This is a genomic window from Vibrio sp. 10N.222.49.A3 (genome assembly GCF_041475145.1).
GTDB lineage: Bacteria > Pseudomonadota > Gammaproteobacteria > Enterobacterales > Vibrionaceae > Vibrio > Vibrio tasmaniensis_A.
This window is the reverse complement of record NZ_JBFRVM010000070.1, coordinates 1-57,337: the sequence shown is the minus strand read 5'-3', so window position 1 is coordinate 57,337 and position 57,337 is coordinate 1. Positions and strand designations below refer to the sequence as shown.

Here is a 57,337-nt window from a genome sequence, read left to right as displayed (position 1 = left end):
ACAGCACCAGCTTCAAAGTTCAGACGATTAATGATCCTTTGAAAGAAACACAAGAAGAGTTGGCCGTTACAATTTCAAATTTGGATACTGGCTCCGTCTTCGAACAAGCTAAGCCTGGTCTAAATGGTTCAAACAGGGCAGTTAGTTCAATCCAAGACAACGACGTAACAATCAAAGTCCATGATGCTGCGCCTGTCGATGAAGGAGATAAAGCATCCTTTAAAGTGACATTAAATGAAGCCTCTTCTGAAAAACAGTATGTTAAATTCGAAGCGACAACGAATGGTTACGATACTGAATCTGATGACATCGATCCAAACAGCCTAACTTACGAATACAAAGATGCTAACGGCGATTTCCAAGTTGCCAATGTCGTTAACGGTTATGTTGAAATTCCAGCGGGTACTACCGAACTTCGTGTAACGGTGCAAACCGTGCAGGATGAGAAATTCGAATGGACTGAACGTTTTGGACTACATATTGTCGACACCAAATCTATAAGTGGTGGAACGTCGAGTATTGATGAAGCGAATTCTGAACTACAGGGTAAGGGTACAATAAACTTAGATCACACAGATAACCCTACGCTTGAATTAAAGGATGCTGATGTTGTTAATGAAGGAAGCACTGCTGTATTTGAAGGGCATCTGACGAAGGTTTCTGAAGCGTCGATTGAGATGAAAGTCGAGTTTGAATTTTCTAATGGCGTTGGCAAAGCAAACCTTGCGGATTTAGCGGCAGACACAAGTAAGCCCTATGCGGGGGTTACCGTTACATATATTGAAAATGGTAAGACTAAAACTATCTTAGTTGACGAAGCTAACGGTGAATTTACCCTTCCAGCTAAAGTTACGGATTTCAAAGTTAATGTAGATACAGTAAATGATAACCGTTTCGAAACATCAGAAGACTTTGGAATTAAGTTGAGTGAGATACCTTTCCAATCTTCAACTGATGCTAGTAAAGATGTAATCATTAATCACGGTCAGCACGGTGTATCAGCTACGGGCTCTATAAATGAAGACGCTTCTGATAAACCATCTGTAAATGTTGCTAATGCTCGTGCGGTAATTGAGGGGGGGGCTTTAGAGTATAGCGTTTTACTGACAGGTTCTTCTGATGTAGACGTGACATACTCATTTAACTTCCCGAATAGTAGTGATGTTAGAAAAGCAGACATTTCGTTTACGGATGGCGTTAAACTGAGTGCAGATAAGCAATCTATTATTGTGCCTAAAGGCGTATCTTACTTTAAAGTTATTGTTCCGACATTAGATGACGTTCTTGTAGAAAATACTGAAAATTACACGATTACTATTGGTGGCGACACAGGTACTGGCTCGATACTCGACAATGAAGTTGCACCTGTCATCAGGAATCAGTCAGTCAGTGTGTCTGAAGAAGCTCTTAGTGGGGGTATTACGGATACGATAGGTTTGCCGAGTGATTCTACTGATGGACACTCTGTTCAGGGGGATTTGTCTATTACCGATGCCAATGGTAACTGGTCTGACACTGTATTTAGTGAATCAAGTTCAATTACAGTAACAACATCAACTGGCCAACCTCTGACATCTGAAGGGCATACAATTACTTGGAGTGTATCAAATAATGGTCACACACTTCTTGGCGAAGCTAACGGTAAACCTGTTATTGAAGCGACTTTAAATAGTAGTGGACATTATGAGGTACAACTTAAAGCTCCTGTTGATCACCCTAATACCAGTGGAGAAGATAACTTATCGATTCATATTCCCGTGATTGCTAAGGATACTTCCGGGTTGTCTAGCTCTGGAGGTCAGATTACGGTTTCAATTGAAGACGACCAGCCAGATGCTAAATATGAAGAAATTGATACGACTATTCATACTGTAGGCACTAATGTTCAGCTTATTTTGGATGTTTCTGGATCAATGAAAGGAGATCGTTTCGATGTTCTTAAAGCATCCGTACTGCAAATGCTTAATCAATATGCGGGAGCATCAGATAATGTTCGTGTTCAGCTTATAACATTCAACTATAACGTTTCTCTAGTTGAGCATAATAACAAAGCATGGATGACTGTCGACGAAGTGAAGGGTTATATCAACGCACTACAGGCCGGTGGTGGTACCGCTTATGATGACGCGATACAAGGTGGTAAGAATTATTGGAATACGGACTCCAGTTTACGTATACCTAACGCAAATAACGTCAGTTATTTCATCAGCGATGGTGCAACACATGAAAATGATAAAATAGATAGATATGAAGAGGCTTCATGGAAGCAGCATTTAACTACTAACAATATTACCGCGCACGCAGTTGGAATTGATCTAAAAGGTAACAGAACTCAGATCAACAAAGTTGCATATGATGGAACAGGTCCCAAAGATAAAAACGCGGAGTTGATTGATGATGAATCTCAGCTGAGTGATGCACTTATTAACTCAATCGTACAAAACGTAACAGGTTCAATCTCAGGTAGCGGTTCTGGTTCTGGTTCTGGTTTTGGGGCAGATGGTGGTTACGTAAGTCAGATAAAATTTGGAACTGGCTCATTTAACTTTAATGGTTCGACTATCTCAACATCGGGAACTTTGCCTTCGAATATTAGCTATTCTAAGGATGAAGCAACCAACAAATTAACCATAACCGTCGATGGTAAGTTCGTATTTGTAATTGACCTTGACACCGGAGCGTATGAGTTTAGTGGTAAACCTCAAGATAGGCCTTCAACACTTGATTTTGATTACACACTGAAAGACGGTGATGGTGATACTAGTAGTAATAAGTTGGTGTTTAATGTTCCTGCTAGTAAATCCGGTTTAGATATTAGTGCGCCAGGTGATGCGGTCGATACTCTTAAGCTATACCATCATCAAAATGGTGATGCTAAGCTTCAATGGAGCTCTGTTGGAACGGATTCAACAACAGAGTATTTCACGAAATCAGAAGTGGCTAATGGATTTAAAGTAAATGTTGGTGCTGGAGGAGATCATGTACACCTTGGAAAAGGCGACGATATCATTTGGCTTGGTGACAGTCATTCAAAGTTAGATGATACAGCGGGTGATAGTGCATCTAAGCAGGCTAACGCTCAAGCGACATTAGAATCATTTACTAACGGTTCAGACAGTAGCTTGTTAGCATCAAACAGTAATGGTGAAGGTGCAGCCTTTAATAACTCTATGCCGAGTCAAAGTAACGCGTATTTAGATATTGCTCATAGTGGTGCTGGCGATGATTATGTATACGGTGAAAAAGGTATAGATGTCATTTTCGGTAGTGCTGGTAATGATTACCTAGATGGCGGACAAGGTAATGATGGCCTCCGAGGTGGAACGGGCAACGATACAGTTAAAGGTGGTGCTGGTGAAGATATTCTTATCGGTGGTCTTGGTAACGATATATTAACTGGCGGCAGTGATGACGATATCTTTAAGTTTGTGGATCAAGACACGACTAGTTCTCGGAATGACATTAGAGATGGTGAAAGAGATGTTATTACTGACTTTACAAAGGGACAGGATAAGATAGATTTATCAGAACTACTGCACACAGATGCGAATGATACTATAGACAGTTTACTTAAGAGTAATCAAATTGGTGTTGTTGAAGGTAACGGTGATTTAACTGTTACAATCTCTCAAGCAGGGACTTCGGTTGGTGAGAATAGTCAACAAATTGTTCTTGAAGGTGCTGCTGGCCAGTACGCGGGGCTATCTGAGAGTGCAATCCTAAGTGATTTACTGAAGATATACGATACAACAAGCAACTAAACAAAAAGGGCCGAAAGGCCCTTTTTTTATGTCTTAATTTAGTAAAGTAATCGCGCTTAAGAAGACCTTACATTGAGGTGCAACACCCTACAGTTACAACACCCTACAGTTACAACACTTTACAGGCAAAACCTTTCAGATAGAAACCTTCTGGGTAGGCGGTGTCTGTAAGGTGATCGGCTGCTTGCTCGAAGCGCTCGACAAATTTTACTGTTCTGCCAGCGTCTAGAGCAGCGTCAGCGATGATTTTTTGGAATAAATCAGTGCCCATCAAGCCAGAGCAAGAGTAGGTGAGTAGAGTGCCACCAGGATTTAGGATTTGCATTGCAAGCATGTTTACATCTTTGTAGCCGTTAGCACCTGATGTTAGGTTGTTTTTGCTTGAAACGAACTTTGGTGGGTCCATGATCACGACGTCAAACTTAGTGCCTTGATCTCGGTATTCACGAAGTAGTTTAAATACGTCTGCGTTTAGGAATACAGCACGCTTTTTCGAGATATCAAATTCATTGAGTTCAGCGTTGAACTTAGCTGTATCAAGAGCTAATTGAGACACATCTGCGTTGATTACACGTTTTGCGTCACCTTTCAGTGCGTAAAGACCAAAGCCGCCAGTGTATGAGAAACAGTTAAGCACATCTTTGCCTTTAACATACTTCATTGACTCTTTACGGCTATCACGTTGGTCCATGTAGAAGCCAGTTTTGTGGCCTTCCATGATGTTTACGCTGATTTTGACGCCGTTTTCTTCAATGACGATAGATTTTGGTGGCTCTTCACCGTGAAGTACACCAACAACTTGTTCTAGGCCTTCTTTTTTACGAACTGCTACGTCTGAACGCTCGTAAATATTACAGTCTGGGAAGCATTCAATTAAAGCTTCAACCAATACGCTCTTATTGAATTCAGCGCCCGCACTTAGTAGTTGGCAAACTAGGTAGTCTTGATATTTGTCGATAGTGATACCTGGCAGTCCATCAGACTCTGCAGCGGTAAGGCGGTAGCCAGTTAAACCATCACGCTCAATGATGTCTTCACGCAGTGATTGCGCGTCTTGAATTCGTTTTACGAAGAACGCTTTGTTAATTTCTTCTTTTTCAAATGTCCAAACACGAGCTCGAATTTGAGATTCTGGTGAGTAAGCCGCTTTTGCTAGCCATTGACCATTCTGAGCATATACGTCTACAGTTTCACCTTGTTGTGGTTCGCCTTCGACCTTATCGATACCGCGTGAAAATACCCAAGGGTGTTTACGGCGTAGTGATTTATCTCGGCCTTTAGCTAGATGAATTGAAGGAGTCATAATTTACTCTGTTTGTTGAATTTGAAGGAGGGGTATTGTCGGGGAAGTACAAGGGAAAAGCAAATAAGAAAGGGCTGCAAAAGCAGCCCTTGTATTGAACCATCATTAGATGGTGGTTAGATGTCAGTATTAAGCTTTAAGACCTGTCAGCAAACCTTCCATCGTATCGCTCTGCTTACGAAGTTGGTCAACGTTAGAGTTACTCTTACTGATCATCTCGCAGATGCCGTCTGATTGATGACGAATCTCTTCAACACTTTGTGCAATGTTATCCGCAACGACACCTTGCTCTTCTGCAGCAGTAGCAATTTGCGTACTACTATCAGAAATAGACTGGTTTTTCTCAGTTAAAGAACCGATCTCAACGTTCACTTCCGACATCAGTGTTTGGCCTTCATTGGCATTGTTTACTGTCACTTCCATCAGTTTTGTTAATGATTGACTGTTACGCTGTAACGACTCGATCATGCTCTGGATTTCAACTGTCGCTTGTTGAGTTCGTCCGGCAAGAGCGCGAACTTCATCAGCAACAACTGCAAAACCACGGCCTTGCTCTCCAGCTCGAGCAGCTTCAATCGCAGCGTTTAGCGCTAACAGGTTAGTTTGTTCCGAGATACCATTGATGGTTGCGACTACTTCATCGATCTGCGCTGCATTAGCATCGAGTTCTTCTACTGCTTGCGAAGCCGATTGAATCTCTTGGGATAAGCTAGAGATCGATTCCAAAGTATTAGAAACCTTAACTTGACCACTTTGTGCGACACCACGAGCGTCCATTGTTTGAGTGCTTGAATCATGGGCAAGGGTAGCGACTTCGCGAATCGTTGCTGCCATTTGTTCAGTTGCGCTGGCGAGGCTATTCAAGTGCTCTTGTTGATTACTTGAGATATCTGAGCTTTGTTGCGTTGATTGGTTCAAATCCGAGCTGATTTGCTGCATGAGAGCAACGGACTCTTGGATTGAGAGAACCATGTTTTGTTCACGCTCGGCTACCTTATCGATAGTAATAGCAATTTCACTGAACTCATCGCGAACTAAAAAGTAGTTCATGCGACAAGTTAAATCGCCACTCGCAAGTGTGCTGAGTGCTTTGTTCATCGAGAACATAGCACCACCAATGAAAGTCATGATGTAGTAAACCCCCAGAGCTATCAGCGTGAGAGTTACTGCAATAATCGATACCTGAGTAGTAGATAGACAGAGCTGACCATAAGTTTTGGTCATGGCTTGCGACTAAACTGAAGGCGCCATTCATGACAGAAACAGATGCTGCGCCATATCCTAAAGAGATGGTGTCAGAATTGCTAACGAGTTGAGCGACCTGATCTTTGGTGAGTTGTCCAGCTTCAATCAGACCTTTCATCAGGAGCAATTCATCCTGATAAAGGTGAGCAAGTAAAGAGTCCGCGGCGCTATCTAAAACCAGAGTCAATATAACCAGAGCGAGCAGAGGTAATAAGAATAGTAGATAGAACTTTTCTTGGATTTTTAGGTGAATGAGATATTTGTCAATCCAACGAAACGGGATTTCTTTCATAATAGTAATACTCGAAGTAAGCCCACCAATAAATGGTGAATGAATAGAATCGCAACTATATCACCCATATAATTTATGAGGCAACGTTATGGATACTCTACATTATATTTTTGTCGTGTCAGGCGTAGTTCAATGTGTTGGCTTTCGTTATCACACCAGTAGGCAGGCGCAAGCTTTGGGTATTTCCGGCTATGCTAAGAACTTAAATGATGGCCGAGTTGAAGTGTTAGCGGTCGGAGAGGTGCTGAAACTTGAGAAGTTACACGCTTGGCTTAATCTTGGACCACCGAGCGCAACAGTAGACAATGTCGTCATGCATCAAGTTAAAGATCATGAGCGGCGGCAGGACGTACGTGTAGGGGAGTTTAAAATACTGTAGGACACTACAGTATTTAACTTTTTACGTTGAGATCAACCTAGCGCTATTTTAGTTCTACAAGCATTTTGCTGGTTTAGGTAAACCGGCGAGCTTGGTTGCTTGTTTGGCAGGGCCTTTTTTGAATAATTTGAAAAGGTACTTACTGTTGCCTTTTTCTGGACCGTGCGCTTTTTCCATTGCTTTAACGAGCATGCGAACCGCTGGTGAGGTGTTGAACTCTTCGTAAAAGCTCCTTACAAAATGTACGACTTCTAAGTGTGCATCAGTAAGTTCAATTTCCTCATCTTGAGCAAGAATTTCAATCATACCTTCTTCCCATTGAGTGTAATCCAACAGATAACCTTGAGCGTCGGTTTCGATTTGCTTGCCGTTATATTCAAACATGTTTAATCCAGAATCCAATTAACTATGCGGATAGGGTACATGACCAAGTTTATCTTTCTCAACAGAAATTGTAGCTATCTCAAAAAATATTGCACTTATAGATACAAAAAAGCCCAAGAGATGGGCTCTTGGGCTAGATATTCTTCAGTGATAGGAACGATTAGTCGTCGCTGCCCATGATGCCTAGGATGCTTAGCAGGCTGATGAAGATGTTGTAGATCGATACGTACAAGCTGATCGTTGCAGAGATGTAGTTTGTTTCACCGCCACGAATGATGTTTTGCGTTGTAAGCAAGATAACACCAGTCGAGAATAGGATGAACATACCGCTCATTGCCAATGATAGTAGAGGCATTTGTAGGAATATGTTTGCAACCATACCTACAAGCAGTACTACGAAACCAGCTAATAGCATGCCGTTAAGGAACGACAGGTCACGCTTAGTTGTTAGTGCGTAAGCTGATGCGCCCATAAACGCCAGTGCTGTACCGCCAAGTGCAGTTAGGATGACATCACCCATGCCTGCGCCAACGTACATGTTTAAGATGGGACCGATGGTGTAGCCTAAGAAACCTGTAAATAGGAATGTGAAGACTAGACCCATGCTGTTGTCACGGTTCTTTTCTGTTAGGAATAGAAGACCGTAGAAACCAACTAGCATAATGATAAGACCAGGGCGAGGGAGGTTCATCGCCATAGATACGCCTGCTACTACAGCAGACCAAAGTAGTGTCATAGACAATAGTGCGTAGGTGTTACGCAACACTTTATTGGTTTGCAGAGCACTTTCTTGAGATGCTGTGCGTGAAAACATAGGGCTGTTCATAATCTTCCTCGTAAGGTGACTTCAATAGTTATTAGTACATTTATGGGGCTGAAAGTTCGAAAAATCAAGTCTTTCATTCCTCTTGTATACCTAAAATAATAATCAAAATAGTCGGTTAAGTGTTTCTGAAGGTGTAACAAAGTATTTCTAATGACGTATAAAGTGTCGCTAACACTCGATGTTCAAACTTTTATAGTTACTGGCTAATGATTTATAACCTTTGGAAAACGAACGATAACATCGAAAACTAAAGAGGCGACCTAAGCCGCCTCTGTAGTTTATGCATCATAACACATTAATGGTGCAAGATTTGGCTCAAGAAGTTCTGCGTCCTATCCGATTGTGGGTTTTCAAAGAAGTCGACAGGGTTGTTCTCTTCTATGATTTCACCTGCATCCATAAAGATAACGCGATCTGCGACCTCTTTAGCAAAGCCCATCTCGTGCGTTACACACAACATCGTCATGCCTTCTTCGGCCAATTCGACCATTACGTCTAATACTTCACGAACCATTTCTGGGTCGAGTGCCGATGTTGGTTCATCAAATAGCATAACCTGAGGGTTCATACACAAAGAACGAGCAATTGCCACACGTTGCTGTTGTCCACCAGACAGTTGGCCTGGGAATTTATCCGCTTGTTCAGGGATTTTTACACGCTCAAGGAATTTCATCGCGATGGCTTCGGCTTCCTCTTTCGGCATCTTTTTTACCCAAATAGGGGCTAGAGTACAGTTCTCCAATACCGTCAGATGTGGAAACAAGTTGAAGTGTTGAAAACACATGCCTACATCTCTGCGCACGGCTTCAATGTTTTTTAGGTCTTCCGTCAATTCATTACCTGAAACGAAGATATGACCCTTTTGGTGTTCTTCCAACCGGTTGATACAACGGATCATCGTTGATTTTCCTGAGCCAGAAGGGCCACAGATAACGATTTTTTCGCCTTTCTTAACCTCTAGATTGATGTTTTTAAGTACGTGGAATTCGCCGTACCATTTGTTCATGTCTTTTAACTCGATCATAAGACCTTGAGAGTTGTTTTCTGTTTGCTGCGTCATAATACGTCCTTGATCTTGTTAATTATCGTTTGTGACCGGTGTGAAGTCTGTTTTCCAGCCAAATCGAGTATCTCGACATGCCAAAACAAAACACCCAGAACACTAACGCGACAAATACATAACTTTCTGTTGAATACCCAAGCCACTCAGGGTCGGTATTCGCGGCTTGGCCAATCCCTAGTACATCAAACATACCGATAATCAAAACTAGACTGGTATCTTTGAACAAACCAATAAAGGTATTCACAATTGAAGGAATCGTGATTTTAAGAGCTTGAGGCAGAATGATAAGCCCCGTTTTTTTCCAATAGCTCAACCCTAGAGCGTCAGCGGCTTCGTATTGACCTTTTGGTATTGCTTGCAAACCACCACGGATTACTTCCGCCATATAAGCAGCACTAAACAGTACTACCCCAACAAGCGCACGTATCAGTTTATCGGTCTCCATCCCCTCTGATAAAAAGAGCGGAAGCATTACCGAGGCCATGAATAGAACCGTAATCAGTGGTACACCACGCCAGATTTCGATGTAAACGGTACACATACTGCGGATGATTGGCATCTCTGAACGACGCCCTAGCGCCAGTGCGACACCGATAGGCAGTGATACAACGATACCAACAAGTGCGATGATTAGTGTAACCAGTAGGCCGCCCCATTTATGGGTATCAACAACCTCTAGACCAAATACACCACCGTATAGTAAGCCTGCAATGATAAACGGGTAGATGTTTACGAAGAATAACCAAATCCACGTACGCTTAGGTGTTTTTTCGTAAGCTAACAAAGCAACAAAAATAGCTAATGTTGCGTAGAAAAAGCGAGGACGCCACAGTTCCGCTTCTGGGTAGAAGCCGTACATGAATTGGTCCCAACGGACGCTAATGAAAACCCAACAAGCGCCTTCGCTAGTACAGGCATCGCGTGTTGTTCCTATCCAATCAGCGCTCAAGAATGCCCAATCAGCTATTGCCCATAATAAAGTGAAAGCAAAGTAAGCAAGCACCACAGTGACGACACTGTTAATTGGTCCATTAAATAGATTTTTTCTTAACCAACCGACAGGTCCAACAGTATTCGCTGGAGGCGGAAGATCAGGTTGAAATTGATGTGTACTCATCTTATCTCTCCACCAACGCTACTTTGCGGTTGTATATGTTCATTAGAGCAGATGTTAATAGGCTTAGGGTTAAGTAGACGCCCATTGTCATCGCGATTACTTCGATAGCTTGTCCAGTTTGGTTCAATGTTGTCCCTGCAAAGACAGATACAAGATCGGGATAACCAATGGCCATCGCAAGTGATGAGTTTTTGGTCAGGTTTAAATACTGACTAGTTAGTGGTGGGATAATAATTCTTAATGCTTGCGGAATAATGACTAGCTTAAGAGTTCTTGTTCGCGGGAGCCCTAGAGACATAGCAGCCTCTGTTTGCCCATGGTTTACCGCATTAATACCTGAACGCACAATTTCGGCGATGAATGCTGCTGTGTAGATACTTAAAGCGAGCATCAATGCTGCCAATTCAGGAATGATGCTGATACCACCTTTGAAGTTAAACCCTTTCAGAACAGGGTACTCCGCAGAGATAGGCATACCCATAACAAAGTAAGTGACTAATGGTAAGCCCACAATCAGCGCCGCAGCAATTCGCAACATTGGTGTTTGTTGGCCGGTTAGTTTTTGTTTGTTATTAGCCCAGATGTTGATAACAAAAGTAGCGATGATACCGACAATCAATGATGCGATGACAATGCTACTGCCTTGTTCTAATACTGGGGCTGGGAAGTACAAACCACGTACATTCAAGAAAATAGCTTCACCCAGGCTCATACTCTGACGAGCGGAAGGCAATGCTTGTAGAACGGCGAAATACCAAAAAAATATTTGTAGAAGAAGAGGGATATTTCGGAATATCTCAATGTAGACAGCTGCAAATCGGCTAACTAGCCAGTTTGAAGATAGCCTAGCGATACCCATACTAAAGCCCAGTACTGTGGCTAACATGATGCCTAATACTGAAACTAAAGCGGTATTGAGAAGACCGATAAAGAATGTACGACCGTATGAGAATGTTTCGTCGTATTCAATCAGTGTTAAGCCGATACCAAAACCAGCTTCTTGGGAGAGAAAATCAAAACCAGTGGCGATACCACGGGAGTCTAAGTTTGTGAGTGCATTATTTACAATCGTGTAAAAGAAAGCACAAAGCGCCGCGACGGCGAGAATTTGGAAAACAATTGAGCGAAAAGTGGGGTTGTAAAAAAGGTTGGCACTTTTGGGCTGTGGTTTTTCTTGAGTTGGAGAAATAGTTTCATTAGGTTTCATACTGCTATAACCTCAAATCCATTTAATAAATAGGGCGGAAAAGTCCGCCCTAATTGATGCTTGTAAATTTATTAACGGATTGGTGGAGCGTACATAAAGCCGCCCGCATTCCATAGTGCGTTTACGCCACGAGAGATCTGTAGTGGTGAACCTGTACCCACAGTACGTTCGAAGCTCTCACCGTAGTTACCAACTTGTTTAATGACTTGGTAACCCCAATCGTCACGAATGCCAAGGCCTTTACCTTTAGGACCGTCAACACCAAGAATACGCTTGATGTTTGGATCTTTTGACTTAAGCATTTCGTCAGCATTCTTAGAAGAGATGCCGTACTCTTCTGCGTTAATCATTGCAGAAAGGGTCCATTTAGCAACGTTGAACCACTTGTCATCATCTTGACGAACAACAGGGCCTAGTGGCTCTTTAGAGATGATTTCAGGAAGTACCTGTGCAGATTTAGGATCAGCTAGATTTAGGCGAAGAGCATATAGACCAGATTGGTCAGTTGTAAGAACATCACAACGACCCGCGTCGAAACCTTTTGATGTTTGTGCTGCCGTATCAAATACCACTGGCTTGTAAGACATGCCACTGTTACGGAAGTAATCGGCTAGGTTAAGTTCAGTCGTTGTACCTGATTGAACACACACTGAAGCTCCATCTAGTTCTTGAGCGCTTGTTAGTCCAAGTTCTTTCTTAACCATGAAGCCTTGACCGTCGTAGTAGTTAACGCCTACGAAGTTCAAACCTAGAGCAGTGTCACGATGTAGCGTCCATGTTGTGTTACGAGATAGTACGTCTATTTCACCAGATTGAAGCGCGGTAAAACGCTCTTTTGCTGTTAGCGGTACATACTTAACTTTAGTCTTGTCACCGAGTACAGCCGCTGCAAGAGCTTGACAATACTCAACATCAATTCCTTCCCATTCACCTTTTGAGTTAGGGTTAGAGAACCCTGGAAGACCTGTACTTACACCACAAGTTAGAAAACCTTGAGATGTGACTTTGTCCAGAGTGCTTTCTGCCGCTGATGCTGATGTTGCCATCATCGCAGTTGATGCAGCTACTACTGAAGCAAGAAGTGTTAGTTTATTTGTCATTTGTATCCTTCCTTGTTAACCAGGTGACACCTGATACTCATACTCGTTTGAGTGTCTCTTGTGTGTTGCGTTGTCTATGACCTTGTTGCTCAAATTAAGCGAGTTGCATTTTGCAAATGAAACCGTGTGCGATTTAAACAACTGTTTATAAGGTTAGGAAAGGATCCGTAGTTTCACAAATGTATAATTTAAAAAGAATTTTGAATGAAATCACAAATCCGAACACAATTAGAATGACCAAATGTTAACTGAATGTAAATAGTGCAACGGTTCACACTGTTGGTGCAACGAGATTTAGGTTTTTATATTGATGGTGGGCTAGGTAAATATTCTGAATTAAAGTCGTATTGGTGGCGCATTAGCCTTAAGAAAGGTGGAAATTTGGTCAATAAATATTTTTATTACGCTTGGATAGTTATGAATATGCTCCAAATTTGGTAGCATGTCTGAATAGTTATTGAAGTAGTCTCAAGGAAGAACATGCGTTATTTCCCAATGTTTTTGGATGTAGAGAATAAGCCAATTCTAGTGGTTGGTGGGGGCGAGGTTGCTTGCCGAAAAGTCGACAGTTTGCTGCGAGCGGGTGCTAATGTAACTTTGGTTTCTCCTAAGGTCGCACCTTACTTAAAAGAGCTAGCCGATGAAGACAAACTTCGTTGGGTTCAAAATTTTTACTCGTCACAGCTTATCTCGAAAAACTACTTACAAGTGTGGGCAACTACAGATAACCCAAACCTAAATCATCAAGTACATAATGATGCAAAAAAAATGGGTATTCTTGTCAATGTGGTCGATGACTTACCCTATTGTGACTTCATCACACCCTCAATGATAAATCGCGGACGAATCCAAATAGCGATCTCAAGTGGGGGAGCATCACCTGTTTTGGTGAGAAATATTAGAGAAAAACTCGAAACTGTATTGCCACAGAACATAGGTTTGATAGCGGACTTCGGTGCATCAAAACGCAATTCAATTAAAGAGTCCTTTCCTACTGTTGATGAACGCCGAAAATTCTGGGAGCGCTTTTTGTCGTCCAGTTTTATTAATCAAGTGACGGATAGGGATCAACTTGAATCGTACTATCAACAGTCGTTGACTGAGCAAGTTGATAGTGAAGGGCAGGTCACTTGGATCGAATTTGAAGAAGATGTTGAGCTACTTTCTATGAAGGCTTTACGTCTGATGCAAGAGGCAGAGCTAGTACTTTCACCAATCGATTGTCCATTCGAATTTATAGACTTATGCCGTCGAGATGCAGAAAGAGAGAGCTATGTTAATAGCGGAGAGCTATCAACCAAGCTTGAGCAAGCCAGAGCTGAGAAATTACGAGTGTGTGTGTTTATTCCACCAGCAAGCGTAGAGTTTAATCTATTGGTAGGTAAAGACCTGAAACTGTCTGCTGCAAAAGTGCTCAGGTGAGTGGTAGTTGATAGATTTTAGTTGAAGCGAGCGCTTTTTAGTTGTTTGCAAATCGGCTAGAGACCCTGAATAAGACTGACCGATAAATAAAAAGCCACTTCCTAAAAGAAGTGGCTTTTTGTGATTTTAAACACGACATTGTGCTGATGAATGAGCAACCACAATAAGCAGTCGCTCAAACTCGAAAATTAGTCGCGGAAGTTGTCAAACTGGAAAGGTTGACCAAGTTCACCGCTGCGAACTAGAGCCATAACAGCTTGTAGGTCATCACGCTTTTTACCCGTTACACGAACTTTGTCGCCTTGGATAGAAGCTTGAACTTTAACTTTGTTGTCTTTGATTAGCTTAACGATCTTCTTAGCAACATCCGTTTCGATACCTTGCTTAAAGATAACCGTTTGGTGCCAAGTGCGACCTGTTTGGTCTGCTGCTTTCGCTTCCATCGCGTTAGGATCAACATTACGTTTTGTTAGGTTGCTACGAAGGATATCGCGCATTTGCTTCAGTTGAAAATCGTCTTGAGCAGTCAATTTTACTGATTCATCTTTGTAATCAAAGCTTGCTTCAACGCCGCGAAAATCGAAACGAGTCGATAGTTCACGGTTTGCGTTGTCTACCGCGTTACGCAGTTCTACTGCTTCTACTTCAGAGATAATGTCAAATGATGGCATTGTGTTGTTTCCTTAAGCTAAGTTTCTATCTTTAATTGCTGTTGCAAGCATATCTAGCATTGTTGCAGTATCTTCCCAGCTTAGGCATGGGTCAGTAATAGACTTGCCGTATTCTAGGTTGTTGATATCTGTCATTGGCTGGTTACCTTCAACAATGAAGCTTTCCGCCATGATGCCTGCAATTTGATTCTTGTTAGATTTGATTTGCTCACAAATGTCTTGTGCAACTTCTAACTGTTTACGGTGCTGTTTCTGACAGTTAGCGTGGCTAAAGTCTACAACCAAACGTTGAGGTAGATCGAATTCAGCCAGTTGCTTACATGCGTTATCTACAGATTCAGCATCGAAGTTAGGGCCTTTATCGCCACCACGTAGAATTACGTGACCGTATGGGTTACCAGAAGTACGGTAAACCGTCATGCGGCCGTTCTTATCTGGCGAGTAGAAGTAGTGTGAAGCATGCGCAGCACGAATCGCATCAATGGCAATTTTGATGTTGCCGTTAGTCGCGTTTTTGAAGCCAACTGGGCAAGACAGTGCAGAAGCCATTTCACGGTGAATCTGAGATTCAGTCGTGCGAGCACCAATTGCGCCCCAAGTGATAAGGTCTGCAATGTACTGGCCGGTGATCATATCAAGGAATTCAGTCGCGGTAGCTAGGCCAAGCTTGTTGATATCTAGCAATAGCTTACGTGCTTTATTCAAGCCTGTTTCAAGTGCGTATGAACCATCGAGATTCGGATCGGTAATTAAACCTTTCCAACCTACAACCGTACGAGGCTTCTCGAAGTAGGTTCTCATGACAACGAACAGTTCATCTTTGTATTGATCTTGAATCTGGCTTAGACGTTCAGCGTAATCAAGTGCCGCATCTGTATCGTGAACAGAGCAAGGACCAACGATAACTAATAGGCGATTATCACGACCCGTTAGGATATCTTCGATTTGGCGGCGAGAATTCTTAATGCGCTCAGCAACGTCGTCAGTAATAGGGTGTGCATTGCCTAATTCGGCAGGAGTTGGCATAGGACCCAGAGCTTGGGTTCTCAACTCATCAGTTTTTAATGGCATGTGATAGCTTTTTTATTCTATTGCGAAGTGGTTAAGATAACGGAATTGAACAGAGGAATAAACTCTCTTAAGTCAAAGTTATCTCTGTTATTGCTAATATTCTCATTTTTATCAGCAGGCCAACGTCAAATGGGGGATTTTCACTTGTATTAACAGGCAGCTATCGGTATTTTCGTTTGAACACAACATAAAAATGCTGGAGCAGCAATGACTCAAGAAAATCAAAGCACTTTGCACCCAGAACTTGTCTTAGGTGATGTGCTGCCTTCTTACAACGATAATAATAATTCCAACCATTTATACGTTTCATTATCTGAATTGGTCATGGATCGTGTCTTCTATCATCCAAGTATTGAAAGTCATTTAGAAACACTGACTGATATCGAAAAAACCTCTTTAGATGCGATCCTTGGCGATAAAACAGTCGATGAGCATTTTGTTTCGACCTTGGTTATTGCCATTCAAGCAGCCGTTCAGCCAAACCACGCCACTGTTCGTATTGCGTTAAGTAGTGCTGATAGCTATGGCTTCCGTTCGCTACTTGGTGGTAGCTGTGAAGCCGAAGAGATAAACCCGGCACTAGGTGTTCGTGGGGTTGCGCGTTATGCGACAGCCGAGTACAGCAAGGCTTTCGCTTTAGAGTGTCAGGTTATTAAAGTGCTGCGAGAGCAGGGTATTAACGTTGAAGTGGTTGTACCGTATGTACGAGCATTAAGCGATGCCGCTAAGATTATTGATTTGCTTGCAGAGCAAGGCTTACCACGCGGGCTTAATGGCTTGAAAGTTCTGTTCTCGTGCGATGTGCCGTCTGCTGTGCTACTAAGCGAAAGGTTACTTCATTACTTCGATGGTGTTGTGGTGAACGTTGATAGCTTAGCGTCTTTCACTTTAGGTGTAGACAAGCACAATGAAGCTCAGCAACACGCTTTTGATCCTCAAAACGAGGCGGTTATTACCTTGTTGAGTATGATTGTTAAAGCAACGCTGAACGCAAAGAAGCCCGTCCTGCTTGTGACTCAAGGCTTGGTGGACTACCCGCGCTTACAAGGGTTCATTGCGGATCTCGAAGGTGTAGAAACAGTCATCACTGCATAAACCAGCTTATTGTTTAGATAAATCAACTTGCTGTTTGAGTTTATCTAAGTCACTAAAGCTTAGAGAAAAAGGGAGATATCATTATGCGATGATATCTCTTTTTCGTAACATTTTTTTGACATGTACATCGCTAATCGATTAACTGGTCTGATGACTTATTTGACTAGGTAATCCGAATGCTGCCCCCTCTACAAAAAGCAAATTTCTACTTGAGCATGTTTGGCTTTTTCAAAGTACCTCTGATCTGGCTATGTCGACCAAAACTGCTCGCGCTGGATAATCAACATGTTGAAGTGAAAATTCCTCTCAAAAGGCGAACTAAGAACCACCTCAATAGTATGTATTTTGGTGTGTTAGCTGTGGGAGCTGACGTAGCAGGTGGTTTCCTTGCTATGAGTAAATCTCAGCAGCAGGGCGAAAAGATTTCTTTGGCATTTAAAGAGGTGACAGGTAATTTCTTGAAGCGTCCAGAAGGTGACGTACACTTCACTTGTAACGATGGTGAGCTGATCAACACTATGTTGGCAGAAACCATGTCTACTGGCGAGCGTGTGAATCAACCAGTGACCATCATAGCGACTTGCCCGTCTTTGCATGGCGACGAACCAATGGCGGAATTCACGCTAACACTTTCGATTAAGAAAGTCCCAGCTAGATAATAGCTCCGAAGTATAAGGTTGGGCTGAATCTGAAGATCATAGTTCGACAGAAGTCGTTGAACAAGTGGAAGAGCGGTATGTGAATTGAATACCCACATACCGTACCGCATGTCCTAGCAATGTTATGATTCTTGAGTGATTTGCTCGATATCAACGATTTTTGAACGGTTCATGACTATTTTCCAGCGGTAATAGGTAGGCTCATCATCGTGATTGTTCTCTTTGATGATCAGGTTGAGCAGGTGGCGTTTTTCTACTGATTCTCGGCTTACTTGCCCTTCATTCATGCGATATACGTTATTCGAACCCTTGTCCATTAAGCGTGTCAGTGCTCTGAGGCTGATCGATACCGTTTCACGAGTCTCTTCGTAACCACTCATGAATGTCGATGTCGACATCTCTGTATGCGAACGATAGTGCAAAATTTGCTCTTCACGTTGAACAACACGTTTCTTGCGTATTGATTGAATACGGTCTGCTAACTTAGAAAAATTCGCGTAGTCCAACCATTCAAGCTTATGGCCGACAGATTTATTGGTTGTTGGATCAAAGTAGCGACGCTTCCACTTGGGTTTGCCTTTACGCAGCCAGCGCCACAGTATGTCTCTTAAATCATCTTTGAAGATTTCACGCAAAGCGTAAATGAATGACATCGATACGATGAAAGATGCAGTAATCTCTCCTAGAAAGTCGCGAGCTAATATAACGGTTGTGGTAACTACCACCATGACCAAGCCTGTGGCGATGCCTTTAACGGCTCTCTTCACGTTCTTACCCATTGATGTCGTCTTTTCTTTGAGGACGATAGGGTGTTCGATCAAACGTCGCAACAGTCGCATCTTGTTGCTCAAACGTGTTACGTCTTCTCGTACCTTCGCTGAGTTATAGCGATTAAGTTTTCGATGGGCGGTCTCTTTTTCACAAAGCGTCAAGAGTCGCTCTTTTATCGTCGAGTATTCACTGCCACGTGGCATATGTGATACCAAAGATAAGAACTTTTGCTCCGTGTACCAAGAAAGGTAATTATCAATATTGGCATAATAGCGCTTTAGGTTTTCTTCATAAGGAATACTGCGACGAAGCTTCTTGAGGATATCCAAAGCCAGTTCGATGACTTCATCGACGTCATCAGCCGTTACGTCGTCACTATCTGTCTTGTTCAAGCTGCTCACGGCTTTATCTAAAGCAATCACGTATTGATAGGCGAACAAACTCAAACTCACACGATACTGTGTCGTCGATAAGCGTCCGCGTTTTGCCAAGCGGCTGTGTACCAATGGTAATAGTGTCTTATCACTGTAGTAAGCGCGCTTTTGAGTAATTGAACTGTAGAAGAAGGCACTTTCAGAAAGTACTTCCGGAGTCAGTCCGAGTTCACCGGGAATGAATAGATAAACGTCCATATCGAGCTTTTTGGTCTTCGCCATCGCATGGTTAATTTTAAGTGTTATCGCATCTTGTTTATCAACGGTGATCAACGATGTCTCCTAGAATATAAAAATATGAATGAAACTAGCGAAAGCATATCAGAGATCACGTATAATCACCGCCAAATTTAAAGTAGAGACAATCTTGATGATTAATATTGGTCAAATAAACAACCTAGAAGTAGTAAAACAAGCAGACTTCGGTGTATTCCTTGACGCTAGCGACTATGGAACGGTGTTGCTGCCGAAACGATTTACTCCTGAAGGTGTTGAAATTGGTCAAAAGCTAGATGTTTTCTTATACATTGATTCTGACAACCAGATCGCTGCCACAACTGAAAAACCAATCGCTCAAGTAGGGCAGTTTGGCTTGATGACGGTTGAAGGTGTTAACAGCACTGGTGCATTCATGAGCTGGGGCGTGAAAGGTAAGGATCTTCTTGTTCCTTTCAGCGAGCAGCGCGGCCGTTTAAACGAAGGCCAGTCAATCTTAGTATATGTGTATATCGATAAAGCATCGAGCCGTATCGTTGGTACAACGAAGTTCAACAAATGGTTAGACAACACGCCTGCGACTTATAAGCAAAATGAGCAAGTCGATCTCATTATCGCTGAGCGCAGCCAACTTGGTTACAAAGCGATCGTGAACGGTGAACACTGGGGTATGATTTTCCCATCAGACATCATCGGTAAGCTGTTTATTGGTAAGACACTAAAAGGCTACATTAAAAACGTTCGTGAAGAAGACGGTAAGATCGATTTGTCTCTTCAGAAAATTGGTGTCGCTAAGATGGATGACCTAAGCACTAAGGTTCTGGATCTTCTTGAGAAGAAGGGCGGTTACCTGCCTTTGAATGATAAGTCTTCTCCTGAAGCTATTTTCTCTGCATTCAGAACAAGTAAAGGTACGTTCAAGAAGACAATTGGTGGTTTGTACAAATCTGGCAAGATCACTATCGACATAGAAGGTATCAGCTTAGTTAAATAAGCGATCCTTTCGGTCAAAAAAAAGCCCAAACCTTCCTGTTTGGGCTTAGGGGAAAGGGCTCCGAAGAGCCTACGCTAATCGTTTCAATCTTTTGACTATTAGGTTGAAGTCTAGTTTAGATTCCCTAAAGTGCGATTTTTCTTATTTGAAATAGTGACTTGAATTGATGTTTGTATAATTAGTCGTTGATTTACAAGCGCTCGCACACTGAGTTACATGACCGGTAGAATACAAAAAGCCCAAACAATTAACATTGTTTGGGCTTTTTGTTTGTGCGATTCTTTAAGCCGTTAAGCCGTTAAGCCGTTAAGCCGTTAAGCCGTTAAGCCGGAAAGCTATTTAGAATAGGTTCTTATCGCGCACGAGTTCGCGTGGTAAACCGTTCTTCACTCGGTTGCCAACCCACTTACCAAGGCCGATGATCGCACCATTGTACTTCACTAGTACTTCACCTTTGCCTGACAAGCCTTCAGGGCGAACATCGCGTCCCATGAACCATTCACGAGCATCTTCAATGCTAAGGTCTACAATGTTGGCTTCATTGCCTGTTGCGAGCGTTGTCGCGACTTGGTGCTGCCAGCGGTAACCTTTTTTATGGGTTTCAGCGATCTTGATGCCCATGCGAGAGAAACGGAACTCACCGATCATAGGTTCTAGCGCTTCCGGGAATAGCCAAACGTCTTTGTCACGAATCCAAACTTGAGTTTCACTTGGTAGTTCGATATCGAGTGCGCCCATCAGTTGTTCAGTGACTTCTTGTTGAGCTTTCTTTGACGCTTTTTCAAATGGGAATTTGCCCAGACGTTTTTTCACGTCTGGTGGTGTCACAGACGCTAGTTTACGGATGCGTGCAACGAAGAAACCTTCTGAATCATACACTTGTGGGAAAATGTGTAGAAAGCCTTCTTCTGTCGTGGTTGCTTTAGCATTGTCGAATAAGTTTTCCAAAGACTCGAACTCAACCGCATCACCAAAGGCCTCTTTTAGGTGATGACACACTTGTTGGTTTTCTTCCGTGCTTAACGTACAGGTTGAGTAAACCAGCACGCCGTTAGGTTTGAGAGCATGAAAAGCACTTTCGATCAGATCTTTTTGAGTGTCAGCAATATCGACTACAGATTGATACGTCCAGTTCTTCATCGCATCAGCGTCTTTGCGAATCGTACCTTCACCAGAGCAGGGCGCGTCTAGCAGCACAGCATCAAACTGTTCTGGTAACCACCCACCGAAAACTCGACCATCAAAGTTACTGAGTGCGGCATTACGAACGCCACAACGTTCGATGTTGGCATGAAGAACTTTCACGCGGCTTGCTGCGTATTCATTGGCAACCAATACGCCGTGATTATTCATTAGCGCCGCGATTTGCGTTGTTTTAGAACCGGGTGCAGCCGCAGTGTCTAATACGGCTTGGTAGTTAGCCTCACCTTGGAAAAGTGCAGACGGTGGCATCATAGAACTGGCTTCTTGGATATAGAAAAGGCCAGACATGTGTTCTGCCGTATTACCTAGTGGCGCTTCACTTTCGTCCGCTGTAATCCAAAACCCCGTTTCGCACCAAGGTACAGGTTCCAGTTCCCAGCCTTTCTCTTTTGCTCGCAGTAAGAAGTCCTCAACACTGATTTTCAATGTGTTGACTCGAATACTTTTACGAAGTGGTTTTTGGCATGAAGCGACAAAAGAAGCCATATCTAGATGACTAGGCATGATTGATTCGATGTGCGTTAGGAATTCTTCAGGAATATATACGTTAGCGTGCAAAAGAGTGTCTCGATTTATTGCATTAATGAGGGGGAGTTTAAAGCAAAATGAGGCCGTCCTAAACCATATTTATAGCAAACAACAAAAATGCAGTCGAATGGCTGCATTTTGATGATGAATTATTCTTCGTTAAGCGGTATTAATTTGCATGGAGCTTCTGGGGATTCACTCTATGGGCGAGGAATTGCAGTTCTCCATGATTTCCACTCATCTTCGGCTTTAGGATAGAGATAGAAAGACTGATCTTCGTTTGCCATTGGCTGAAGTTCATTGGTCGGTGGCGTTGAGAATGTAATACCACCTCTTAACAAGCTGTCTACCGTTCCAGCTTTGATGTTTGCGCCAGAGAGACCGATAGAGACATCGACACCAGATACGTTCCAAAACACGGTGTTTGCGCGGATCAGATACGCGTAGTCAGGTTCGATTTGAATCGTAGAGATGATTCGGTCAGCAAACTCGCCTAGTTGAAGATCGATTACACTACCGATTTCTAGTTCTCGGAATAGGATAGGTGTGCCTTCTGATACCGAGCCTCGCGTTTCGCTTTGTAGCTGGAATATCTTGCCTTCAGGCTGCACCGGCCCCTTGCTAAGCTTAAATTTCGTATTTCTTTCACCATTGCCCGGGTCTACGTTGATGTGCTTAGAAAGCAGTGCAGAGACGTTTTTGATGCCATTGAGGCCGATTTCAGGTTCTGCTAACCAGAAGTGACTCTTCGCAACGGCAATCTTGTCTACGTACTCAGGTAAAATACGCGCAGTAATTTCAATACCGCCTTTATTGAAGTTAGGAATCACCAAGGTAACCTCACCGACGGTGACGCCTTGATATTTGATCGCCATGCCTTTGCTGACTTCTTGATCGCCTGAAGAGGTAATCGTAATCGCACGACCAAATTTTCGCGCGGATTTCGAATCTTTATAAAGTTTCCACACATCACCGAGTTTGTTGTCTATTCCCGGAAGAGAGTCAAAAGCAATACCGCCTTGAATAAGCGTTTTAACGGGGGCAGCTTTAATACTGATACCCGATAGCGACGCATCAATCTCAACGCCTGAGCGGTTCCAGAAAACAGTATGTTCATTGAGTAAGTGTGTGTAACGATTTTCGATCGTGACTTTGATTCTCACGCCACCATCGACAAGCTGAAAATCAGAAATGCTACCCACTTGTAGGTTGCGGTAGAGTAGTGGGCTTCCTTTAGAAATTGAAGGTAGCTCGCTCGCAAACAACGAAAGCGTCTTTGAACCAGACTGATTAAACTTGGCGATTTCTGCTAACGATTTGCTTTGGAAAAGCTGATAGTCAGTTCGTGCTTTTGACTGACCTTCGCTAACAAAGCTAATTGAGCCAGTAAGAAGTTGTTTTGCCGGTGGAACCGTCACACTTAAACCAGATTCGGTTAGCTCTGCAGTCGCACTGCCTGTCACAAAGAAACGGTTATGGCTTTTGATTAGGTGAGCATATTCGTTATCGACAAGCGCATCCATAAACACTTCGTGCTTATCAGAGCCAGTACCCACACCATCGACTAAACCTACTTGGATGATAGATCCAACAGCAATGCCTTTGTAGAGTAGCTGTGTACCGACATCTAACCCGAATGAATTGTTCGACGTTAAGCGAATCGCAACGGATTTTTCTTGTTCCTGACTGAACTCATTTTTGCGAATCGCAGTAAATCGACGCGCTTTTTCACCTTCGCCTGGAACCAAGGTTAGAAAGTTGCCCGTGACTAAGTTGGCAATGTTTTTCATGCCAGTAAGTGATAGTTCAGCTTCCTCTAAAACGAATTGACTGCCGCTATTTAAAAAGTCACTGAATGCCGGTTGGATTGCAGCCGATGCCACGACGTTTTCACGCCCTTCGCTTAAAGATAGGTCAGTGATTTGACCGATTTCGATGCCGCGATACATGATCGGAGCGCCCGTTGCACTGATCTTGTTGTCGTCGGGTACGGCTATCTTGATCGAGATACCACGACCGGCTGTTTTCAAATCTGGGTAAAGTTTGAATTTGGTGTTCATCTCTACGGGTTGACCCTCTCCAGGAGAGTCGACAGCAATTGAACCGCCAAGCAGAGCACTGAGGCTTTCTAAGCGTACGTCGACACCAGAAAATCCGATACTGGCACCTAAGCCACTGACATTCCAAAAACGGCTTTGGTCGGTAATGATGTGGCTGTATTCATCTTTAATCGCCGCTTGAATCGTCACGGATTTTGCATTGTCGTTTAGCTGGTAGTTGTAAACCTCACCAATTGGAATTTTACGATAAACGATTTGAGAGCCAACAGACACCCCCCCCAGGTCTTTGGTCGTCAATGAAATATTCAGGCCTTCCGAAGCCAATAAGTCAGAAGGGGATGATTCTAAGGCCTGGAAAACGGTTTCTGGTTCTTGCTTGGTTTCGCTAGGATGGATAGCAATATAGTTACCTGAAACAAGCGCATCTAACCCTGAGATACCAGATAAACTTGCTGTTGGTTTTACGAGCCAGAAACGCGTGCCTTTTGAGAGTAGCTTTTTCGCTTCTGGGTAGATGTCAGCATCGACATAGATGCTCGATAAATCTTTGGACAAGGTAATGTCGCGCACCATACCTACCTCTAAGCCTTGGTAGCGAATTGTCGTTCGACCTGCGACTAAACCTGCGGCATCTGAGAAATATATCTGCACACGTTGTCCTGCATCGTGTATCGATTTCATGACCAACCAACCCGCTAATGCGACGGTTAGTATCGGCAGGATCCACAAAGGGGAAATACCTTTGTTTTTCCTGACTTCTGGTGAATATGACGTTTGTGATTGGTTATCGTTGTTCATTCACTGACTCATCTTTAGAGGTGTAGTTATCCCAAATTAGCCTAGGATCTAAGCTTTCCGCCGCCAGCATCGTGAGAACAACCACGACGCCAAAAGCGACTGCACCATAACCTGGTGTAAAGTTTAAAATTTGTCCACGGTCGACCAAGGTCATCATGATCGAAATAACGAACAGATCCATTACCGACCACTTTCCCACCCATTTCACAATGAAATAGATGGTCATACGTTGTCTATGGTAAACCGCACGCTTCATTTTGATACAAATTAAGATATACGTTAGACCAAGTATTTTCGCGACAGGCACGACGATACTGGCAATAAAAATGATTGCTGCGATGCCATACATGTCGCTATTAATTAGCGAAGCGACACCGGAGATGATGGTGTCTTCTAGTCTTTGCCCGTTTGTTATCACGATAGAAATTGGAATGACGTTGGCCGGCACGATAGCCACTGAGGCGGCAAAAAGTAGAGCCCATGTCTTTTGTACAGAGTAGGGTTTGCGATGATATAAGTCATGGTGACAACGCACGCAAGTGTGCCCGTCAGGCTGAGACAGGTGACAGTTGTGACAGTGTACGTTCTTACTTTCAGCAAAAGAGTAGTCAGACTCTTTAGCCCAAGCTTCCCAGTAGCGACGCACACTGATTCGGCTTACCAGTAACACACTGAAAAGCTGCAGTAGAATCAGACCAACTAAACCAAGGCCGACGAAAATATCTGAGTAATCTTGTAATTTGAAGCATGAGATTGCCACGCTCACCAGAAATACATCCAACATCATCCAGTGCTTAAGTGTTTGAATGATAGCTAATGCATAACGAAATGGTGTGAAAATCTTAAAGCGCAATGATAAATGGGTGATGAGTACCGAGGTACAAACAAGTAACGGGGCGATCGAACTGCAGAATAAGATCAACAAACCAAGTAGAGGGAAGCCTTCACCCATTAAAGTAAATACGCCAGATGGTAACGTCGCAGGTATCATGACACCAATCAGGCGAATACTGATGAATTCAAAAAAGTGTGAGGGGATAAACAGCAATAAGCAGGTAATAGCGATTGCAAGGTTTCCAGACAGGCTAGGGGTGCCGCCTCTATAAAGCTGAGTACCGCATCTTGGGCAGTAAGCGGATTTCCCCAAAGGGATTTCCATTTTATCAACGGGAAGTTCGCAGCCCTGACAAAGACGTACAGAGCTACTATCGCACTGGTGCTGAGTCGATAACTGCTGCTTAGTTGATAAAGAGTTGGTTACGGATGGGGAGGTCACGCGACCTCCCAAGTTGAAACACTAATCAGACTTTTAACCTGATTTAAATGCCTAGAACAACACTGATTTAAATCTATAGAACAATAAACATCAGGCGTGCGATTGCACACTGCCATAGAGTGTCTGATATAATCCTTGTTGTTCAACCAATTCACCATGTGTTCCTGTCTGTGTAACTTGCCCATCTTCTAAAACATAGATTAGATCGGCCTGTTTCACCGCTGATAATCGATGAGCCACTATCAAAGTTGTGCGATCTTTCAAAAACTCGCTCAGCGCTTTATGCAGTGCTGACTCTGTTGCTGTATCGAGTGCTGATGTCGCTTCATCTAGAATAACAAACTTAGGATTGCTCAGCACCATTCGGGCTATCGCTAAGCGTTGTCGTTGCCCGCCAGACAGTCGAACGCCATTCCTACCAATTTGTGTATCTAAGCCATTACTCAGTTGCTTGATGACATCTTGCATTTGAGAGACTTCAAGTGCACGCCACAACGACATTTCATCGTATTCAGCACCAAGCGTCAGATTATGCCTTAATGTATCGTTAAAAAGTATAGGTTGTTGTAAAACAACGGAAATTTGACTGCGTATTACATCGAAGCTGATGTCGTCGGTGGTTTCGCCGTTATAACGAATGCATCCAGAATCCGCTTGATAAACACCAATCAGTAACTGGATTAACGTAGATTTACCACCACCACTCGCACCCACCAAAGCGACTTTCTTACCTGCTGGAATGTGCAGCGACAGCCTATTTAAAACAGTGTTTTCTAATGTGTAAGAGAATGTAACGTCTTCAATGTCGACTGTCACTTCTTGATCTTCATTAAATGGGTTCACTTTACTGATAGGGCGCTTCTCTTCTTCTAACTGAAGAAGGTCGTTGATGCGCTGAAGTGCTGCTTTTGCGCTATACCAAGAGAATTGAATCCCTAACAACTCTTGTACCGGGCCTAACATGAACCACAAGTAACCAAATACCGCGAAAATCTGACCAATCGTTAAGTCACTGAATAACACCATTAGCATCGCGACGGCACGGAAAAGCTCGAAACCTAATAAGAACAGCAGAAACGAAACACGGCCAGCAGCTTCTGATTGCCAAGCGTATTTGTCTGCATCGACTCTCACTTGGTTTGCTTGAACCTTAAGTTCATCGAGAAAGATACGTTCCTTATTTGCCGCACGCAGTTGGTAAATACCGTCTAAGGTTTCCACTAAACGGTTTTGAAAGCGCTCGAAAGATTGGTTCTCATACTTCTTAAGGTGTTTGACTCTGCTACCTAGTTTACGGGAGAAATAAATTACAACAGGATTGACCAGTAAAATGAACAGTCCTAAGCGCCACTCTAACCATAGCAACACGATAGCGGTACCGAACACGGTCAGGAAGCTGATGATAAATTTAGAAAGGGTCGAGCCAATGAACTTATCTATCGTTTCTATGTCTGTTATCAGGTGAGCATTAATACCGCCGCTGCCTTTGGTCTCGTATTGTCTAATACTAATGCGGCCAAGCTTATCTATCATTTTGCTGCGCATTTGATAGGTAATTGTTTTTGAGACAAGCGTGAATTGACGCCCTTGTAGAATGTTCAACGCTTGGCTAACAGTCCGCATGATTATGACTAACAGCAAAGTCAGTGCAATATAGCCAGTTGGTGTCTGCAACGATGTTGGAAGTAGATGGTTCATCATCTCTAAGCCAGAAGCCGGCTTATCAAGTAATACTTCATCAACCATTAATGGCATGAGTAACGGGATAGGGACACTAATGAGAGTTGCAAATATGGCAATAATGTTAGCAAACAGTAATTTGGACTTGTGTTTTTTTACTTGAGTTATTAACCAAGAACGGCTAATAGTGTCTTCTGAATTGGTCATTGTAATGAGAACAAGTCCTATTTAGTTTGATGGCCGCATTTTACTGCGTTCTCTTGATAATGGAAGTCTCAATTTAATTGGAAGTTAATATGAAAATAGAACATTACCAACGCTTAACCAAACAAGCCGTTGCATTAATTGAATCAGAACCCGATCTAACTGCTAATCTAGCTAATATCAGCTCATTATTATTCATGGAGTTGGATGAATTAAATTGGGCTGGTTTCTATTTAATGAAGCAGGACCAAGCTAAGGAAAAAGACGAACTTGTGCTTGGCCCATTTCAAGGTCAACCGGCTTGTGTTCGAATTCCGGTAGGGCGTGGTGTGTGTGGAACTGCGGTCGCGACGAATACAGTTCAGCGCATTTATGATGTTCATGAATTCGAAGGACACATCGCTTGTGACGCTGCAAGTAACTCAGAAATCGTTATACCATTTTCGATTGACGGGAAAATAGCGGGCGTTCTTGATATCGATAGCCCAAATGTTGGTCGTTTTTCTCAAATTGACGAGGACGGATTAACATTTTTCATGGCAGAAGTGGAAAAGCTGCTTAATTCGCACGCGAACAAGGCATAAATTATTCTCTTACTGTGGTTTTTCCCAAGCATCTCTCTATAATACGTAAAAATATTTTCTTAATGCTCGCGGAAAACCGCAAAAACCAGGAACCCACATGGAAAACACTGAAAAGTTAAAAAACAGCAAAGAAGTTATCGCATATGTTGCTGAATGTTTCCCTAAATGCTTTACTCTAGAAGGTGAAGCGAAACCACTTAAAATTGGTATTTTTCAAGATCTTGCTGAACGTCTAAATGAAGACGAAAAAGTAAGTAAGACTCAGCTTCGTGCAGCGTTAAGACAGTACACATCATCATGGCGTTACCTGCACGGCGTAAAAGCTGGCGCAGAACGTGTTGACCTAGACGGCAACGTATGTGGCACACTAGAAGAAGAGCACGTTGAGCACGCTAAAGCGACACTTGCAGAAAGCAAAGCGAAAGTTCAGGCTCGTCGTAAAGAACAAGCACAGAAAGCTCGTGACGAAGGCAAAGCGAAAGCGAAAGCGAAGAAAGCTCAACAGCCTCGTCGTCAAGCGCCTAAAGCACCGAAAGTAGAAAAGCCTGTAGAAACACGCGCTTTGAACGCCGATGAATTTATCACTGGTAAAGAAGTAAATGTGAACATGGGTACAGGAAACATGGCTGCGACCATTGTTGAAATCAATAAGGAAGATGTGCGTGTTCAGTTAGCAAACGGCCTACAAATGGTTGTTAAAGCGGAGCACTTGCGCGCTTAAAGGAGATACTCCTACGCATGAAATGCCGTTCAAAATTGACACTGATTGCTGCTAGCTTTTTGCTAGCAGCTTCAGCTCAGGCTCTTGAAGCCAAATTAAATCAGGACGATTTACCTCTACTCGCTCCTGAGGTTCAACACGAAACTGCTAGTAAACGTGTTACTTCTCGATTTACTCGTTCCCACTATAAACACTTCAATCTCAACGATGATTTCTCCCAAGCTATCTTTAATCGTTATTTAGAGATGTTGGATTATAACCGTAATATCTTCACTCAAGCTGATATTGATTCTTTCGCTACTTCATCTAAACAAATTGATGATCAACTGAAAGCCGGTAATAACCAAATAGCCTTCGATGTCTATAATTTGTCCATGCAGAAGCGTTTTGAACGTTTCCAATATGCGCTGTCTTTACTAGATACTGAGATTAAGTTTGATACTGATGAAAGTATTGAGCTCAATCGTAGCGAAGCGGAATGGCCAAAAGATATCGCTGAAGTAAATGAGCTTTGGAGAAAACGCGTTAAATATGATGCGTTGAATCTAAAACTTACAGGTAAAGAGTGGCCAGAGATTCAAGAAGTTTTGGAAAAGCGTTACAACAATGCGATGAAGCGTATTACGCAATCGCACAACGAAGATGCTTTCCAGATCTACATGAACGCATTCGCGCGAGAAGTTGACCCTCATACCAGTTACCTTTCTCCAAGAAATGCAGAGCAATTCCAGTCTGAGATGAATCTATCCCTAGAAGGCATTGGTGCTGTACTTCAAATGACAGACGACTACACCGTTATCCGATCTCTCGTTGCTGGTGGCCCTGCGTCCAATAGCAAACAATTGAGCGATGGTGATCGTATTGTTGGTGTTGGTCAAGATGGCGAAGATATTGTTGATGTTATCGGCTGGCGTTTAGACGATGTAGTGCAATTAATTAAAGGACCGAAAGGGACTAAAGTTAAGCTACAGATCTTGCCAGATGGTAAAGATGCAAAAAGTCACGTTGTCACAATTGTACGCGATAAGATTCGCTTAGAAGACCGCGCTGTTAAATCAGAAGTTATCGAGAAAGATGGCAAGAAGATTGGCGTACTAGAAGTACCAAGCTTCTATGTTGGCCTTTCTAAAGATACTGATAAACTGATCACCGAACTTAAAGAGCAAGGTGTCGAAGGTATCATTGTTGATCTGCGAAACAACGGTGGTGGTGCACTAACGGAAGCAACCGAACTCTCTGGTTTGTTTATCAAAGAGGGGCCCGTTGTTCAAGTTCGTGATAGCTACGGTCGTGTAAAAGTGAACAGTGATACTGATGGCGAAATTAGTTACCAAGGTCCATTAACGGTATTGGTGAATCGCTACAGTGCTTCAGCATCTGAAATCTTTGCAGCAGCGATGCAAGATTATGGTCGTGCAATCATCCTTGGTGAAAACTCTTTCGGTAAAGGAACGGTGCAACAACACCGCTCTTTGAATCATATTTATGATTTGTTCGATAAAGAGTTAGGCTACGTTCAATACACCATCCAGAAATTCTACCGAATCAATGGCGGAAGTACGCAAAACAAAGGTGTAGTGCCTGATATTGCTTACCCAACGGCAATTGATCCAGCAGATACTGGTGAAAGTGTTGAAGATAATGCTCTGCCTTGGGATAGCATAGATAAAGCTAACTATTCAGTGTTACAGCGTAACGATGGGCAAGTTGCTGCTTTAACCGCTCAACACCAAGCTCGTATTGCGACAGACATGGAGTTCGGCTTTATCGCGCAAGATATTGAAAAATATAAGGCTGATAAAGATGATAACGACCTTTCTTTGAACGAAAAAGTACGTCAACAAGAGAGTGATGATGGGGATGAGCTTCGTCTAGAGCGTATCAATCAACGTCAAAAAGCCGCTAAGCTAGAGGCATTTAAAACGTTGGATGATATCCCTAAAGACTACGAAGCCCCGGATGCTTATCTTGATGAATCTGTTGCTATCATGCTGGATATGATCAAGAAATAGAGCAAATACCTGTTAAAAGGTGATTGTTTAAAGATGCACAATTTAAAAAGCGAGCCTAGGCTCGCTTTTTTTGTGTCTATGATTTGACAGGAATACCTGATTGTAACCGTTGAGACTGTCGCAAAGAACACTCAATGTTCAGGGTTATTTAGCTCTGTTTTGTGTCGAATAATGACATTTAAGTTACTTTGCACTTAAAATTTAGTGACTTGGATCAAATTTTTTCGCTTTCTATTCATTACGTGCCTAAGCTTAAAGAAAACGAGGGGGCGCGTATGAAATGGATTCTACTATTTTTATCTTGTTTAAGTTTTGTTGCTTTTGGGAGTGAGGTCGCTTCAAGCGATCAGCAATCAAAAAGTGACAGCAATCTATCTCATTTTGACCTTCCTTTACTGCTTGGTGATTGGTATTTGATGAACCCAGATCCTGAACAAGGTACTGAAAATTTTAGAGCGATAAAGCTAACCCTTGATTCAAATTATTCATTCTCCATTGATATTCAAAAGAAAGACTACAGTGTCGACCATTGGGAAGGCTTGTATAATGCCAATGAAGATACCATTATTTTGGGTTTAAACACCTCTGAACCTCAAGTTTACGCCTATAGCAGTAACCATAATATGTTGAACCTCAACGGTGTCATGTTTACCAAAGCCTTACCGAATGCACTGGCAGGTATTTGGTCGAGTGCTGAGCTTTCAGGTAGCGACCTACGCGCGAGTAACATTCAAAAAATGGATTTAGTGCTTCAACCTGACTTTGTATTTATGTTCAGAGTGTCCGATGAAGTGGGGAGTGAAGTTGTTCGTCGTGGGGTGTATTACACAGAAGGCGATCAATTGGTGCTTCTGTATGAAAATGGCGAGCACGGCACTCGTTACACATTAAACAGCGACGTCTTGACGCTTCAAGGTGAAGAAGGCGACATGTTTGCAGTACTCAATCGTATTCGATAATGATGAGTTGGATGCGCAAAGTCAGGTTTGTTGATAATATGGCTCACAGTTCATTTATTAGCCGTTCCTTTCTTATTTGGTTGATAAAATAGCAAAACATGGAGGCGTTTTACTACAATGCCTCCTTTTTTCAATATTCCCCTTGTGTTCTTGGCCCTCAACCTTTAGATATATACAGTTAAAATACAATTACGTATAACGATCAAAAGGAACCCGTCATGGCACATACACCTCAAGCCAAGTATCGTAAAGATTATCAATCACCATCTCACACTATTTCTCAAATCGATCTTACTTTCGATTTGTACGATTCAGCGTCCATCATTACGGCGGTGTCTAGTGTTAAGCAAGAGAAAGATAGTTCGACCTTAGTACTTGATGGTGAAGGTTTGACGTTGGTTTCTGTTTTAGTAGAGGGTCAAGAGTGGACGCAATTCGAGCAATCTGAAACTCAACTGACACTGAGCGGACTACCGAAAGATTTCACACTCACGATCGTGACGGAAGTAAACCCTGAAGGGAATAGTGCACTTGAAGGTTTGTATAAGTCGGGTGGCGCATTCTGTACTCAGTGTGAAGCTGAAGGTTTCCGCCGCATTACTTACTATATGGATCGCCCAGACGTGTTGGCGAAATTCACGACAACAGTCATCGCAGACAAATCTGAAAACCCATTCTTACTAAGTAATGGTAACCGTGTAGATGAAGGTGAAACTGAAAACGGTCGTCACTGGGTGAAATGGCAAGACCCACATCCAAAACCAGCGTACTTGTTTGCACTTGTTGCGGGTGACTTCGATGTACTTCGTGACGCTTACACCACACAATCAGGTCGTAATGTTGACCTAGAAATATTTGTCGACAAAGGCAATTTGGACCGTGCGAACCACGCGATGGTTTCTTTGATTAACTCAATGAAGTGGGACGAAGAGCGTTTCAATCTTGAGTATGACTTAGACATCTACATGATCGTAGCTGTTGATTTCTTCAACATGGGCGCGATGGAAAACAAAGGTCTGAACGTATTTAACTCTAAGTTTGTTTTAGCGAACGACCAAACAGCAACCGACACCGACTACCTAGGCATCGAAGCGGTAATCGGTCATGAATATTTCCATAACTGGACCGGTAACCGAGTGACATGTCGCGATTGGTTCCAACTAAGCTTGAAAGAAGGCTTAACCGTATTCCGTGACCAAGAGTTCTCATCTGATCTTGGTTCTCGCGCAGTAAACCGAATCAACAATGTTCGTATTATTCGCGGGCCACAATTCGCTGAAGATGCAAGTCCAATGTCTCACCCAATTCGCCCTGAAAAAGTGATAGAAATGAACAACTTCTACACATTGACGGTATACGAAAAGGGCAGTGAAGTGATCCGAATGATCCACACATTGTTGGGTGAGGAAGGTTTCCAAAAAGGCATGAAGCTTTACTTTGAACGTCACGATGGTACCGCTGCAACTTGCGAAGATTTCGTTGCTGCAATGGAAGATGCGTCGGGCGTTGACCTGTCTCAGTTCCGTTTATGGTACAGCCAATCTGGCACGCCGACGCTGTCTGTTGAAAGTCACTACGACGCAGACAAAAAAGAGTACACGTTAACAACTCGCCAAGTAACGGCTCCAACTCATGAGCAAACGGAAAAGCAAGCTCTGCATATTCCTTTTGATATCGAGTTATACACCGCTGCTGGCGATGTCGTTGGGTTACAATGTAACGGAAAGCCAGTTCACAACGTACTTGATGTGAAAGAAGCGGTACAAACGTTCGTGTTTGAAAACGTTTCAGAGCAACCGATCCCATCGCTACTGCGTGAATTTTCTGCGCCAGTGAAACTGGAGTACGACTATTCGGATGAAGAACTTATCTTCTTGATGGTGAATGCTCGCAATGAATTTTCTCGTTGGGATGCGGGTCAAATGCTGCTAGCGAAATACATCCGTAGCAACGTAGATAACGTTCAACAAGGTCAAAAGTTTGAACTTTCTGCTTCTGTTGTTGATGCATTCCGCGGGGTACTGCTTAGTGATTCACTAGAACCTGCGTTTATTGCAGAAATGCTTTCTCTTCCAAGTCATAACGAAGTGTCGGGTTGGTATGAGCGCGTTGATATTGATGCGGTCGCATCTGTTCTTAACTCAATGAAAGTAACACTAGCTGCAGAACTTGAAGACGAGTTAGCGGCGGTTTATCACAGTCATGCACTAACAGAATACACGATCGATCACGATTCGATTGGTAAGCGTACTCTACGTGAAGTTTGTCTAAGTTACTTAGCGCATACTGAAAAGGGTAATGACTTGGTTGTTGCTATGTACCAACAAGCAAACAACATGACAGATACAATGGCAGCGATGGGCGCGGCGAACAGTGCGCAACTACCATGTCGTGAAACCTTGATGGCGGATTACAGCGACAAGTGGAAACATGATGGTCTTGTCATGGATAAGTGGTTTGCATTGCAAGGTTCAAACCCAAGCTCTAATGCACTTGAAGTGATTAAAGCGTCGATGTCGCACCAAGCGTTCAGCTTGAAGAACCCGAACCGTACTCGTAACTTGGTTGGTTCGTTCTTAAACATGAACCCGGTTCAATTCCACGCCAAGTCAGGACAAGGTTACACGTTTGCGGGCGAGATCCTACGTGAACTGAACAGCAGCAACCCGCAAGTGGCTTCACGTTTGATTGACCCGCTACTTAAGTTCCGTAAGTATGATGATGAACGCCAAGCTCTAATTAAAAAAGAACTTGAGACGCTGAAGAACATGGACAACCTTGCAAAAGACTTATTCGAGAAAGTGGCAAAAGCACTAGAGGCTTAAGTCAGCCGCTTATTCATGTAACGGTTTGATCATAAGCAGTTTGCTAATAAACAGTTTACTAGTAACGAAAAGTCATCAGTGGTAGAGAATATCTGCCACTGATTTTTTGTTTCTAGCTTATCGAATTTTCGATAAGCTAGAGCCGTTTCATTTTCAGACATCGTTAAGTGCCAAAAATACCGGCACTGTATATTTATACAGGTATCGTATGAATCGCTATATTTTCCAACTTAACATCTCATATCAGCAGTTTTTGGCCAGCTATTCTAGTGCGGCAAGTAAAGTTCAAGTGATAACAACAACAGGTTTACGCTTACAGTTACCTGCAACTCGGTTCAGACCATTTCTTACACAAATAGGGGTTAGAGGGCAGTTTAGGCTGACAACTGACCAAAAAAATAAGTTTATTAAGTTAGAAGCTCTGTAAACCTTGGCGTGCCTAGTGAGTTAAAAGGAATCTTAATCACATAATCAAACATTTCACCTCTTACCACCTCCAAAACAATTAACTATTTTTCAATAATGCTTTTACAATAAATGAATGCATTACCTTTGCTTAACTCGTTAGTAGAAAAGCGCTCAACGGCACGTTTCAAACACCAGATTAAGTGATCCCCCTAATAATAAAATATAATTCTAATTGTGGAGTGTGACTATGACCGCACGTGAAACTGTGGTTCCAGTTTTACTTGAAAAAGTTTACAAGCTGATTCAAGACAAACTTGACCTTGCTCATCGACCTCTCGTAACTCAACTTGCTCAACACTTGTTTAGTAACGTTTCTCACGACGATCTGACTCAGAGAAACGAATCAGATTTATATGGTGCTGTAGTTAGCTTATGGCATCACATCAATGAAAAGAAAGCTGACCAAATCTCTGTTCGTGTTTTTAACCCGACAGTAAGTCGTCAAGGTTGGCAATCTACTCACACTATCGTAGAGATAGTCGTACCAGATAGCCCATTCCTTGTAGACTCTGTAAAAATGGCGCTGACTCGCCTAGACCTTTCTTCTCACCTTATGCTTCACAATCCAACACAAATCTCTCGCTCTGATAAGGGCAGTGTTGTCGGCGTTAGCAATAACGAAGGTGCATTCCAATCACTTTTCCATATCGAAGTAGACCGTCTTAGCAGCAAAGCTGAAATGACAGCGCTCAAAACGGAACTACTGGATATCTTTACCGATACTGGTTTAGTTGTGAACGATTGGCTGAAGATGGTTGAAAAACTAGAGGAAGTAACCAATCAAGTAGAAAAGCAAAAAGAAAGCATTCCTGTAGACGGCCAACGCTTTGATGAGACGTTGGCGTTTCTTCGTTGGTTAGGCGAGCACAACTTTACGTTTATGGGCTACAAGGAATATGACCTTGTTTCTGTAAATGGCGACACAGAACTACAACCGACCAAGGAGCAAGGTCTTGGTTTGTTTGCGAATTCAGATCGTGTGCGTAACGTTAAGCTGTCTGAGTTTTCTGATTCGGCACGTCTTGAAGCTAAAAAGCCTTATGTACTTATCGTAACCAAGGGCAACACGGCTTCACGCATTCACCGCCCAGCTTACAATGATTACATTGGTATTAAGAAGTTCGATAAGAACGGTAAGGTTATTGGTGAACACCGCTTTACTGGTCTTTACACCTCTGCCGTTTATAACCAAACCGTTGAAACCATTCCTCTAGTTCGCGAGAAAGTAGAGCGTATCTTAGACGCGAGTGGTTACCGTGAAGGTTCATACTCTTACAAAGCTCTGCACAACATTCTAGAAAACTACCCGCGAGATGAACTGCTTCAAGCTCGTGAAGAAGAATTGCTAGAAGTCGGTACTGGCGTAGTTCAAATGCAAGATCGCGATCTTCTGCGTTTGTTTGTTCGTAAAGACCCGTTTGGCCGTTTCTTTAGCTGCATGGTTTACGTTACCAAAGATCGTTACAACACCGAGCTTCGTCGTCAAACCCAACGCATCTTGAAGCAGTATTTCGGTTGCGAAGAAGAGGTCGAATTCACGACATACTTCTCTGAAAGCCCACTGGCAAGAACGCACTATATTGTTCGTGTTGATAACAACAACATGGATGTGGACGTGAAAACAATTGAGCAAAATTTAATGGAAGTATCGTCTACGTGGGATGACCGCCTGTCTGAATCAATCGTTGCTAACTTCGGTGAGAGCAAAGGTCTTCCGTTATCGAAAGAGTACATGCGTGCATTCCCACGTTCGTACAAAGAAGACATGATGCCTGGTTCTGCGGTTGCAGATATCGAACGTCTAGAAGCTCTGAGTGAAGACAACAAACTTGGCATGCTTTTCTACCGCCCTCAAGAAGAAGCGGCAGACTCTAAAGCTGTTCGTTTGAAGTTGTTCTATCACAGTGATGAGCCTATTCACCTGTCTGATGTTATGCCAATGCTTGAAAACTTTGGCCTGCGCGTTATTGGTGAATCACCTTATGAAGTACGCAAGACCAATGGAGTGACTTATTGGATCCTTGATTTCTCGATGCTGCACAAGAGTGACAAGACGATTGATCTTCGTGAAGCGCGCGATCTATTCCAACAAGCCTTTGCTGCGATTTGGGAAGGTGAATTAGACAGCGATGGTTTTAACCGCTTGGTATTGGGTGCGGGTCTTTCTGGCCGTGAAATCTCAATCTTACGTGCGTATGCGCGTTACATGCGCCAAGTGGGTTTCCCATTCAGCCAACAATACATTGAAGACACATTGTCTCATTACCCAGATCTAGCGAAAGGGTTAGTGAGCTTATTCGGCAAGCGTTTTGATCCTAAATTAAAGGGCAGCGCGAAAGGCCAACAAGATCTTATTAAGAAGATCACTGAACAGTTGGATCATGTAGAAAGCTTGGATGATGATCGTATCATTCGTCGTTACATGGAAATGATCACAGCAACGCTTCGTACTAACTACTACCAGTTAGACGACAACAAACAGTCTAAACCTTGGTTGGCTCTGAAAATGAGACCAAGCGAGATCCCAGATATCCCAGCGCCAGTTCCTGCGTTTGAGATCTTTGTTTACGCACCAGACATTGAAGGTGTGCACCTACGTGGCGGTAAAGTCGCTCGTGGTGGTTTACGTTGGTCAGACCGTCAAGAGGATTTCCGTACTGAGATTCTAGGCCTAGTTAAAGCGCAACAAGTTAAGAACACAGTAATTGTACCGGTTGGTGCAAAAGGTGGTTTCGTTTGTAAGCGTCAGCACATGATGTCTGGCCGTGATGAAATTTTTGCTGAAGGTCAACGTTGTTACAAGCGCTTCATCCGTGCACTACTAGACGTATCAGACAACATTATTGAAGGCGAGGTTATTCCACCGAAGAGTGTTGTTCGTCACGATGAAGATGATCCGTACTTGGTTGTTGCTGCCGATAAAGGTACAGCAACGTTCTCAGATCTAGCAAACTCAGTATCTGATGAGTACAACTTCTGGTTAGGCGATGCGTTTGCCTCTGGTGGCTCTAACGGTTACGACCACAAAGCAATGGGTATCACCGCGAAAGGTGGTTGGGAATCTGTTAAACGTCACTTCCGTGAAATGGGCATCAACTGTCAAACAACGGACTTCACCGCTATAGGTGTAGGTGATATGGCGGGCGATGTGTTTGGTAACGGCATGCTGTTGTCTAAGCATATTCGTATACAAGCTGCGTTTAACCACATGCATATCTTCATCGATCCGAATCCAGAATCAGCATCAAGCTGGGTAGAGCGTGAGCGTTTGTTTAATCTACCTCGCTCAAGCTGGGAAGATTACAACAAAGACCTTATCTCTCAAGGTGGTGGCATCTTCTCTCGTCGAGCGAAGTCTATCCCTTTGACGCCTGAAATTCAGAAAATGCTGGGTACTAAGAAAGCATCAATGGCACCGAATGACTTGATCAAAGCGATCTTGTCTATGCAGGTTGATCTTCTTTGGAATGGCGGTATCGGTACATATGTTAAGTCTTCAAACGAGACTCATACTGATGTTGGTGACCGTGCAAATGACGTGCTTCGTATCGATGGCCGTGACCTGAAAGCTAAGGTTGTTGGTGAAGGCGGTAACTTGGGTATGACTCAACTGGGTCGTATCGAATACGCGCTAACGGGTGGCCGCGTTAATACTGACTTCGTTGATAACGTTGGTGGTGTTGACTGTTCGGATAACGAAGTAAACATTAAGATTTTCCTGAATGGTTTGGTGTCTAATGGTGATCTAACCGTTAAGCAACGTAACCAAGTACTTGAATCAATGGAAGATGAAGTTGGCGAAATCGTACTAGACGACGCATATTGCCAAGCTGAGTCTATTTCGGTTACTGAACATCAAGGTGTTGGCCTAGTAAAAGAGCAAATCCGCTTTATTCACACTATGGAGAAAGCAGGGTACTTGGATCGTGGTTTGGAATACATCCCAGATGACGAAACACTGCTTGAGCGTGAAAAGCAGGGCCAAGGCCTAACAAGACCAGAGCTTTCTGTACTTGTCGCTTACGGAAAAATGGTGCTTAAAGAAGATCTTGTTAGTGATGATATCGCTAATGATGAATTCCATGCTCAACAGCTTATGCAATACTTCCCAACAGCGTTACGTCGTAACTACTCTCAGCACATGGATAATCATCCACTACGTTCTGAAATCATTGCGACGGCATTGGCTAACCAAATGGTTAACGAGATGGGTTGTAACTTCGTCACTCGTCTGCAAGAAGAGACGGGCGCAAATATCGTTGATATTGCCAATGCTTACGCGGCATCACGTGAAATCTACGGTCTTGGCAAAGTTCTGAAGAGCATCCGTGAACTGGACAATGTTTCAAGTTCCGAAGCTCAATACGAATTGATCTACCATGTTCGTCGTACACTTCGTCGTTTGGCTCGTTGGTTGCTAAGAAACCGTACTGGTAAACAGTCAGTGAAAGCACTGATTGAACTTTACCAAGGTGATGTTCTAACTATCACAGAGAAACTGGATGAAAACCTAGTGGCTTCTGAAGTAGAAGAGCATAACGCAATGGCACAGCTATGGATTGACCAAGGTGTAAACGCTGAGTTGGCTAATTCAGTCGCGCGTTTGTCTAGCTTGTACTCAGCACTGGATATATCCACAGTGGCTCGTGAAACAGGTAAAACAGTACAACAAGCGTCTAAGCTTTACTTCAATCTTGGTGATCGCTTGTCTTTGCACTGGTTCTTGAAGCAAATCAATGGCCAAGCAGTAGATAACAACTGGCAAGCGCTGGCACGTGCAGCATTCAGAGAAGATCTGGATTGGCAGCAACGTCAGCTAACTGGCCAAGTACTTAACTGCGGTTGTGCTTCAGATATTGATGTGATTAAAGCGCTTGATGATTGGATGGAAAGCAACTCGGTTTCTCTACATCGTTGGGAAAGCATCTTGAACGAATTCAAAGTAGGTTCGGTTCATGAGTTTGCTAAGTTCTCAGTAGCACTACGTGAATTGATGCTATTGAATCTAAACTGCATGTCGACAGACTAGCGATTAGATAAAAACGAAAAGAAACAAGGGCAGGCCATCAGGTCTGCCTTTTTCGTTTGGCTGAACAGTGTTATTTGGCAGAGCAATGTTATTTAGGAGAATAGTGTCATTTGGCTGAATAGTGAATGACGTGTCCGATTATTTCATTGAGTCACTTATGCTTGGTCAAGTTAGCTTATCCTTAGTCGAGTTAATCTATGCTCGTTATATGAATGATAGTCAAATAGGCTGTTCGCGACAGGAAACGGTAACGTTTGCTTAATAATAAACCTCATTCGTTAGCAAACTCGATTATCTTACCCTTACAGACAGTAATAGATTGAATAGTTGGGTAAATAAGTAAATAATATCGCCCCGTTTACACGGCGCTTTTTTCTATCGGAGGCACAATGCTTTACCGTCTAGCCAGAACTGGCTTTTTTCAACTTGATGCCGAAAAGGCTCATGATCTTGCAATTCAAAATTTCAAACGCTTCACTGGCACACCTATTGATCTTTTGTATCGCCAACAATTACCTCACCGACCTGTAGAGTGCATGGGTCTTACTTTTAAAAACCCAGTTGGCCTAGCGGCTGGCCTAGATAAAAACGGCGAATGTATTGATGCATTTGGCGCAATGGGTTTTGGTTTCGTTGAAGTAGGAACGGTAACTCCTCGTCCACAAGCCGGTAATGACAAACCACGTCTGTTCCGTCTTGTTGAAGCCGAAGGTATTATCAATCGTATGGGTTTTAACAACCTAGGCGTAGATAACCTAATTGAGAATGTTAAGAAGTCGAACTATGACGGCATCTTAGGTATCAATATTGGTAAGAACAAAGACACGCCAATTGAAAAGGGCGCAGAAGATTACATTATCTGTATGGAGAAGGTTTACCAATACGCGGGTTACATTGCGGTAAATATCTCTTCACCAAACACTCCAGGACTTCGTTCGCTACAATACGGCGAAGCACTTGATGATCTGTTGTCTGAGCTAAAAACCAAGCAATCTGAATTAGAAGCGAAGCATGGAAAATATGTCCCGCTTGCTCTTAAGATCGCTCCGGATCTAAGTGATGACGAAATTAGCCAGATTTGCGAATCGTTGATCAAAAATAAGATCGATGGTGTGATCGCAACCAATACGACATTGGATCGCAGTATCGTTGAAGGCATGAAGCATTGCGACGAAGCGGGTGGCCTAAGCGGACGTCCAGTTCAATCTCGCAGTACTGAAGTTGTTCGTAAACTTCACGAAGAGCTGGGTGACCAACTACCGATCATCGGGGTAGGTGGCGTTGACTCTTACGTTGCTGCAAAAGAGAAAATGATGGCGGGCGCGAAGCTTGTACAAGTTTACTCTGGTTTCATCTACAAAGGTCCAGGTCTTGTAGGCGATATCGTCAAAAATCTATAGTTCGTAAAAACGATCTTAGTCCAAAGACTACAATCCGGCATCGTCTTAATAAAAGAGACACTGTAACTCACTGAGTTGTAGAGAAAAGCAATAAGAAAGAGGAATTCATTTCCTCTTTTTTTTTGCCTATCGCACAGTAAAATTACTGTAATTGAAGGTAATTTTGCGTTTTACCTAATGGAATGGTTCAACAGTGTGAGACGAAATGATGCTTAAACCTAGCGATACATGGAGTTGGTATTACGATGAGCAGCAATGTTCATTGATGCTAAACCTCGGAGAGGATATGATTTTTAAAACGAATCTGGTCCGCAATAAGCTGGTGGACTGCGCTTTTAAAGATAATGAATTCACTGTTGATGATGCATCTTCCTACCAAACCTTCAAAGAACAAATTTCTGGCTTAGAACTGTCTGAGCCACGCCAAGCAGAGCTTGCACTTTATTGCGTGGCCGCGAAGCGTTTTCATAAGCCTGTACAGCCTAAAAGCTGGTTCTTCGACTCACAAGGCACTGGCCATGAATATCCTCAAGAAGGGGATATTATACAAATGAATAACGAGCATAGTCTTGGTTACTTCATTGTATTGGAAGTAGGAGAGTGTGCGAGCTTATGTGCATTTGTAGACTTAGAAGAGTTCCTCTTAACCCCTTCAAAAGGTTTACGCTTTGGAGACTCGATTAAAGTCATGCACGATAGAATGACTGACGCAAATGCCATCCTTCATCAAACGCATATTGCTATGGTGGGTTAACCTCTAATCTCTAACCTAGAGCATCACTCGAGCACGATTCCGACCAACCATCGCTACGAATAAACCTGTAATACCTCCCCATAATCGGCTTAATAGCCGATTTTTTTGTGCCTAAAAAAGCCTATCTCAATAAATACGACGTAGTTCATTCATTTGAATGACGTTGTTCACTTATTTAATTTGTGAAAAACGTATCTTTTTTAACCTCAATTTAGACCGATTCTCTCATTATCGATAGCGGGTTTCCTCTGTTTATTCCTTGTTTGGGGTCTTTTGTTGCTAAGTTTCAGTCTGAATTGTCTGTTGGTGTATACCAATTTCAGGGTGAATATAAATGCACTTGATGGTTTAAGCCTAACGATGAGTGTTATTTCTGTGAGATTGAGAGTTGTTGTGTGGTAAGGGGATGCGAGTAAGCGATCGCTTCATGACTGAGCATTTGCTAAGCAGTTAGTAGAAAGATTCAATGAAAAGACGAGTTTAGTGTGATGCTCTAATAGCAAATTCAGGTATAATCGAGCTCATTTTTATCAATAAAAGAACACTATGAATCAATATCTAGCGGTTACCTCAAATGGCCTTGAGAATTTATTAGTTGAAGAACTAACCCAACTAGGGATTACAAACGCAAAACCTGTTCAAGCAGGTGTTAAATTCAAAGCCACCAATGAGCAAATTTATCGTTGTTGTTTGTGGAGCCGTTTGGCTTCTCGATTTGTACGTGTCCTTTCAGAATTCACTTGTATGGATGACATGGATCTTTACCTATCGACCACTGCGGTTAACTGGGTAAATCAATTCCATAGCACTAAGCGTTTCGTTGTTGACTTCAATGGTACGAACAACGAAATCCGTAATAGCCAATACGGTGCGATGAAAGTAAAAGATGCCGTTGTAGATTGCTTCGAGAAGAAGTCTTTACCGCGCCCATCTATTAGCAAAGAAAATCCAGATATTCGAATTCACGTTCGTCTGCATCGCGACAAAGCGATTCTTGGTGTGGATATGGTAGGCAGTGGTCTTCATCAACGTGGCTACCGTCCAGAATCAGGTCGTGCACCACTGCGTGAAACTCTTGCTGCAGCGATTCTTCTTCGTAGTGGTTGGGATGCAACGAAACCTTTCCTAGATCCTATGTGTGGCTCAGGCACGTTAGTGATTGAAGCGGCGATGATGGCTGCAAACATGGCACCTGGTGTGAAACGTCAGAAATGGTGTTTTGAATCACTAGAAGATTTCGAACCTGAGCTTTGGGCTGAAGTGAAAGCTGAAGCGAACGTTCAAGGTCGTCGTGGCGTTAAGAAAGTAGAATGTAAGTTCTTCGGCTATGACAACGATGAACGCATGATCAAAACGGCGCGTGATAATGCACGTCGCGCTGGCGTTGAAGAGTTGATTGAATTCGAAGTAGGTGACGCAGCAAAGCTTAAACGCCCTGCAGAGTTCAATGATGGTGTGATTGTGTCAAACCCTCCTTATGGTGAGCGTTTAGGTACAGAGCCTGGCTTGATTGCACTGTACACAGCATTTGGTGCCCAACTTAAAGCGGAATTTGGCGGTTGTAACGCGTCTATCTTCTCTAGTTCTGACGAACTGCTTAGCTGCTTGCGTATGCGTGCAGACAAACAGTTCAAACTGAACAATGGTGCGTTACCGTGTCACCAGAAGAACTACTCAATTTCAGACCGTCCTATGTCTGAGCGTCCAACTGGCGAGCAAGAGCAGCTAATTGCACCTGATTTCGCGAACCGTCTTAAAAAGAACATCGGCAAGATCGGTAAGTGGGCTAAGAAAGAGCAACTAGATTGCTACCGTATCTACGATGCTGACTTACCAGAATACAATGTAGCGATTGACGTATACCCGGGTCACCTTGTGATTCAAGAATACGCAGCACCTAAAGATGTACCGGAAGACAAAGCTAAGCGTCGTTTAACCGATATCATCCGAGCTTCGATTCAAGTGACTGGCGTTGAAGCAAACAACGTCGTGCTTAAGGTTCGTCAGAAGCAGAAGGGTCGTTCTCAATATCAGAAGATGGCTCAAGACTCTTCTAACCTAGAAGTAAACGAATACGGCGTTAAGCTGATTGTTAACCTTCATGACTACTTAGATACAGGCTTGTTCTTGGATCATAAGATTACTCGTCGTCGTATTGGTGAGATGGCTGGTGGTAAAGACTTCTTGAACCTGTTTGCTTACACAGGCAGTGCTTCTGTTCATGCTGCAGTAGGTGGCGCTCGCTCTACAACGACTGTTGATATGTCGAACACGTATCTTGAGTGGGCAAAAGAGAACATGGAACTGAACGGCCGTGTTGGTCGTCAACACCAATTCGTTCAAGCTGACTGCTTACAATGGTTGGCAAAAGAACAAGGATCTTACGACTTGATCTTTATTGATCCACCAACATTCTCAAACTCTAAGCGTATGGATCAATCTTTTGATGTTCAGCGTGATCACATCCAATTGATGGAAGACCTAAAGCGTCTTCTAAGAGAAGAAGGCACGATTGTGTTCTCTAACAACAAGCGTCATTTCAAGATGGATATGGAAGGACTGGAAGAGCTGGGTCTTAAAGCTCAGAATATCTCGTCTAAGACGTTGCCTCTGGATTTCTCTCGCAACAAGCACATTCATAACTGCTGGTTGATTACTCATAAGTAATTAAGAGATTGTATAAGGATATATAGTGCTGACTCTCTACAGTACAGAAGGGTGCCATCTATGTGAGATGGCATTCAAACTCACGGAACAGCTGAATATAAGTCATCAGATCAATGTGGTGGATATCGCATTGGATGATGAGCTCTTCTCCCGTTACGGGGTCACTATTCCGGTACTCAAATTTGAAAGCTCTGACTTGTCTAAACACTCAGAGCTTAACTGGCCTTTTGGCTTGTTAGAACTTAACGATTGGTTAAAGAAGAATGGCATTACTTACAATTCATAATGGGCAATTAGCGTTTGGCGATCACCCGTTATTAGATGGTGCGGATTTCGCACTACAAGAAAACGAACGTGTGTGTTTGGTTGGCCGTAATGGTGCAGGTAAATCAACGTTAATGAAGATTTTGTCTGGCAACATCATCATGGATGACGGCAAGATGCAGATCACGCAAGATGTGGTTGTATCTCGTCTAGAGCAAGATCCACCGCGTAATGAACAGGGATCTGTTTACGAATACGTCTCGGGTGGTTTAGCTGAGGTAGGTGAGTTGCTTAAGGAATACCACAACTTACTCGATGTGATTGCAGAAGATCCTAGCGAGAAGAATTTAAATCGCCTTACTCGCGTTCAAGAAAAATTGGATCATGCAAATGCTTGGCGTTTTGAAGATCGCGTAAGTAATGTTCTTGCTGCACTTAAACTAACAGCAAATACTAAACTGACGGAACTGTCAGGTGGTTGGCAACGTAAAGCCGCACTTGCACGTGCGCTTGTATGTGACCCTGACGTATTACTGCTTGATGAGCCTACCAACCACTTGGACGTAGCTACGATCGAATGGTTAGAAGCTTTCTTAAAAGATTTCCGTGGTTCAATCATCTTTATCTCGCATGACCGTGCTTTCATCAAATCAATGGCGACACGCATTGTTGATCTTGACCGTGGCAAGCTAAGTTCTTTCCCTGGTGATTACGACAACTACTTGTTAGAGAAAGAAGAAGCGCTACGTGTTGAAGAGATGCAAAACGCTGAATTTGACAAAAAGCTAGCGCAAGAAGAAGTTTGGATTCGTCAAGGCATCAAAGCGCGTCGTACGCGTAATGAAGGCCGTGTTCGTGCTCTTAAAAAGCTTCGTGAAGAGCGCCAAGATCGTCGTGAAGTACAAGGTAAAGCGAACATCCAAATCGATACGTCTGCGCGTTCAGGTAAAATCGTATTTGAAGCAGAGAACCTTAACTTTGCATTTGAAGGTAAAGAGATCGTTACAGACTTTAGCTTCAACATCATGCGCGGTGATCGCATCGCACTTATCGGGCCAAATGGCTGTGGTAAGAGCACGGTGCTTAAACTGCTTCTTGATCAACTTAAACCTGATTCAGGTCGTTTGCATTGTGGTACTAAGCTGGAAGTGGCTTACTTCGACCAATACCGTGAAATTCTAGACCCTGAGAAGTCGGTGATTGATAACCTGGCTGACGGTAAGCAAGAAGTAACAGTAGGCGGACGTGAGCGTCATGCACTGAGTTACTTACAAGATTTCTTGTTCTCTCCTAAACGTGCTCGTACCCCTGTTAAAGCACTATCTGGTGGCGAGAAAAACCGATTGTTATTGGCTCGTATTTTCCTTAAATCGAATAACTTGTTGATTCTCGATGAGCCTACCAATGATTTAGATATCGAAACATTGGAACTTTTAGAAGATTTGCTTGCCAACTATCAGGGTACGCTTCTTTTAGTGAGCCACGATCGACAGTTTGTTGATAACACGGTTATGACAAGTTGGATATTTGAAGGCAACGGCGTTGTTGAAGAATTTGTTGGTGGTTACCACGATGCTCAGCAACAAAGAAAGCAGGCTATAGAGTACCGACAGGTTGAAAAGCCATCAAAGCCAGAGAAAGTAGTTGAGGAAACTCCCAAAACTGCGCCAGTTAAGGCTAAAGCTAAGAAGTTATCGTATAAGCTACAACGAGAACTAGAAGCGCTACCTTTGCGTTTGGAAGAATTGGAAACTCAAATTGAAACTCTTCAGGAAGAAGTCAACGATCCTAGCTTCTTTTCAAAATCTGTAGAGCAGACACAACCAGTATTAGATAAGCTATCTGCAGCAGAGCAGGAGCTTGAAGTTGCTTTTGAGCGCTGGGAAGAGCTCGAGGCACTACAACAGGAAAGTTAAGAAGTAATCATGACTTGTAATAAATTTAAATTAACAACAGTTGCAGCCTTAGTTTTGGCTGCAACTAACGCGAATGCTGCACTGTACAAGGTAGTTGAAGTCGCGACTCCTAGCTCAATTGTCGGAGCTTCTGAAACGTTTGGTGTCGCGATTCAACCAGCGGCGGTTACCGGAACTGAAAGTTGTTTTACCGCTGGTACTATCGGTGGTGTCGCTTGTGATAGCTTTAAGCTAGCAGGTGAAACTCGTAATTCGCTTGAAGCCATTAGTTACCGTGAAGAAGTTCCTTTCGCTATGGATGCTGTCTTCCAATATTTACAAGAGTTCGATGACTTCAAAAACTATTGTAAACGTGAACTAAGATATTCCACATGTGAAAGCTGGGCGAAAACTCGCTGGGAAGATACTTGGTTTAAGGAAAGAAACAACCTGAGTTATGTAAATGCAAAGGCATTTATAGAAGGCGGGGCAATACTCGATACTCGCAATACAGTGATCAACTCCCTTTATGTGAACGACGCATCAGAAGTTAAGCCTTTAGGTATCAAATCAGAAGGTAGCATTCGTAATAACGCAATCTTTACAACGTCACCAAATGGGCCTGCAGGATCTTCTGAGACTCGTGCATGGAAAGCTCTCAAAGCAAGTAATGGTATTGTTTACAATGTAGGTAGTGTTTCTACTAGTGAAACCATTACGGAGACGTCAACGCCGGATCCTGTATTTAGTTCAAAAGCTGCTATTTGGGATGGTACGAATACCAAGCAAATCGATTGGACTCGTGGTGGAACTGCTAGACAAGGCGATTACTATGCTCAAGGTAGCATGCGTTCAATTGCCGAATCGGATACTAAGTTTTATGGCGTAGGCTACAATACTGTTGATGGTAGTCGTGATCTGCAAGATATGAATGCATCTGTATTCATCAGTAAATCTCTGGACTTAGCTGACAGCGCGAATACTTGGACGACCAAATCAATTGAGGGGGCTAAGGTCAACTCTAACTCGTCTAATGATTACAAATACAGTAACTCTGTAGCGACCGATATCAACAAAAACTTGTTTGTTATTGGTAACTCTAAGCGTAATGGTCGAGTACCTGAAAATGGTAGCGCAGGCAGCAAGATGTTTGTTGTTACTAATGCTTCAGTTGCGACTCCAACAGCGACATACCTAACGGGTGGTATCTTCTTTGCTGGTTCGAGTGGTGAAGCTAGAGCAGTTAACAACTTCAATGAAATTGTTGGTCAAGTTGACGCAGAAACAACGCGTGAAGTTGATGGAAGTGAGCGTAGACACCGCGGCTTTATTTATCCATATCAAGCAACGGGTACTGACCCATCAAGAATTGATCTGTTTCAGAACAAAGCTTGGTTTCTAGATGATCTAACTAACGACGGCAACGTTGCTGGAGAGAACAACAAGTTCCGAATCATTGATGCTTCAGGTATCAACGATGCGGGTGTTATCTCTGCAACAGCTATAAAATGTATGATCGATACAAATGGAGACGGTAGAGGTAACGATGAACGAGCCTACGATACAACGTCTCACAATTCATACTGTGCTGGTGCTGCGTCTAATGCAGTAGAAGAGGTTGTTGCGGTTAAATTGATTCCTATCGAAGGTAAAGGTAAGAGTGATATCCAAGCTCGTAGTACTGATACAGCAAAGGTCGATCGTAAAGGCGGTAGCTTAGGTTGGTTCGCTTTGACTGTACTCGGCTTATTAGGGTTCCGTAGAAAATTTAAATAATTTCATCTCTTGAGCCCGAGTTCACAATTCTGAATTCGGGCTTTTTTTTCGCCTTGAGAAAAGTGAAAAACTGGTCGATTCTTAAAGTTGGAGTCACAAAAACTCCGCAAAGTTGTAATCATTGTATGTTAGTAAATAGAACACCCGTATGAGGACTGCACTATGAAGAGACAAAAGCGTGATCGACTAGAACGAGCACAATCTCAAGGCTACAAAGCTGGTATAAACGGTAGGTCACAAGAAGCTTGCCCATATAGCCAAATGGATTCTCGGTCTTATTGGTTAGGTGGTTGGCGTGACGCCAAAGGTGATAAGCAATCAGGTCTCTATAAATAGATAGGGCGGAACATATTCAAAGATCAAGGCTCCATTGTTGTAAAGCAGTGGAGCCTTGTTAGTTTCTGAATGGGACATAATATCAATCGTAGAATAATGGCGTAGAGAGCTAATGCTTTAAACTGATACTGATAGCGGAATACACAGTTGCTGGTGGACTAATACAGTACAGTTTCGGGATAAGAAAGTTTGTTTAATCAGTACATTCTAGTGCACTATAACTAAATGTATTGGAGTAAAAATAAAGCAGCCAATGGCTGCTTTATTAAAATCTAACTGCGTTACTCTAATTAAATGATTAGATTAGAATGCTGACGTATCTTGGAAAAGGCCAACTTTCAAATCTTTAGCAACATAAATCTCTTTGCCATCAACAAGTACGCGACCATCTGCAAGGCCCATAACTAGGCGACGGTTAACAACACGCTTCATGTGGATTTCGTAAGTCACTTTTTTCGCAGTAGGTAGGATTTGACCAGTGAATTTCACTTCGCCTACACCTAAAGCACGGCCTTTGCCTTTGCCGCCAACCCAACCAAGGTAGAAGCCAACAAGCTGCCACATTGCATCAAGTCCTAGACAACCAGGCATTACTGGGTCACCAGGGAAGTGACAGTCGAAGAACCATAGGTCAGGAGTAATATCCAGTTCAGCAAGAATCAAACCTTTACCGAAATCACCTTCAGTCTCAGACATTTTAGTGATGCGATCCATCATCAACATGTTCGGTGCTGGTAGTTGAGGACCTTCAGGCCATAGTTCGCCTTGGCTTGATGCTAGAAGATCTTCGCGAGTGTAAGAATCACGTTTGTTTTGCATTATCAATTACTCCAATTTTTGATAGGTGCATATTAGTGAACAGGTGTACGCTAAACAAGTCCGATCAGTACTAGACAAACCAGTTTTTAATGCGTCCAACAATTCCAATAGGGTGCTCATGTCTTTCAAAGTTTTCAATACGTTCCGCAATTTTGCTTAGAACGCTTTCTTGTTCATCGTCTCTAAATGGTTTGTTCATAATAAGAGGAATAGCTTCATCTACATTAGAGACAGACCAAATATGGAATTCTTTGTTTTTGATGCTTTCAATTAGGTCTGGCTTCAGAGCAAGGTGTCTTAAGTTGGATCTTGGAAGGATCACACCTTGTTCGCCAGTTAACCCGTTGTGTTTACACACATGATAGAAGCCTTCGATTTTCTCGTTTAGCCCACCAACTGCTTGTACACGACCGAATTGGTCGACAGCTCCGGTTACTGCTATTTGTTGATTGATAGGGTATTCCGACAAAGCACTGACCAAAGAGCAAAGCTCAGCAAGAGAAGCACTGTCGCCATCAACTTCGCAGTATGATTGCTCAAACACAACAGAAGCAGCATAGGGCAACGGATCTTCAAGGTTTAACGCGCTGCTTACAAACGCTTGCATGATCATCATACCTTTGGCGTGAAGGTTACCACCGAGTTCCGCTTTGCGCTCAACGTCGGCAATGTCACCATCACCAAAGTGGATAACACATGAAATTCGGGCTGGTTCACCATACGATACAGGGTGTCCTGGTACATCGATAACCGTCAGACCATTAACTTGTCCAACTTGTTCACCCTCGGTTTCGATAATAACTTGGCCATCTCGAATATCATCAAGAGCACGTTCAGGTAAGTACGATTCGCGGTTGTATTTGTGTTGCTGTGCTTGCTGAATATGGTGACCATCGATCTCATCATGGTCGGCTTCAATCAAAGCTTCGTTCAATAACGCATTGTGCCAAATCGGGCACAACGGTATATAGCTTTGGTCTTCAGTTTCTCTTGCTCCAGCAGTTAGAATGCCTGTCACCGCCTGTTGCGTGATGTTTGGCAGTTCATAACGTTGTTGGAGCCATTTAAGGTAACCAAGATATTGCGTCAACGTCTCTTCTGTTAGCTTTATGTCTTGTTCAATTTCACTGAATAGGCAGAAACCAGTTTGAATATCACTGTCTAGATAATCAAGATCGCCGAGTTGAGCTCGGTCTCCAACCACAATCAACTTAATATTGTAGGTAAGCGGTAAAGATGGAGATTGGTTTAAGTGTTCTGGGTTGCTACTGATGGGCTCTACGGCCTCACCAAGAAGTGCAGACTTAAGCAGTAACCAGCTTCCCGGGTTTGCTAGAATCAAGTTGGCTGAAACAATCAGATAACCATTGTTCGCTCTAGCCAGTAAGCCAGGCTTTGTCGCAACGACTTGGCCGTCTTTTGATTGAACTTGGTCAAACAAAGAGACAGCATTTAAAGACTCAGTTTTTATTACTGGTAACGTGTGATCATCTAGAGCAGTAACTAAAGATTCAACAATCATTTGACGATAGATCGAATTGTCCGGAGCGTTGACAAGTAAAACACGCGAAAGGTTGGACAAGCGGACAAAGCGGGTTAACGCATCGTTGAATCTATGTTGAATGTCTGAAAATGGGAAAGGCGAGATGTCAGGGAATTGCTCTAATTGAGCGCTATATTCGTCGTACTGAGGCGTAACATGTCGCCAATCTACTAGAGTCATTTAAGTTTCTGATTATGATAATGAGGTAGGGAGTATATAGAAAAACCGATCTCGCTTGTAGCTCTATGTTGTAGTTACTAATCACTAAGCTAATATAAGTATGATCTTGGTCTATTCTTTCAAGACAACAATTGTTAAATAGCCTATTTTGGGTTACGCTGTCACTAGGATTAACTCTCGAGATTAGACATGAAATATCAGCAACTTGAAAACTTGGAATGTGGTTGGAAATGGAACTATCTGGTCAAAAAATGGAAAGAAGGCGAGTCGATCACCTGCCATATTGATTCAAGTGAAGCTGACGTTGCTGTACAAGCCTTATTGAAGCTTGAACACCAACCAACAGGTGTTCTTGAGTGGATATCTGACAACATGTCTCCTGAGCTCGATAACAAGCTCAAGCAAGCGATTCGAGCTAAGCGAAAGCGTCACTTTAATGCTGAACAAGTTCACACTAAGAAAAAATCAATCGACCTTGATTATCGTGTATGGGAAAAGCTATCCCAGCGTGCGAACGAGCTAGGTTGTACGCTATCAGATGCCATCGAGTATTTGGTAAGCGAAGCATCTCGTAGTGAACAGGCCAGCAAGACAGTAACCAATCTTAAAGAAGATTTAAGCAAGCTCCTTTCTGACGATAAATAATCATCAACAGTAGTGGTGACATTATGATGTATGTAATCTTAATCGGTGCAGCGTTGGTTTTTTGGTTAGTCGCGGTTGATAGGCCGGTATTGAAAATCAAATTTAACGATGGGGCGATCGAACAAGTTAAAGGTCATCTTCCACCCAGCTTTAAGCACAACCTTCAAGAGATTGGCCACAACAACACTTTTAAAGGTGAATTAAAAGTGTACGCAAAGCGTTCTGGTTATAATCTCAAGTTCACAAAGGATGTACCTAAGAACGTGCAACAACGTATTCGTAATGTATTCCCACATAACGGCTTCAAATCTAAAGGTTCAAAGAAGGCGTAATTGTCGAGAATTACGTCTTATCTTGTCAATCTCCATACTAAGTTAGTTCTTCGCTTGCCTTAACCATCGTCATACTGTTCTCAGTTCCAATAAAGGAGAACAGTATGAGATATCTAATCCTTTTGTTGTTTTTTTCATCCCCAGTCGTATTTCCCGACGATGCATTGGTTAATCCGGTAGCCAAAAAAATCAAAGCCACGGTCATGAAAGGACTAAAAAAGAGCAATGTTGAAATCGATGGTTATTGTGACCTGATGATTGAAATGAAGCACTCCAAAGGTTACACAAAAATCAAGAGAGTGAGAACGTCCGGCGATAGTAAAGCTTGTAGACAGGCGAAACAGCACTTACCAACCAAGAAAAAGTTCAAATACAGTTTTCCAGAAAAGTTCATCCGACTTCATATCACAAACTGACCATTATAATGCCCTATAACTAAATGATATTAATATGATTGTCTAAACGCGAATGAATACGAGTGAGTTACGGTGATCTGACTAAGATGTTAATTTGTTGCACTGTCACCTTATATAAGCAAATATGTCTCGTAGGGCGTTCATTTTACTGATATCTATTTAGCCGAAGGTGCCAAATGTACACGAATCTTGTTTAGCGACAGCGTGTTTAACTGGGATGCCGAGGTGTTGGCAAGTCATTAGTACCTTTAGTTTTCTATCGGCAGGAGCATGTTCTGAGATAATCACAGAGCTTATACACTCTTTATTCAGATACAGCTTGTTGCCAATAATCTCTTCATTGGGCAGTACCCAGCGATATTCTTTTTCGTAACGCCAGTTTGAATGTTTGATTCCAAGTACGCTCGCGGCTAATTTCGATGCTTTTAAGTCAACTAGCGAAGGAGAACTAAGCATGCTTGGGTTGTCAGTATACTGAACTTCAAAGCAATTGAGATCTGCCTCACCGTGATAACAGTTAAGATCATACTCAATACACATACCTTTAAAGTTATCGCCATACTGAGACCAAAGTATGGGATGGTCATTCGATTGAGAGAAGCACATAACCTTGAAGTCGTTCAGAAGTTCTTTGTTGAACAGGTGATGAGATTCAAAAGGGTTATTAAAGGTCTTAGCGGAATCAAACCACAACGAACACTCGGATATCGATTGTATGTTTCTATCGTGAAGAGATCTGAACTTATAAAGTTTAGGCAACATATCAAACACCTGGTTTACAACATTGTCTGATGTTAACACTATAATTCATAATGTAAGCGTGAATGCATAGTGTTTGCTTGCTTAGTCACCAAGTTTAATCATATAACTGATTGATAGATCAAAATTTAAACACGAAATAGCAGCCTGTTTGAGTGATTTATCTTGCAATAGCGCTGGGTTTTTTAATAAGTTGCAACGTAACTTTGTATTGGTGGAAGAATAGGTCTATATTTGGAGGCAATGTAAAGGAAGTTAAGTGAACCAATAATGATAAATCCGACCTCAAAGAGATCGGACTATTTGCAATGTTAGGCTAGTTGACCGCAATAAATTGGTCTAGCCATTGAAGGAACTTTAGAAATGGTATCGTGCACCAATGTATGCTGTTTTGGATGAAACATCGATGGACTCTATTTCAATATGTGCAGAGCGGTAACCGATATGAACGTCGATGTTATCGGTAATTATTGCGCCCAATTCTCCACCGATTTGGTAAGCGGCCTCAGATTCAGAAGCTGAGAGCCCAAAGGCTTTGATTTCCGTATCAATAGATCCAACGCCTGCTAACAGGGAGACATACAAATCCAAGACGTCGCCTTTAACGATGAATTTGGGTTTAACATTCACGAAGAAGGCTTGGCCTTCAATATCCATCATTTGAGCAAAGTTAACTTTGCCAATTTTCCGGTACTCCGCTTCTAATCCCAGCTTTACTACATCGTGTGTATTGAACTCATAACCGCCAACTAAGTTATAACTCAAGTCAGCTAGATCAGAAGAATCTTCAATTTTGCTACCGCGGTATTCTAATTCGGTTTCATTATAAAACCCGATATCTACACCTGCATAAAAATGACCAAGCTCTTTAGCTGCTGTGTCATTTTCATTAGCAAGCGCGTATGAACTCATGCCAAAAGCGGTGAATAGTGATAGGGCAACCATACCGATTTTCATATTAAGCCTTTTATATAATAAGTTATTGATTCCTTGAATACCTTACCAAATGTAGAGCTTTTAAACTAATAATGGTTTTGTGTAACCATCTGATTTTATGAACTTATTATCGATATAAACATCAATACGAAACAACATGATTCGATTTTGCCCATATCGCTTTATGTTTACACAATCAATATGCCTTTAGCCGAATACAACAAGGTGGCGGGTAGGGAAACTGCTCAATCAAAACAAAGCTGAGGCGTTAAAGCGTAAAGATGAACTCGAAAATGAGAAGCATCAGGCGAGGGTGCGTCGATTGCAAAATGGCGAAGAGCAGGCCAGTAGCCTTGATGACATCAGCATTCGAGATAGGGGATTTAAGGATGAATTTATCCTGTTAGTCGTCTTCGTACCACTCATCTTGTCTTTCATTCCCAATTACGCGCCATATGTTGAACAAGGCTTCAATGCACTACAGAACATCCCTAACCCTTATTGGTTTGTCGTAGGTGCTGTTGTGGTCGATACGCTAGGCATGCGTGCCATGGTGCGATACCTACTTGAATACTACGCATCTCGATGGAAAACGAAGTGATGGCGCACCTCGATGCGTTAATCATTGCACTTATTACCGGTGGAGTCTCAAGCCTTGGCACGATTGCGGCTTTGAAAACCGACATCAACTGGATAAAGCGAGTGCAGCAAGACCAAGAGCAACGGATACGAAAACTGGAGGATCCCAATGGCTAAGAAAGGTTATAAGTGCAAAGGCCGCAAGCAAAATGGCCAGTTAATGAAAGGCTACACACTTAGAAATGGGCGAGTGGTCAAGGCTAACACGACCCGAAAGCGTTACAAGAATCGCCGATAAATCAATACTAAGAGCTACTTTTTATCAAAGTGGCTCTTTTTTTATCAGCTCTATAAGAGCCTTTAACGTTAGCGTCAAGTTTCATAACAAATGACTTAAGTCACTGTTATGAATGGGGTTAATGGGTATAATTCGCAACCATAAATCAAATTAAACAGACAAACCTTGTATTCAAATGCAAAATAGCTGTGAGTGTAGGCGAATTTGGTAAAAATCAATGAAATTAAAAAAATTATTACAACACGATTTTATACAGGCTTTCGAAAGCTTATTAGTTACTCCTTTTGAAAAAGAGCTATTTGTGGCGAGCCTGAGGAATTACTGTTCTCACGGAAATCCCTTACGATTCCATAACTTTGCTTTTTCCATGCGCGAACTCGTTTTACAAATTATTGCAAGACGTGCTCCTATCGAACAAGTTAAGGAAACGAATTGGTACGAAAAAGAGCATGATAGGCTTGATGTTACTCGAAGACAGCAACTAAAATTTTGTGCCCAAGGCTATTTGTCTGATGGCTTTTTTACAGAAGTTGATTTGGAAGATCTAAATTCCAATATCAAGTTTTATCTAAAGAAATTCAACTTCTTCAATAAATACACGCACATTACAGAAAAGCACCTAAAGCCCAACCCTAAACAGTTTTATACAGATATGAAGTTTATTATTGAGTTTTCTCAAGAAGTTGTGGAGAAACTTGAATTATGGGATGACATAGTCGTATCTGCGGTTGAAAATCGTTGTCATGAACAAATTTTCCAGTCAGTCATTGATAACTTCCCCGATGACTTAATGATTTTGGCAAATAATGTAATCATTGAAGAAATTCACCCAGAATCACTAGATATAATCACGGTTAGTGACGAACACATTGAGATTAGTGTGGATGGGACAGTTTATGTTAGTCAAGAGTATGGAAAAGGTGACGACTTTACTGAAATGGCAAATAATTATCCATTTACCATCTCTTTAGAAGTATCGGTAGATGATCCCAATAATGTCACCGTTGATCCCAGTAGCATCGAAGTTGATACGTCAAGCTGGTTCGAGTAACGCTAAGTAGCAAAGCATTTAAGGTTGATTCCCAATGCTTGGTATCTTTCATTCCATCGTTGGTTTTAGTGCTTACGGTGGTGTGGTTCAGTTTGATAGCGGTTAATGCTGCGTCAGCTTTTTCGAATGTACGTAAGTTGGATGTTTACAAATGTACTTTTACAAATATCAGAATGTTAGCCCTTTATCTTTAATGATGTTAAAGCGTGGCGAAGTCTATTTCGCCTCTGCAAGTGAGTTGAATGATAGGCATGAGTGTCGAGCTCGATATTTATTTAATGCCCCAAAAGAGGTTTGGGAGCGATTTGTAGATTATGATCTGCTCCAGTC

At 42.6% G+C, this 57,337-nt stretch carries 44 protein-coding genes and 1 pseudogene; 26 read left to right on the top strand and 19 right to left on the bottom strand.

From position 1 onward, the window contains the following. A partial coding sequence (locus AB4589_RS13270) for a VWA domain-containing protein (protein WP_372100754.1) occupies window positions 1–3,761 on the top strand: 3,761 nt, incomplete at its 5' end. Window positions 3,762–3,870: 109 nt separating this feature from the next. Here AB4589_RS13270 and AB4589_RS13265 read toward each other — a convergent pair. Both AB4589_RS13265 and AB4589_RS13260 read right to left on the bottom strand, forming a co-directional pair. Further along, a complete protein-coding gene (locus AB4589_RS13265) occupies window positions 3,871–5,064 on the bottom strand; it encodes a class I SAM-dependent methyltransferase (RefSeq protein ID WP_009846634.1) in 1,194 nt (397 codons plus the stop codon). Between the two features lie 129 nt (window positions 5,065–5,193). After that, a pseudogene (locus AB4589_RS13260) lies at window positions 5,194–6,601 on the bottom strand (methyl-accepting chemotaxis protein). A gap of 88 nt (window positions 6,602–6,689) precedes the next feature. On the opposite strand from AB4589_RS13260, the gene yccX reads away from it, so the two are divergent. After that, window positions 6,690–6,980, top strand: a complete 291-nt coding sequence (gene yccX, locus AB4589_RS13255; protein WP_372100752.1) for an acylphosphatase — start codon at window positions 6,690–6,692, stop codon at window positions 6,978–6,980. A gap of 54 nt (window positions 6,981–7,034) precedes the next feature. Here the strand turns inward: yccX and AB4589_RS13250 are convergent, their stop codons facing one another. The 6 genes from AB4589_RS13250 to AB4589_RS13225 all read right to left on the bottom strand — a co-directional run bounded on the left by AB4589_RS13250 (window position 7,035) and on the right by AB4589_RS13225 (window position 12,677). After that, the gene (locus tag AB4589_RS13250) at window positions 7,035–7,364 is read right to left on the bottom strand and encodes a TusE/DsrC/DsvC family sulfur relay protein (protein ID WP_029225525.1); all 330 of its coding nucleotides are present in this window, start codon (window positions 7,362–7,364) and stop codon (window positions 7,035–7,037) included. A gap of 160 nt (window positions 7,365–7,524) precedes the next feature. Continuing rightward, a complete protein-coding gene (locus tag AB4589_RS13245; RefSeq protein ID WP_017057206.1) occupies window positions 7,525–8,190 on the bottom strand; it encodes a Bax inhibitor-1/YccA family protein in 666 nt (221 codons plus the stop codon). A 295-nt stretch (window positions 8,191–8,485) separates the two neighbouring features. Continuing rightward, window positions 8,486–9,250: an amino acid ABC transporter ATP-binding protein gene (locus AB4589_RS13240; protein ID WP_009846639.1), complete on the bottom strand. Its 765-nt coding sequence runs from the start codon at window positions 9,248–9,250 to the stop codon at window positions 8,486–8,488. 22 nt (window positions 9,251–9,272) lie between these two features. Then, a complete protein-coding gene (locus AB4589_RS13235; protein ID WP_009846640.1) occupies window positions 9,273–10,370 on the bottom strand; it encodes an amino acid ABC transporter permease in 1,098 nt (365 codons plus the stop codon). Window position 10,371: 1 nt separating this feature from the next. After that, on the bottom strand, window positions 10,372–11,577 hold the full coding sequence (locus AB4589_RS13230; protein ID WP_009846641.1) for an amino acid ABC transporter permease: 1,206 nt from the start codon (window positions 11,575–11,577) through the stop codon (window positions 10,372–10,374). Between the two features lie 71 nt (window positions 11,578–11,648). Further along, entirely contained in the window at window positions 11,649–12,677 is a 1,029-nt protein-coding gene (locus AB4589_RS13225; protein ID WP_004733634.1) for an amino acid ABC transporter substrate-binding protein, read from the bottom strand. 480 nt (window positions 12,678–13,157) lie between these two features. Between AB4589_RS13225 and AB4589_RS13220 the strand changes: the two genes are divergently transcribed. Then, on the top strand, window positions 13,158–14,099 hold the full coding sequence (locus tag AB4589_RS13220; protein WP_009846642.1) for a bifunctional precorrin-2 dehydrogenase/sirohydrochlorin ferrochelatase: 942 nt from the start codon (window positions 13,158–13,160) through the stop codon (window positions 14,097–14,099). Between the two features lie 188 nt (window positions 14,100–14,287). Here the strand turns inward: AB4589_RS13220 and AB4589_RS13215 are convergent, their stop codons facing one another. Then, window positions 14,288–14,770 (bottom strand): YajQ family cyclic di-GMP-binding protein, encoded by a 483-nt coding sequence (locus tag AB4589_RS13215; RefSeq protein ID WP_004733632.1) that lies wholly within the window; start codon window positions 14,768–14,770, stop codon window positions 14,288–14,290. A 12-nt stretch (window positions 14,771–14,782) separates the two neighbouring features. Beyond that, window positions 14,783–15,841 (bottom strand): 3-deoxy-7-phosphoheptulonate synthase, encoded by a 1,059-nt coding sequence (locus tag AB4589_RS13210; RefSeq protein ID WP_009846643.1) that lies wholly within the window; start codon window positions 15,839–15,841, stop codon window positions 14,783–14,785. A 207-nt stretch (window positions 15,842–16,048) separates the two neighbouring features. Here AB4589_RS13210 and AB4589_RS13205 point away from each other — a divergent pair, with 207 nt between their 5' ends. Both AB4589_RS13205 and AB4589_RS13200 read left to right on the top strand, forming a co-directional pair. Next, entirely contained in the window at window positions 16,049–16,936 is an 888-nt protein-coding gene (locus tag AB4589_RS13205) for a putative PEP-binding protein (RefSeq protein WP_017103473.1), read from the top strand. A 176-nt stretch (window positions 16,937–17,112) separates the two neighbouring features. Next, window positions 17,113–17,595: a PaaI family thioesterase gene (locus tag AB4589_RS13200; protein WP_372100750.1), complete on the top strand. Its 483-nt coding sequence runs from the start codon at window positions 17,113–17,115 to the stop codon at window positions 17,593–17,595. Window positions 17,596–17,717: 122 nt separating this feature from the next. On the opposite strand, the gene AB4589_RS13195 is transcribed toward AB4589_RS13200, so the two are convergent. After that, window positions 17,718–19,073, bottom strand: a complete 1,356-nt coding sequence (locus tag AB4589_RS13195; protein ID WP_012603874.1) for a hypothetical protein — start codon at window positions 19,071–19,073, stop codon at window positions 17,718–17,720. A 28-nt stretch (window positions 19,074–19,101) separates the two neighbouring features. Here AB4589_RS13195 and AB4589_RS13190 point away from each other — a divergent pair, with 28 nt between their 5' ends. Beyond that, window positions 19,102–20,010 (top strand): S1 RNA-binding domain-containing protein, encoded by a 909-nt coding sequence (locus AB4589_RS13190; protein ID WP_372100748.1) that lies wholly within the window; start codon window positions 19,102–19,104, stop codon window positions 20,008–20,010. Between the two features lie 339 nt (window positions 20,011–20,349). Here the strand turns inward: AB4589_RS13190 and rsmF are convergent, their stop codons facing one another. From rsmF to AB4589_RS13170, 4 genes are all read right to left on the bottom strand, one after another. Continuing rightward, complete coding sequence (gene rsmF, locus AB4589_RS13185) at window positions 20,350–21,771, bottom strand: 16S rRNA (cytosine(1407)-C(5))-methyltransferase RsmF (RefSeq protein WP_372100746.1); 1,422 nt, start codon at window positions 21,769–21,771, stop codon at window positions 20,350–20,352. A 170-nt stretch (window positions 21,772–21,941) separates the two neighbouring features. Further along, window positions 21,942–24,599: an MlaD family protein gene (locus AB4589_RS13180; RefSeq protein ID WP_372100744.1), complete on the bottom strand. Its 2,658-nt coding sequence runs from the start codon at window positions 24,597–24,599 to the stop codon at window positions 21,942–21,944. Then, entirely contained in the window at window positions 24,586–25,887 is a 1,302-nt protein-coding gene (locus AB4589_RS13175) for a PqiA/YebS family transporter subunit (RefSeq protein WP_372100742.1), read from the bottom strand. Before AB4589_RS13175 ends, AB4589_RS13180 begins: the two co-directional genes overlap by 14 nt. A gap of 78 nt (window positions 25,888–25,965) precedes the next feature. Beyond that, window positions 25,966–27,762: an ABC transporter ATP-binding protein gene (locus tag AB4589_RS13170; RefSeq protein WP_372100740.1), complete on the bottom strand. Its 1,797-nt coding sequence runs from the start codon at window positions 27,760–27,762 to the stop codon at window positions 25,966–25,968. Between the two features lie 89 nt (window positions 27,763–27,851). Between AB4589_RS13170 and AB4589_RS13165 the strand changes: the two genes are divergently transcribed. The 14 genes from AB4589_RS13165 to rmf all read left to right on the top strand — a co-directional run bounded on the left by AB4589_RS13165 (window position 27,852) and on the right by rmf (window position 49,449). Beyond that, window positions 27,852–28,343: a GAF domain-containing protein gene (locus tag AB4589_RS13165; protein WP_371709677.1), complete on the top strand. Its 492-nt coding sequence runs from the start codon at window positions 27,852–27,854 to the stop codon at window positions 28,341–28,343. A gap of 97 nt (window positions 28,344–28,440) precedes the next feature. Continuing rightward, window positions 28,441–29,064, top strand: coding sequence for an RNA chaperone ProQ (gene proQ / locus AB4589_RS13160; RefSeq protein ID WP_009846654.1), 624 nt, complete (start codon window positions 28,441–28,443; stop codon window positions 29,062–29,064). 17 nt (window positions 29,065–29,081) lie between these two features. Further along, window positions 29,082–31,076, top strand: a complete 1,995-nt coding sequence (gene prc / locus AB4589_RS13155) for a carboxy terminal-processing peptidase (RefSeq protein WP_372064987.1) — start codon at window positions 29,082–29,084, stop codon at window positions 31,074–31,076. Between the two features lie 275 nt (window positions 31,077–31,351). Beyond that, complete coding sequence (locus tag AB4589_RS13150) at window positions 31,352–32,035, top strand: hypothetical protein (protein WP_009846656.1); 684 nt, start codon at window positions 31,352–31,354, stop codon at window positions 32,033–32,035. Between the two features lie 218 nt (window positions 32,036–32,253). Continuing rightward, window positions 32,254–34,860 (top strand): aminopeptidase N, encoded by a 2,607-nt coding sequence (pepN, locus tag AB4589_RS13145; RefSeq protein ID WP_372100739.1) that lies wholly within the window; start codon window positions 32,254–32,256, stop codon window positions 34,858–34,860. A 208-nt stretch (window positions 34,861–35,068) separates the two neighbouring features. Beyond that, a complete protein-coding gene (locus AB4589_RS13140; RefSeq protein WP_372100737.1) occupies window positions 35,069–35,287 on the top strand; it encodes a DUF2835 domain-containing protein in 219 nt (72 codons plus the stop codon). A 228-nt stretch (window positions 35,288–35,515) separates the two neighbouring features. Continuing rightward, window positions 35,516–40,357 (top strand): NAD-glutamate dehydrogenase, encoded by a 4,842-nt coding sequence (locus AB4589_RS13135; protein ID WP_372100735.1) that lies wholly within the window; start codon window positions 35,516–35,518, stop codon window positions 40,355–40,357. Window positions 40,358–40,746: 389 nt separating this feature from the next. After that, window positions 40,747–41,757, top strand: a complete 1,011-nt coding sequence (pyrD, locus tag AB4589_RS13130; RefSeq protein ID WP_017077215.1) for a quinone-dependent dihydroorotate dehydrogenase — start codon at window positions 40,747–40,749, stop codon at window positions 41,755–41,757. A gap of 205 nt (window positions 41,758–41,962) precedes the next feature. Then, on the top strand, window positions 41,963–42,511 hold the full coding sequence (locus AB4589_RS13125) for a cell division protein ZapC (RefSeq protein ID WP_372100733.1): 549 nt from the start codon (window positions 41,963–41,965) through the stop codon (window positions 42,509–42,511). A 546-nt stretch (window positions 42,512–43,057) separates the two neighbouring features. Then, window positions 43,058–45,178 (top strand): bifunctional 23S rRNA (guanine(2069)-N(7))-methyltransferase RlmK/23S rRNA (guanine(2445)-N(2))-methyltransferase RlmL, encoded by a 2,121-nt coding sequence (rlmKL, locus tag AB4589_RS13120; protein ID WP_017088510.1) that lies wholly within the window; start codon window positions 43,058–43,060, stop codon window positions 45,176–45,178. A gap of 25 nt (window positions 45,179–45,203) precedes the next feature. Continuing rightward, on the top strand, window positions 45,204–45,464 hold the full coding sequence (locus tag AB4589_RS13115) for a glutaredoxin family protein (RefSeq protein ID WP_017077217.1): 261 nt from the start codon (window positions 45,204–45,206) through the stop codon (window positions 45,462–45,464). Continuing rightward, window positions 45,442–47,358, top strand: coding sequence for an ABC transporter ATP-binding protein (locus AB4589_RS13110; RefSeq protein WP_372100730.1), 1,917 nt, complete (start codon window positions 45,442–45,444; stop codon window positions 47,356–47,358). The genes AB4589_RS13115 and AB4589_RS13110 overlap by 23 nt, the downstream gene beginning before the upstream one ends. 9 nt (window positions 47,359–47,367) lie before the next feature. Continuing rightward, complete coding sequence (locus AB4589_RS13105) at window positions 47,368–49,113, top strand: DUF3466 family protein (protein WP_372100728.1); 1,746 nt, start codon at window positions 47,368–47,370, stop codon at window positions 49,111–49,113. 162 nt (window positions 49,114–49,275) lie between these two features. After that, a complete protein-coding gene (gene rmf / locus AB4589_RS13100) occupies window positions 49,276–49,449 on the top strand; it encodes a ribosome modulation factor (protein ID WP_009846667.1) in 174 nt (57 codons plus the stop codon). Window positions 49,450–49,752: 303 nt separating this feature from the next. Here the strand turns inward: rmf and fabA are convergent, their stop codons facing one another. Together fabA and AB4589_RS13090 are read right to left on the bottom strand one after the other, a co-directional pair. After that, entirely contained in the window at window positions 49,753–50,268 is a 516-nt protein-coding gene (gene fabA, locus AB4589_RS13095) for a bifunctional 3-hydroxydecanoyl-ACP dehydratase/trans-2-decenoyl-ACP isomerase (RefSeq protein ID WP_010440782.1), read from the bottom strand. A 70-nt stretch (window positions 50,269–50,338) separates the two neighbouring features. Continuing rightward, window positions 50,339–51,991 (bottom strand): Lon protease family protein, encoded by a 1,653-nt coding sequence (locus AB4589_RS13090; RefSeq protein ID WP_017101104.1) that lies wholly within the window; start codon window positions 51,989–51,991, stop codon window positions 50,339–50,341. A gap of 189 nt (window positions 51,992–52,180) precedes the next feature. On the opposite strand from AB4589_RS13090, the gene matP reads away from it, so the two are divergent. From matP to AB4589_RS13075, 3 genes are all read left to right on the top strand, one after another. Then, window positions 52,181–52,636 (top strand): macrodomain Ter protein MatP, encoded by a 456-nt coding sequence (gene matP, locus AB4589_RS13085; RefSeq protein WP_009846670.1) that lies wholly within the window; start codon window positions 52,181–52,183, stop codon window positions 52,634–52,636. Window positions 52,637–52,659: 23 nt separating this feature from the next. Next, the gene (locus AB4589_RS13080; RefSeq protein ID WP_012603889.1) at window positions 52,660–52,968 is read left to right on the top strand and encodes a DUF3634 family protein; all 309 of its coding nucleotides are present in this window, start codon (window positions 52,660–52,662) and stop codon (window positions 52,966–52,968) included. Window positions 52,969–53,072: 104 nt separating this feature from the next. Next, window positions 53,073–53,384 (top strand): hypothetical protein, encoded by a 312-nt coding sequence (locus AB4589_RS13075; RefSeq protein ID WP_065678357.1) that lies wholly within the window; start codon window positions 53,073–53,075, stop codon window positions 53,382–53,384. Between the two features lie 159 nt (window positions 53,385–53,543). On the opposite strand, the gene AB4589_RS13070 is transcribed toward AB4589_RS13075, so the two are convergent. Beyond that, the gene (locus AB4589_RS13070) at window positions 53,544–54,146 is read right to left on the bottom strand and encodes a DUF2971 domain-containing protein (RefSeq protein ID WP_372100726.1); all 603 of its coding nucleotides are present in this window, start codon (window positions 54,144–54,146) and stop codon (window positions 53,544–53,546) included. A 354-nt stretch (window positions 54,147–54,500) separates the two neighbouring features. After that, on the bottom strand, window positions 54,501–55,100 hold the full coding sequence (locus AB4589_RS13065; RefSeq protein ID WP_372100724.1) for an outer membrane beta-barrel protein: 600 nt from the start codon (window positions 55,098–55,100) through the stop codon (window positions 54,501–54,503). A 220-nt stretch (window positions 55,101–55,320) separates the two neighbouring features. Here AB4589_RS13065 and AB4589_RS13060 point away from each other — a divergent pair, with 220 nt between their 5' ends. From AB4589_RS13060 to AB4589_RS13050, 3 genes are all read left to right on the top strand, one after another. Next, window positions 55,321–55,680: a hypothetical protein gene (locus AB4589_RS13060; protein ID WP_372100756.1), complete on the top strand. Its 360-nt coding sequence runs from the start codon at window positions 55,321–55,323 to the stop codon at window positions 55,678–55,680. Then, a complete protein-coding gene (locus AB4589_RS13055) occupies window positions 55,677–55,835 on the top strand; it encodes a hypothetical protein (RefSeq protein ID WP_372100757.1) in 159 nt (52 codons plus the stop codon). The genes AB4589_RS13060 and AB4589_RS13055 overlap by 4 nt, the downstream gene beginning before the upstream one ends. 338 nt (window positions 55,836–56,173) lie before the next feature. Next, window positions 56,174–57,007: a hypothetical protein gene (locus AB4589_RS13050; RefSeq protein ID WP_372100722.1), complete on the top strand. Its 834-nt coding sequence runs from the start codon at window positions 56,174–56,176 to the stop codon at window positions 57,005–57,007. The last annotated feature ends 330 nt before the right edge of the window (window positions 57,008–57,337 follow it).

Coding starts and splice junctions, on each gene's coding strand:
- AB4589_RS13135 (WP_372100735.1), top strand. CDS start 35,516: ATGACCGCACGTGAAACTGTGGTTCCAGTTTTACTTGAAAAAGTTTAC.
- AB4589_RS13070 (WP_372100726.1), bottom strand. CDS start 54,146: ATGTTGCCTAAACTTTATAAGTTCAGATCTCTTCACGATAGAAACATA.
- prc (WP_372064987.1), top strand. CDS start 29,082: ATGAAATGCCGTTCAAAATTGACACTGATTGCTGCTAGCTTTTTGCTA.
- AB4589_RS13240 (WP_009846639.1), bottom strand. CDS start 9,250: ATGACGCAGCAAACAGAAAACAACTCTCAAGGTCTTATGATCGAGTTA.
- AB4589_RS13105 (WP_372100728.1), top strand. CDS start 47,368: ATGACTTGTAATAAATTTAAATTAACAACAGTTGCAGCCTTAGTTTTG.
- yccX (WP_372100752.1), top strand. CDS start 6,690: ATGGATACTCTACATTATATTTTTGTCGTGTCAGGCGTAGTTCAATGT.
- AB4589_RS13090 (WP_017101104.1), bottom strand. CDS start 51,991: ATGACTCTAGTAGATTGGCGACATGTTACGCCTCAGTACGACGAATAT.
- AB4589_RS13165 (WP_371709677.1), top strand. CDS start 27,852: ATGAAAATAGAACATTACCAACGCTTAACCAAACAAGCCGTTGCATTA.
- AB4589_RS13180 (WP_372100744.1), bottom strand. CDS start 24,599: ATGAACAACGATAACCAATCACAAACGTCATATTCACCAGAAGTCAGG.
- rmf (WP_009846667.1), top strand. CDS start 49,276: ATGAAGAGACAAAAGCGTGATCGACTAGAACGAGCACAATCTCAAGGC.
- AB4589_RS13065 (WP_372100724.1), bottom strand. CDS start 55,100: ATGAAAATCGGTATGGTTGCCCTATCACTATTCACCGCTTTTGGCATG.
- AB4589_RS13205 (WP_017103473.1), top strand. CDS start 16,049: ATGACTCAAGAAAATCAAAGCACTTTGCACCCAGAACTTGTCTTAGGT.
- AB4589_RS13200 (WP_372100750.1), top strand. CDS start 17,113: ATGCTGCCCCCTCTACAAAAAGCAAATTTCTACTTGAGCATGTTTGGC.
- AB4589_RS13080 (WP_012603889.1), top strand. CDS start 52,660: ATGATGTATGTAATCTTAATCGGTGCAGCGTTGGTTTTTTGGTTAGTC.
- pepN (WP_372100739.1), top strand. CDS start 32,254: ATGGCACATACACCTCAAGCCAAGTATCGTAAAGATTATCAATCACCA.
- AB4589_RS13210 (WP_009846643.1), bottom strand. CDS start 15,841: ATGCCATTAAAAACTGATGAGTTGAGAACCCAAGCTCTGGGTCCTATG.
- pyrD (WP_017077215.1), top strand. CDS start 40,747: ATGCTTTACCGTCTAGCCAGAACTGGCTTTTTTCAACTTGATGCCGAA.
- AB4589_RS13245 (WP_017057206.1), bottom strand. CDS start 8,190: ATGAACAGCCCTATGTTTTCACGCACAGCATCTCAAGAAAGTGCTCTG.
- AB4589_RS13230 (WP_009846641.1), bottom strand. CDS start 11,577: ATGAAACCTAATGAAACTATTTCTCCAACTCAAGAAAAACCACAGCCC.
- AB4589_RS13125 (WP_372100733.1), top strand. CDS start 41,963: ATGATGCTTAAACCTAGCGATACATGGAGTTGGTATTACGATGAGCAG.
- rlmKL (WP_017088510.1), top strand. CDS start 43,058: ATGAATCAATATCTAGCGGTTACCTCAAATGGCCTTGAGAATTTATTA.
- AB4589_RS13220 (WP_009846642.1), top strand. CDS start 13,158: ATGCGTTATTTCCCAATGTTTTTGGATGTAGAGAATAAGCCAATTCTA.
- AB4589_RS13170 (WP_372100740.1), bottom strand. CDS start 27,762: ATGACCAATTCAGAAGACACTATTAGCCGTTCTTGGTTAATAACTCAA.
- AB4589_RS13110 (WP_372100730.1), top strand. CDS start 45,442: ATGGCATTACTTACAATTCATAATGGGCAATTAGCGTTTGGCGATCAC.
- proQ (WP_009846654.1), top strand. CDS start 28,441: ATGGAAAACACTGAAAAGTTAAAAAACAGCAAAGAAGTTATCGCATAT.
- fabA (WP_010440782.1), bottom strand. CDS start 50,268: ATGCAAAACAAACGTGATTCTTACACTCGCGAAGATCTTCTAGCATCA.
- AB4589_RS13150 (WP_009846656.1), top strand. CDS start 31,352: ATGAAATGGATTCTACTATTTTTATCTTGTTTAAGTTTTGTTGCTTTT.
- AB4589_RS13075 (WP_065678357.1), top strand. CDS start 53,073: ATGAGATATCTAATCCTTTTGTTGTTTTTTTCATCCCCAGTCGTATTT.
- AB4589_RS13225 (WP_004733634.1), bottom strand. CDS start 12,677: ATGACAAATAAACTAACACTTCTTGCTTCAGTAGTAGCTGCATCAACT.
- AB4589_RS13235 (WP_009846640.1), bottom strand. CDS start 10,370: ATGAGTACACATCAATTTCAACCTGATCTTCCGCCTCCAGCGAATACT.
- AB4589_RS13215 (WP_004733632.1), bottom strand. CDS start 14,770: ATGCCATCATTTGACATTATCTCTGAAGTAGAAGCAGTAGAACTGCGT.
- AB4589_RS13265 (WP_009846634.1), bottom strand. CDS start 5,064: ATGACTCCTTCAATTCATCTAGCTAAAGGCCGAGATAAATCACTACGC.
- AB4589_RS13190 (WP_372100748.1), top strand. CDS start 19,102: ATGAAACTAGCGAAAGCATATCAGAGATCACGTATAATCACCGCCAAA.
- AB4589_RS13050 (WP_372100722.1), top strand. CDS start 56,174: ATGAAATTAAAAAAATTATTACAACACGATTTTATACAGGCTTTCGAA.
- AB4589_RS13250 (WP_029225525.1), bottom strand. CDS start 7,364: ATGTTTGAATATAACGGCAAGCAAATCGAAACCGACGCTCAAGGTTAT.
- matP (WP_009846670.1), top strand. CDS start 52,181: ATGAAATATCAGCAACTTGAAAACTTGGAATGTGGTTGGAAATGGAAC.
- AB4589_RS13140 (WP_372100737.1), top strand. CDS start 35,069: ATGAATCGCTATATTTTCCAACTTAACATCTCATATCAGCAGTTTTTG.